Source organism: Hydrogenibacillus schlegelii, from assembly GCF_001653195.1.
GTDB classification, from domain to species: domain Bacteria; phylum Bacillota; class Bacilli; order Thermicanales; family DSM-22653; genus Hydrogenibacillus; species Hydrogenibacillus schlegelii.
The window spans coordinates 1-55,389 of sequence record NZ_JXBB01000060.1 but is presented as its reverse complement, the minus strand read 5'-3'; the positions used below and the strand labels follow the sequence as shown (position 1 = coordinate 55,389).

General features: G+C 67.2%; 59 protein-coding genes (1 of these 59 only partly in view). 45 read left to right on the top strand and 14 right to left on the bottom strand.

Going from position 1 to position 55,389, the window contains the following annotated elements; translation table 11 throughout:
- From gatA to SA87_RS11180, 5 genes are all read left to right on the top strand, one after another.
- A protein-coding gene (gatA, locus tag SA87_RS11200) for an Asp-tRNA(Asn)/Glu-tRNA(Gln) amidotransferase subunit GatA (RefSeq protein WP_066203180.1) crosses the window boundary here: on the top strand, nt 1-63 show its end. Its footprint begins 1,407 nt before the window's first position; only the last 63 of its 1,470 coding nucleotides appear in the window; the start codon falls outside the window, past its left edge; the stop codon is at nt 61-63.
- A gap of 13 nt (nt 64-76) precedes the next feature.
- Complete coding sequence (gene gatB, locus SA87_RS11195; RefSeq protein WP_066203178.1) at nt 77-1,522, top strand: Asp-tRNA(Asn)/Glu-tRNA(Gln) amidotransferase subunit GatB; 1,446 nt, start codon at nt 77-79, stop codon at nt 1,520-1,522.
- Between the two features lie 4 nt (nt 1,523-1,526).
- Entirely contained in the window at nt 1,527-2,915 is a 1,389-nt protein-coding gene (gene rlmD, locus SA87_RS11190) for a 23S rRNA (uracil(1939)-C(5))-methyltransferase RlmD (RefSeq protein WP_245637725.1), read from the top strand.
- Between the two features lie 168 nt (nt 2,916-3,083).
- Entirely contained in the window at nt 3,084-3,728 is a 645-nt protein-coding gene (locus SA87_RS11185) for a chromate transporter (protein WP_066441234.1), read from the top strand.
- A 93-nt stretch (nt 3,729-3,821) separates the two neighbouring features.
- Complete coding sequence (locus SA87_RS11180; protein WP_066203176.1) at nt 3,822-4,379, top strand: chromate transporter; 558 nt, start codon at nt 3,822-3,824, stop codon at nt 4,377-4,379.
- A 72-nt stretch (nt 4,380-4,451) separates the two neighbouring features.
- On the opposite strand, the gene SA87_RS11175 is transcribed toward SA87_RS11180, so the two are convergent.
- On the bottom strand, nt 4,452-5,234 hold the full coding sequence (locus SA87_RS11175) for a helical membrane plugin domain-containing protein (protein WP_066203173.1): 783 nt from the start codon (nt 5,232-5,234) through the stop codon (nt 4,452-4,454).
- Nucleotides 5,235-5,318: 84 nt separating this feature from the next.
- Nucleotides 5,319-6,482 carry an NAD(P)/FAD-dependent oxidoreductase gene (locus tag SA87_RS11170; protein ID WP_066203170.1) on the bottom strand — a complete coding sequence of 388 codons (1,164 nt, stop codon included), beginning with the start codon at nt 6,480-6,482 and terminating at the stop codon, nt 5,319-5,321.
- A 247-nt stretch (nt 6,483-6,729) separates the two neighbouring features.
- On the opposite strand from SA87_RS11170, the gene nfsA reads away from it, so the two are divergent.
- From nfsA to SA87_RS11125, 9 genes are all read left to right on the top strand, one after another.
- Nucleotides 6,730-7,506, top strand: coding sequence for an oxygen-insensitive NADPH nitroreductase (gene nfsA / locus SA87_RS11165; RefSeq protein WP_066203318.1), 777 nt, complete (start codon nt 6,730-6,732; stop codon nt 7,504-7,506).
- A gap of 58 nt (nt 7,507-7,564) precedes the next feature.
- Nucleotides 7,565-8,695 carry a deoxyribonuclease IV gene (locus tag SA87_RS11160; protein ID WP_245637724.1) on the top strand — a complete coding sequence of 377 codons (1,131 nt, stop codon included), beginning with the start codon at nt 7,565-7,567 and terminating at the stop codon, nt 8,693-8,695.
- Nucleotides 8,696-8,806: 111 nt separating this feature from the next.
- Nucleotides 8,807-10,054 (top strand): mechanosensitive ion channel family protein, encoded by a 1,248-nt coding sequence (locus tag SA87_RS11155; protein ID WP_169793354.1) that lies wholly within the window; start codon nt 8,807-8,809, stop codon nt 10,052-10,054.
- Nucleotides 10,055-10,092: 38 nt separating this feature from the next.
- Complete coding sequence (locus tag SA87_RS11150) at nt 10,093-10,545, top strand: fluoride efflux transporter FluC (RefSeq protein WP_082718482.1); 453 nt, start codon at nt 10,093-10,095, stop codon at nt 10,543-10,545.
- Nucleotides 10,542-10,913, top strand: coding sequence for a fluoride efflux transporter FluC (locus tag SA87_RS11145; RefSeq protein WP_066442133.1), 372 nt, complete (start codon nt 10,542-10,544; stop codon nt 10,911-10,913). The genes SA87_RS11150 and SA87_RS11145 overlap by 4 nt, the downstream gene beginning before the upstream one ends.
- 183 nt (nt 10,914-11,096) lie before the next feature.
- Nucleotides 11,097-12,089: a magnesium transporter CorA family protein gene (locus tag SA87_RS11140; protein ID WP_066442131.1), complete on the top strand. Its 993-nt coding sequence runs from the start codon at nt 11,097-11,099 to the stop codon at nt 12,087-12,089.
- A 124-nt stretch (nt 12,090-12,213) separates the two neighbouring features.
- Nucleotides 12,214-13,221, top strand: a complete 1,008-nt coding sequence (locus SA87_RS11135; protein WP_066203164.1) for a magnesium transporter CorA family protein — start codon at nt 12,214-12,216, stop codon at nt 13,219-13,221.
- A gap of 21 nt (nt 13,222-13,242) precedes the next feature.
- Complete coding sequence (locus tag SA87_RS11130; RefSeq protein WP_066203160.1) at nt 13,243-14,193, top strand: magnesium transporter CorA family protein; 951 nt, start codon at nt 13,243-13,245, stop codon at nt 14,191-14,193.
- Between the two features lie 86 nt (nt 14,194-14,279).
- Nucleotides 14,280-14,804, top strand: a complete 525-nt coding sequence (locus SA87_RS11125) for a DUF420 domain-containing protein (RefSeq protein ID WP_066203159.1) — start codon at nt 14,280-14,282, stop codon at nt 14,802-14,804.
- 109 nt (nt 14,805-14,913) lie between these two features.
- Here the strand turns inward: SA87_RS11125 and SA87_RS11120 are convergent, their stop codons facing one another.
- From SA87_RS11120 to cls, 3 genes are all read right to left on the bottom strand, one after another.
- The gene (locus tag SA87_RS11120; RefSeq protein ID WP_066203155.1) at nt 14,914-15,525 is read right to left on the bottom strand and encodes an NUDIX domain-containing protein; all 612 of its coding nucleotides are present in this window, start codon (nt 15,523-15,525) and stop codon (nt 14,914-14,916) included.
- 69 nt (nt 15,526-15,594) lie between these two features.
- The gene (locus tag SA87_RS11115; RefSeq protein ID WP_066203153.1) at nt 15,595-17,370 is read right to left on the bottom strand and encodes a UbiD family decarboxylase; all 1,776 of its coding nucleotides are present in this window, start codon (nt 17,368-17,370) and stop codon (nt 15,595-15,597) included.
- A gap of 85 nt (nt 17,371-17,455) precedes the next feature.
- Complete coding sequence (gene cls / locus SA87_RS11110; RefSeq protein WP_211264234.1) at nt 17,456-18,886, bottom strand: cardiolipin synthase; 1,431 nt, start codon at nt 18,884-18,886, stop codon at nt 17,456-17,458.
- A gap of 284 nt (nt 18,887-19,170) precedes the next feature.
- Between cls and coxB the strand changes: the two genes are divergently transcribed.
- From coxB to spoVAE, 15 genes are all read left to right on the top strand, one after another.
- Nucleotides 19,171-20,241: a cytochrome c oxidase subunit II gene (coxB, locus tag SA87_RS11105; RefSeq protein WP_082718485.1), complete on the top strand. Its 1,071-nt coding sequence runs from the start codon at nt 19,171-19,173 to the stop codon at nt 20,239-20,241.
- 146 nt (nt 20,242-20,387) lie between these two features.
- On the top strand, nt 20,388-22,268 hold the full coding sequence (gene ctaD / locus SA87_RS11100; RefSeq protein WP_066203145.1) for a cytochrome c oxidase subunit I: 1,881 nt from the start codon (nt 20,388-20,390) through the stop codon (nt 22,266-22,268).
- Nucleotides 22,268-22,930 carry a cytochrome (ubi)quinol oxidase subunit III gene (locus SA87_RS11095; protein WP_066442126.1) on the top strand — a complete coding sequence of 221 codons (663 nt, stop codon included), beginning with the start codon at nt 22,268-22,270 and terminating at the stop codon, nt 22,928-22,930. The genes ctaD and SA87_RS11095 overlap by 1 nt, the downstream gene beginning before the upstream one ends.
- Before the next feature lies 1 nt (nt 22,931).
- On the top strand, nt 22,932-23,264 hold the full coding sequence (locus SA87_RS11090) for a cytochrome C oxidase subunit IV family protein (protein ID WP_066203141.1): 333 nt from the start codon (nt 22,932-22,934) through the stop codon (nt 23,262-23,264).
- Nucleotides 23,265-23,529: 265 nt separating this feature from the next.
- Nucleotides 23,530-24,462, top strand: coding sequence for a cytochrome c oxidase assembly factor CtaG (ctaG, locus tag SA87_RS11085; protein ID WP_066203137.1), 933 nt, complete (start codon nt 23,530-23,532; stop codon nt 24,460-24,462).
- A 93-nt stretch (nt 24,463-24,555) separates the two neighbouring features.
- Entirely contained in the window at nt 24,556-25,545 is a 990-nt protein-coding gene (locus tag SA87_RS11080; RefSeq protein WP_066203135.1) for a COX15/CtaA family protein, read from the top strand.
- Nucleotides 25,546-25,547: 2 nt separating this feature from the next.
- Nucleotides 25,548-26,486, top strand: a complete 939-nt coding sequence (gene cyoE / locus SA87_RS11075) for a heme o synthase (RefSeq protein WP_066442120.1) — start codon at nt 25,548-25,550, stop codon at nt 26,484-26,486.
- Nucleotides 26,487-26,488: 2 nt separating this feature from the next.
- Nucleotides 26,489-27,085 (top strand): SCO family protein, encoded by a 597-nt coding sequence (locus tag SA87_RS11070; protein ID WP_066203133.1) that lies wholly within the window; start codon nt 26,489-26,491, stop codon nt 27,083-27,085.
- 164 nt (nt 27,086-27,249) lie between these two features.
- Nucleotides 27,250-28,584, top strand: a complete 1,335-nt coding sequence (locus tag SA87_RS11065; RefSeq protein WP_066203128.1) for a glucose-6-phosphate isomerase — start codon at nt 27,250-27,252, stop codon at nt 28,582-28,584.
- Between the two features lie 147 nt (nt 28,585-28,731).
- Entirely contained in the window at nt 28,732-29,466 is a 735-nt protein-coding gene (locus SA87_RS11060) for a pseudouridine synthase (protein ID WP_082718478.1), read from the top strand.
- Between the two features lie 160 nt (nt 29,467-29,626).
- Nucleotides 29,627-29,893, top strand: a complete 267-nt coding sequence (locus SA87_RS11055; RefSeq protein WP_066203297.1) for a hypothetical protein — start codon at nt 29,627-29,629, stop codon at nt 29,891-29,893.
- Nucleotides 29,890-30,525, top strand: coding sequence for a tRNA (guanosine(46)-N7)-methyltransferase TrmB (gene trmB, locus SA87_RS11050; RefSeq protein ID WP_066203120.1), 636 nt, complete (start codon nt 29,890-29,892; stop codon nt 30,523-30,525). Before SA87_RS11055 ends, trmB begins: the two co-directional genes overlap by 4 nt.
- Nucleotides 30,526-30,597: 72 nt before the next feature.
- Nucleotides 30,598-31,053: a stage V sporulation protein AC gene (gene spoVAC / locus SA87_RS11045; RefSeq protein WP_066203116.1), complete on the top strand. Its 456-nt coding sequence runs from the start codon at nt 30,598-30,600 to the stop codon at nt 31,051-31,053.
- A gap of 146 nt (nt 31,054-31,199) precedes the next feature.
- Nucleotides 31,200-32,204, top strand: coding sequence for a stage V sporulation protein AD (gene spoVAD, locus SA87_RS11040; RefSeq protein WP_066203113.1), 1,005 nt, complete (start codon nt 31,200-31,202; stop codon nt 32,202-32,204).
- A 1-nt stretch (nt 32,205) separates the two neighbouring features.
- The gene (spoVAE, locus tag SA87_RS11035; RefSeq protein ID WP_066203110.1) at nt 32,206-32,556 is read left to right on the top strand and encodes a stage V sporulation protein AE; all 351 of its coding nucleotides are present in this window, start codon (nt 32,206-32,208) and stop codon (nt 32,554-32,556) included.
- A gap of 124 nt (nt 32,557-32,680) precedes the next feature.
- On the opposite strand, the gene SA87_RS11030 is transcribed toward spoVAE, so the two are convergent.
- Complete coding sequence (locus SA87_RS11030) at nt 32,681-32,998, bottom strand: hypothetical protein (RefSeq protein ID WP_066203107.1); 318 nt, start codon at nt 32,996-32,998, stop codon at nt 32,681-32,683.
- Between the two features lie 106 nt (nt 32,999-33,104).
- On the opposite strand from SA87_RS11030, the gene SA87_RS11025 reads away from it, so the two are divergent.
- Entirely contained in the window at nt 33,105-34,202 is a 1,098-nt protein-coding gene (locus tag SA87_RS11025; RefSeq protein ID WP_156423649.1) for a site-2 protease family protein, read from the top strand.
- An 82-nt stretch (nt 34,203-34,284) separates the two neighbouring features.
- Nucleotides 34,285-35,292, top strand: a complete 1,008-nt coding sequence (locus tag SA87_RS11020; protein ID WP_245637723.1) for a threonine/serine dehydratase family protein — start codon at nt 34,285-34,287, stop codon at nt 35,290-35,292.
- 109 nt (nt 35,293-35,401) lie between these two features.
- Here SA87_RS11020 and fumC read toward each other — a convergent pair whose 3' ends face one another.
- On the bottom strand, nt 35,402-36,799 hold the full coding sequence (fumC, locus tag SA87_RS11015; protein ID WP_066203102.1) for a class II fumarate hydratase: 1,398 nt from the start codon (nt 36,797-36,799) through the stop codon (nt 35,402-35,404).
- Nucleotides 36,800-36,877: 78 nt separating this feature from the next.
- On the bottom strand, nt 36,878-37,933 hold the full coding sequence (namA, locus tag SA87_RS11010; protein WP_066203099.1) for an NADPH dehydrogenase NamA: 1,056 nt from the start codon (nt 37,931-37,933) through the stop codon (nt 36,878-36,880).
- Nucleotides 37,934-38,319: 386 nt separating this feature from the next.
- Between namA and thiS the strand changes: the two genes are divergently transcribed.
- The 4 genes from thiS to SA87_RS10990 all read left to right on the top strand — a co-directional run bounded on the left by thiS (nt 38,320) and on the right by SA87_RS10990 (nt 40,917).
- Nucleotides 38,320-38,520 (top strand): sulfur carrier protein ThiS, encoded by a 201-nt coding sequence (thiS, locus tag SA87_RS11005; protein WP_066203291.1) that lies wholly within the window; start codon nt 38,320-38,322, stop codon nt 38,518-38,520.
- A gap of 56 nt (nt 38,521-38,576) precedes the next feature.
- The gene (locus SA87_RS11000; protein WP_066203096.1) at nt 38,577-39,377 is read left to right on the top strand and encodes a thiazole synthase; all 801 of its coding nucleotides are present in this window, start codon (nt 38,577-38,579) and stop codon (nt 39,375-39,377) included.
- A complete protein-coding gene (locus SA87_RS10995) occupies nt 39,374-40,006 on the top strand; it encodes an MBL fold metallo-hydrolase (RefSeq protein ID WP_066203094.1) in 633 nt (210 codons plus the stop codon). Before SA87_RS11000 ends, SA87_RS10995 begins: the two co-directional genes overlap by 4 nt.
- A 143-nt stretch (nt 40,007-40,149) precedes the next feature.
- Nucleotides 40,150-40,917, top strand: a complete 768-nt coding sequence (locus SA87_RS10990; protein ID WP_082718477.1) for an NAD(P)H-dependent flavin oxidoreductase — start codon at nt 40,150-40,152, stop codon at nt 40,915-40,917.
- A gap of 594 nt (nt 40,918-41,511) precedes the next feature.
- On the opposite strand, the gene SA87_RS10980 is transcribed toward SA87_RS10990, so the two are convergent.
- Together SA87_RS10980 and SA87_RS10975 are read right to left on the bottom strand one after the other, a co-directional pair.
- Nucleotides 41,512-42,405, bottom strand: coding sequence for a manganese catalase family protein (locus SA87_RS10980; RefSeq protein ID WP_066203087.1), 894 nt, complete (start codon nt 42,403-42,405; stop codon nt 41,512-41,514).
- A gap of 255 nt (nt 42,406-42,660) precedes the next feature.
- A complete protein-coding gene (locus SA87_RS10975; protein ID WP_066203084.1) occupies nt 42,661-43,257 on the bottom strand; it encodes an FAD-dependent oxidoreductase in 597 nt (198 codons plus the stop codon).
- Nucleotides 43,258-43,403: 146 nt separating this feature from the next.
- On the opposite strand from SA87_RS10975, the gene SA87_RS10970 reads away from it, so the two are divergent.
- The 3 genes from SA87_RS10970 to mutY all read left to right on the top strand — a co-directional run bounded on the left by SA87_RS10970 (nt 43,404) and on the right by mutY (nt 46,647).
- Nucleotides 43,404-44,303, top strand: coding sequence for a sulfurtransferase (locus tag SA87_RS10970; protein WP_066203288.1), 900 nt, complete (start codon nt 43,404-43,406; stop codon nt 44,301-44,303).
- A gap of 83 nt (nt 44,304-44,386) precedes the next feature.
- Nucleotides 44,387-45,484, top strand: a complete 1,098-nt coding sequence (locus tag SA87_RS10965) for a D-alanine--D-alanine ligase family protein (protein ID WP_066203082.1) — start codon at nt 44,387-44,389, stop codon at nt 45,482-45,484.
- Nucleotides 45,481-46,647, top strand: a complete 1,167-nt coding sequence (mutY, locus tag SA87_RS10960; protein WP_066203079.1) for an A/G-specific adenine glycosylase — start codon at nt 45,481-45,483, stop codon at nt 46,645-46,647. Before SA87_RS10965 ends, mutY begins: the two co-directional genes overlap by 4 nt.
- 59 nt (nt 46,648-46,706) lie before the next feature.
- Here the strand turns inward: mutY and SA87_RS10955 are convergent, their stop codons facing one another.
- Complete coding sequence (locus SA87_RS10955) at nt 46,707-47,330, bottom strand: superoxide dismutase (RefSeq protein ID WP_066203076.1); 624 nt, start codon at nt 47,328-47,330, stop codon at nt 46,707-46,709.
- Between the two features lie 203 nt (nt 47,331-47,533).
- On the opposite strand from SA87_RS10955, the gene SA87_RS10950 reads away from it, so the two are divergent.
- Nucleotides 47,534-47,701: a gamma-type small acid-soluble spore protein gene (locus tag SA87_RS10950; protein ID WP_066203073.1), complete on the top strand. Its 168-nt coding sequence runs from the start codon at nt 47,534-47,536 to the stop codon at nt 47,699-47,701.
- 185 nt (nt 47,702-47,886) lie between these two features.
- Nucleotides 47,887-48,417: a DUF402 domain-containing protein gene (locus SA87_RS10945; protein ID WP_066203071.1), complete on the top strand. Its 531-nt coding sequence runs from the start codon at nt 47,887-47,889 to the stop codon at nt 48,415-48,417.
- Nucleotides 48,418-48,503: 86 nt separating this feature from the next.
- On the opposite strand, the gene SA87_RS10940 is transcribed toward SA87_RS10945, so the two are convergent.
- A complete protein-coding gene (locus SA87_RS10940; protein WP_082718475.1) occupies nt 48,504-49,844 on the bottom strand; it encodes a glutamate-1-semialdehyde 2,1-aminomutase in 1,341 nt (446 codons plus the stop codon).
- Complete coding sequence (locus tag SA87_RS10935) at nt 49,841-50,530, bottom strand: zinc metallopeptidase (protein ID WP_066203068.1); 690 nt, start codon at nt 50,528-50,530, stop codon at nt 49,841-49,843. Before SA87_RS10935 ends, SA87_RS10940 begins: the two co-directional genes overlap by 4 nt.
- A 103-nt stretch (nt 50,531-50,633) precedes the next feature.
- On the opposite strand from SA87_RS10935, the gene mnmM reads away from it, so the two are divergent.
- The 5 genes from mnmM (at nt 50,634) to SA87_RS10910 (ending at nt 54,551) form a co-directional block, all read left to right on the top strand.
- On the top strand, nt 50,634-51,464 hold the full coding sequence (gene mnmM, locus SA87_RS10930; protein ID WP_082718474.1) for a tRNA 5-(aminomethyl)-2-thiouridylate-methyltransferase MnmM: 831 nt from the start codon (nt 50,634-50,636) through the stop codon (nt 51,462-51,464).
- Nucleotides 51,461-51,958: a peroxiredoxin gene (locus tag SA87_RS10925; RefSeq protein ID WP_066203058.1), complete on the top strand. Its 498-nt coding sequence runs from the start codon at nt 51,461-51,463 to the stop codon at nt 51,956-51,958. Before mnmM ends, SA87_RS10925 begins: the two co-directional genes overlap by 4 nt.
- Before the next feature lie 24 nt (nt 51,959-51,982).
- On the top strand, nt 51,983-52,933 hold the full coding sequence (locus tag SA87_RS10920) for a D-2-hydroxyacid dehydrogenase (protein ID WP_066203055.1): 951 nt from the start codon (nt 51,983-51,985) through the stop codon (nt 52,931-52,933).
- Between the two features lie 55 nt (nt 52,934-52,988).
- Nucleotides 52,989-53,735: an endonuclease III gene (gene nth, locus SA87_RS10915; protein ID WP_082910547.1), complete on the top strand. Its 747-nt coding sequence runs from the start codon at nt 52,989-52,991 to the stop codon at nt 53,733-53,735.
- A gap of 219 nt (nt 53,736-53,954) precedes the next feature.
- Complete coding sequence (locus tag SA87_RS10910) at nt 53,955-54,551, top strand: Fur family transcriptional regulator (RefSeq protein ID WP_066203051.1); 597 nt, start codon at nt 53,955-53,957, stop codon at nt 54,549-54,551.
- A 109-nt stretch (nt 54,552-54,660) separates the two neighbouring features.
- Here SA87_RS10910 and SA87_RS10905 read toward each other — a convergent pair whose 3' ends face one another.
- A complete protein-coding gene (locus SA87_RS10905; RefSeq protein WP_066203050.1) occupies nt 54,661-54,981 on the bottom strand; it encodes a DUF2614 family zinc ribbon-containing protein in 321 nt (106 codons plus the stop codon).
- Nucleotides 54,982-55,389: the final 408 nt, after the last annotated feature.

Below are 55,389 nucleotides of genomic sequence, written 5' to 3'. Positions count from 1 at the left end.
CTGCAGGCGGCCTACGCGTATCAGGCGGCGACGGAGCACCACCGCCGCCGTCCGGCGCTGTGAGGAGGGGACGAAGGTGGCCTACGAGACGGTCGTCGGGCTGGAAGTGCACGTCGAGCTGGCGACGAAGACCAAGCTTTTTTGTTCTTGCCGCACCGACTTCGGCGACGAGCCCAACACCAACACCTGCCCGATCTGTCTCGCCTATCCCGGGACGCTCCCCGTCCTGAACGAAGCGGCGGTTGCCCTCGCCCTGAAGGCGGCCCTCGCCTTAAATTGTGAGATCACCCGGGAGACGAAATTCGACCGGAAGCACTACTTCTACCCCGATCTCCCGAAGGCGTACCAGGTGAGCCAGTTTGACCGCCCCCTCGGGCGGAACGGCTACGTCGACATCGAAGTCGACGGCGAAAAAAAGCGCATCCGCATCGAGCGGCTGCACCTGGAAGAAGACGCCGGCAAACTCATCCACACGCCGGGAGGCACCTTGGTCGACTTCAACCGCGGCGGCGTGCCGCTCATCGAGATCGTCACCGCGCCGGACATCCGCTCCGGCAAGGAGGCGGCGGCCTTTCTCACCGAGCTCCGGGCGATCCTCGCCTACGCCGGCGTTTCCGACGTCCGGATGGAAGAAGGCTCGCTTCGGTGCGACGCCAACGTCTCCGTCCGGCCGGTCGGCGAGACCCGCTTCGGCACGAAGACGGAGATCAAAAACATGAACTCGATCGGAAGCGTCGAGCGGGCGATCGAGTACGAGGCGGCCCGTCAGATGGAAGTGCTCGCCCAGGGCGGGACGATCGTCCAGGAGACCCGCCGCTACGACGAAGCCCGCCGTGTGACGGTCGGCATGCGGGCGAAAGAGACGTCGGCGGATTACCGCTACTTTCCCGACCCGGACCTCGTCGCCTTCACCATCCCGGAGGCGTGGATCGAGGAGATCCGGGAGAGCCTGCCGGAACTTCCGGACGCCCGCCGGAAGCGCTACGTCGAGGAATTCGGCCTCTCGTCGTACGACGCCCGGGTGCTCACCCAGGAAAAGGCCGTCGGCGACTTTTTCGAGGCGGCCGTCGCCCACGGCGGTGACGTCAAGGCGATCGCCAACTGGATGATGGTCGAAGTCCTCGGCTACCTGAACAAAGAGCAAAAATCCATCGATGCGGTGCCGATGACGCCGGCGCACCTTTCCCGCCTCGTCCGCCTCATCGAAGACGGCACCATCAGCGGCCGGATCGCCAAGGAGATCTTTCCGGAGGTCATCGCGACGGGCGCCGATCCCGAGGCGCTCGTCCGGGAGAAGGGCCTGGTCCAGATCCAGGACGCCGCCCTCCTCGAGGCGGTCGTGAAGCGGGTGCTCGAGGCGAACCCGAAGTCCGTCGCCGACTACCTCGCCGGAAAGGAAAAAGCCCTCGGCCACCTCGTCGGCCAGGTGATGAAGGAGACGAAAGGGAAGGCGAACCCGGGGCTTGCGAACGCCCTCCTCAAAAAAGCCCTCGAGGCCCGGCGGGGCGCAGGAGGGGCCTGAGGCGGTGGCGGAAGGCATCCGCCGCCCGCCGCTTCGGGCCGGCGAGCGGCGGACGGTGGAGATCGTCGGTCTGACGCATGACGCCCAGGGGATCGCCCGGCCGGACGGGTTTGCCGTCTTCGTCCCGGGGGCGCTCCCCGGCGAGACGGTCGAGATCGTCGTCGAGGCGGTGAAGGCGTCCTACGCCGTTGCCCGCCTCGCCCGGATCGTCCGGGCATCGCCGGAGCGGGTCGCGCCGCCGTGTCCGGTCTACGGCCGCTGCGGCGGCTGCCAGCTCCAGCCCATGACGTACGCCGCACAGCTCGCCTTCAAAGAAAACGCCGTTCGGGACGCCCTCCGGCGCCTCGGCGGCTTTGTCGACCCGCCGGTGCTTCCGATCGTCGGCATGCGGGAGCCTTGGCGGTACCGGAACAAGGCCCAGCTCGCCGTCCGGCGCTTCGGCCGGCGGACGGAGATGGGCTACTACGCCCGGAAAACCCACACCCTCGTCCCGATCGACGACTGCCTCCTGGAGGCCTCTTCCGGGATGGCCGCCCTCCGCGCCGCCCGGGACGCGATCCGCGCCCTCGGCCTTCCGCCGTACGACGAGGCGCATCATGAGGGGCTCATCCGGCACCTCGTCGTCCGGACCGCCCGGACGGGCGAAGCGATGCTGGTCGTCGTGACGAACGGGCCGCATCTCCCCGACGCCCGGCGGCTCGCCGCCGCCGTCCGGCGGGCGGTGCCTTCGGTCGTCTCGGTCGTGCAAAATATCAATCCCCGCCGCACGAACGTCATCCTCGGCGAGGAGAGCCGGGTGATCGCCGGCCGGGAGACGATCGAGGAGACCCTCCTCGGCGTTCGCTTCCGCATCTCGGCCCGGTCGTTCTTTCAGGTCAACCCGGAGCAGACGGAGGCGCTGTACCGGATCGTGGAAGAGATGGCCGGGCTGACGGGGTGGGAGACGGTGATCGACGCCTACGCCGGCGTCGGGACGATCGCCCTCGTCCTCGCCCGCAAGGCGGCGGAGGTGATCGGCCTCGAGGCGGTGCCGGAGGCGGTCCGGGATGCCGAGGAAAACGCCCGGCGAAACGGCATCGAAAACGCCCGCTTCCTCGCCGGCGCGGCCGAAGACCTCCTCGCCCGCTTTGCCGAGGAAGGAAAGACCGTGGACGTCGTCGTCGTCGACCCGCCGCGGAAGGGACTCGATCCGAAGGCGGTCGACGCGATCCTCCGTCTTCGGCCCCGGCGGCTCGTCTACGTCTCCTGCAATCCCAGCACCCTCGCCCGGGACGCCCGCCTCTTTGCCGCCGGAGGGTTTCGCCTCGCCGCCGCCCGACCCGTCGATCTCTTTCCCCAGACGGTCCACGTGGAGACGGTCGCCCTTTTCGAACGAGATGTGAACGTTATATGAAAAATGGGCGCGTTGTGACGACGCGCCCTTTTTTCCTGTGTTACAATGAACTCATGTCGAGAACCCCGGGCGGGCAGGAGGGGCGGACGGAAGGCGCATGCAGGGGAAAACACGCTTCCCCGTAGGGTATGCTTTCATCGGCAGTCGAGACGAAAGGATGGGATCGGTGTGGCCCGGGAGGAAGCGCAAAGGCGGACCAAAGCGGTCGCGGGGGCGTCGGAAGAGCGGGTTCGGCACATCGGCCGGTGGCGAACGGCGTGGGCCCTTTTTTTGGCGTTCGCCAAGCTGAGCCCGGTCACCTTCGGCGGTGGTTTTGCCGTCATCCCGCTCCTCGAGCGGGAACTCGTCGACCGGCACCGGTTTGCCCGCCGGGAAGAGATCGTCGACCTGTTCGCCGTCGCCCAGGCGGTCCCCGGATCGATTTACGTCAACGTCGGGACCCTCATCGGCTACCGCCTCGCCGGCGTCCTCGGCGCGGTCCTCGCCACCGCCGGGGCGCTGCTGCCGACGATCCTCATCATGCTCGTCCTGGCCGTTCTCTATGAGGGGCTCAAGGCGAACCCGTACGTCGAGGCGACGATGGCGGGCCTCCGTCCGGCGATCGTGGCCCTCATCGCCTATGCCGGCGTCCGGGTGGCGAAAACCGCGGTCGACGGGTGGCTGACTGGCGGCATCGCCGTGGTCACCTTTGGAGTCTTGTTTTTCTTGCACCTTCATCCGGTCCTTGTCATCGTCGGCGGCATCGTTCTCGGCCTGGTCGTCGGCCAGTGGGAAAAAACCCGTCGGGTCCGAAAACCGACCCGCGTCCGGTGAGGCGGGCTCAAGGCACGGCTGGGCGCGAGGATGGGCGGCGGCTGAGCTGCGGGATGCTGGGCTTCGAACAGACGCCGGTCAGGGGGTGGGCCGATGCCGCTTTTTTTGCTTCTCATCGTGACGTTTCTCATCGTCGGCATTGTGAGCTTTGGCGGCGGCTATGCGATGCTTCCGGTCATCGACCACATGGTCGTGACGGAGGAGCACTGGTTTCGCGAGACGGATTTTATCGACATGATCGCCGTGGCCAGCATGGCGCCGGGGCCGATCGCGGTGAACGCGGCGGTGATGGTCGGCTACCGCCTGCTCGGCGTCGGCGGCGCGTTTTTGGCGGCCGTCAGCGTCGCCGTCCCGTCTTTGTTTCTCATCCTCATCTTCGCCCGAGCGTTTTTTAAGTATCACCGCCACCCGAGGGTCGCGGCGGCGTTTTACGTTCTCCGGCCGGTGATCGCGGGGATGATTTTTTATGCTGCGGCGTCCTTTGCCAGGCGAAACGGGCTTTTGAGCGGGGAGGCTTCGTGGACGACGCTTCTTTTCTTCCTCGTCGCCTTCGTCCTTTTCGCCCGGACGAAGCTCCACCCGGCGCTCGTCCTTCTTTTTTCTGGCGTGGCGGGCATGTTTGTGTATTTGCCGCACTATCTGCCGCACTGATCGGTCAAGGGCGACACGGCGCGGCCGAAGCGATCTCCGGCCGGGCCCGAGGCGGCGAGCCCCGGCCCGGCGTCACCGGCGGTCGGCATCGCCGTCGTCGGCGTCGGACGCCAAGGCGAAACGGTCCGGCGGAAGCCCGAGCTCGCGGAAGTGCTTCAAAAACGCGAGGGCGAAAAACATCCCTTCTCGAACGGCCGGATCCCGGGCGAGGCGGAGGAGGCTGAAAAGCCCCGGAGCCCGGCCGTCTTCGGTGACGTGTTCGAGCTCCGCTTCCGCCGCGTCGACCGCCTCGAGCGCCCGCCGGCCGGCGGCGCCGAGGCCCCGCTGCTGGGCGTCGTCAAGGAATTCGACGAGGCGGACGAGGCGGCGGGCCTGCTCGCCGGCGTCGAGGGGCGTGAGGGCGCTTTTCAGGACGAAGGCAGCATCTAAGAGTTCGCCGAAGGCCGCCAGCGTGCCGCTCCGCTCCAGCCGGGCGAGGCGCCGCAGGGCGGAGACGAGGGCGGCCCGCTCGGCGGCGTCGAGGACGCCCCACGGTCCTCGACCGTCCATCGCCACGGGCTCCGCTTCGATCCGGGAGTCGAAGGTCTCCCGGGCTTCCCGGTCGTCAAGCGTCTTCTGGCTTTCCCGGTCGTCGAAGGCCTTCCGGCCGGCCTGAACGTCAAGGCCTTCGCGGCCTTCGTCCGGCGCCGCCGGCGCCCGCTCCGGGCGGCCGGCGGCCGCCGGATCGCCGGTGCGTTGTTCTTTCGGCGCGCCGGCGGCCGCCTCCCCGGAGGAGGGCATCGGGGCGCCGGCGCCCCCGGAGGGGGACGAGAGGGTCTGGAGCTCGGCCGGCCGGCGGGTCGGGCGGCGTCGCATCGGCCGTCTCCCTCCTTTTTGTCGGAGATGGGGCGGTTTGGCCGAAGATCGGGCGGCGGATGGGGCTTTCGGGTCCGGGCGACTTCAGAGGAGGCCCCGCACGCCGAGCCAGTACAGCTCGTGATAGGCCTGCCGGATCGCATGGACGAGCCCCCCGGTCGTCGCCGTCCGGGGCGGGTGGTGGCGGTCGTAGCGGATGAAGGCGGAGGAAGCGAAGCCGTCGTCCACAAAGCAGAGGAAGCGGCCGTCGTAGCGGTACGGCGTCGGGACGTTCCGGAGGCGGTGGGCGAGGTTTTGCGCCAGCACGACGGCCTGAAAGTGGGCGATGGCGCCCGCCTTGAGCACGGGGAACGCCAGGTCGGTCGCATCGCCGACGGCATAGACGTCGTCCCGTCCGGCGACGGCGAGCGTCTCCGGATCGGTCGGAAGGAAGCCGGCTTCGTCCCCCAGCCCGGAGTTCCGGACGACGTCGGCGCCGCGGTGGGGCGGGACGACGACGATGAGATCCGCCTCCAGCGTTCGGCCGTCTTTCGCGAACAGGCGCCGGCGGGCGACGTCCGCCCGGACGGGGACGAAGGAGAAAAGCGCCTCGATCCCCCGGCGGTGGAATTCCGGCCGCGCCCAGGCGTCGAGCGCTTCGAGGAGGTTCAGCCGATCGAGGGGAGAGGTGTAGACGATCTCCACCCGGCGCCGCCGGCCGGCCGACCGGAGGAGGTCGTCGAGGAGGAGGGCGAACTCCGTCGGTGCCGCGGGGCATTTGTGCACCGGCGAGGCGACGACGACGGCGATCCGCCCCCGCTCGAATGCTTCCAGCGTCCGGGCAAGGGCTTCGGCCCCTTCGGCGGTGTAGAAGGTGCCGAAGCCGGCATCGGGCCGCCGGACGTCCTCGGCGTCGAGGCCGGGAATGAGCCGGAAGTCGGGGACGCTCCCGGTGGCGACGATGAGAAGGTCGTACGCCGTCTCCGTTTCCCCTCGAAGCCGCCGGCCGTCGAGATCGACCTTTCGGACGTCGTCTTCGATGAGCCGCACCCGGCGGTGGACAAGGGGGCGGACGGATCGTCTATAATGGGCGAGGGGCCGGACGCCGAAGCTGGCCATGAGGTAGCCGGGCTGGTAGTCGTGGTCCTTTCGGCGTTCGACGAGGACGATCTCCGCCCGACTCCGTTCGAGTTCGTCGGCGATGAGGCGCGCCAGGCGGTTGGCCAGCGTAAGCCCGCCGGTGCCGGCGCCGAGGATGACGATGCGCATGATTCCCTCCCGCCTTTCGGCGGCCGGTGAGGCTTGGGCGTTTGAGCCGGAAGGGCTTCCCGTACCGCGGCTTCGGGATAGTCTGCCCCGTCCCGCCGCGAACGTTTCGCGGAAGGGTTGCAAAAGCCGGTTCGCGACGGGTTCAGAGCGCGGTTCCCGACCGATCGCTTCGGCGAACGGGTGGAAAAAGGCGAACGGGATCGAGGAGAAAAATCCGAACGGGTTCGAGGAGGGAAACGACGCGTTCATGTCCCATCCGCCGAACGAAGTGATCGCCCTCATGCTCCGCCATCGCTCGATCCGCCGCTACCGCCCGGATCCGGTGCCCGAGGAAGATGTCCGGTGGATCCTCCAAAGCGCCCAGGCGGCGTCGACGTCGAGCTTTCTTCAGGCATACACGATCATCGGCGTCCGGAACGCCGAGCTTCGGGCGGAGCTCGCCGCGCTTTCGAACAACGCCCACGTCGCCGAGGCGCCGCTTTTTCTCGTTTTCCTCGCCGATCTCCGGCGGCTTTCGGCGGCGGCGGCCCGGCACGGCGTCGCGGCCCGGGTCGAGACAACGGAGGCGTTCATCGTCGCCACCGTCGATGCCGCCCTCGCCGCCGAAAATGCCGCCGTCGCCGCCGAGTCCCTCGGCTACGGCATCTGCTACATCGGCGGGCTTCGGAACGCCGTCGACGCCGTGTCGGAGCGGCTCGGGCTTCCGGAGCAGGTCACCCCGCTTTTCGGCATGACGGTCGGCCGGCCGGCGGAAGATCCGGCGCCGAAACCGCGCCTGCCGCTTCCCGTCGTCTACCACGAGGAGCGCTACGACATCGGGCGGGACGCCGGGCTTTCGGCGTACGACGAGGTGGTGCGGGCGTACTACCGGGCTCGAACCGGCGGCCGCCGGGAAGACACCTACACCGGCCTCGTCGCCCGCACCCTCGCCGAACCTCGGCGGGCGCACATGGCGGCGTACCTTCGGGCCCGGGGATTTCTTCGGGATCAGGCCACCGTGAAGGAGCCGCCGGCCGGTCGTTGAATTGGAGTCACGGAGAACGCGTCGGAGCGCAAGCTCCATCGAGCACGGAGGTCGGAAGGTGTCCCATCCGCTGAAGATCGGCTCGCACGTCTCGTTTGCCAAAAAAGGCCTGCTCGCCGCCGCCGAAGAGGCGATCTCCTACGGCTCGACGACGTTTATGGTCTACACCGGCGCGCCGCAGAATACGGTGCGAAAGCCGATGAGCGAGCAGTTCGTCGACGAAGGCTGGGCGCTCGCCCGGGCCCACGGCATCGACGAGATCGTCGTCCACGCGCCGTATATCATCAACCTCGCCTCGCCGAACGACGACACGTTTCGGTTGGCCGTTGAGTTTTTACAGCAGGAGATCGAGCGGACGGCCGTCCTGGGCGCCCGGGAGATCGTCGTCCACCCCGGCGCCTACACCGACCGGGACCCGGCCTACGGCATCCGGCGCATCGTCGAGGGGTTGAACGAGGTGCTCTCGGTGCCGGGGGAGGTCCGGATCGCCCTGGAGACGATGGCCGGGAAGGGAACGGAGGTCGGCCGGACGTTTGAGGAGATCGCGGCGATCATCGACGGCGTCCGGCACCCGGAGCGCCTGAGCGTCTGCTTCGACACGTGCCACGTCCACGACGCCGGCTACGATCTCGTCGGCGACCTCGACGGCGTCCTCGAGGCGTTCGACCGCATCATCGGCCTCGAGCGCCTTTCGGTCGTCCACCTGAACGACAGCAAAAACCCCCGCGGTGCGGCGAAAGACCGCCATGCGCCGGTCGGCTCCGGCTGGATCGGCTACGGGGCGATCGAGGCGGTCGTCCGGCACCCGGCCCTCGCGGGCCGGCCGTTCATCCTCGAGACGCCGTGGATCGGTCTGGACAAAAAGGCGCAGCGGCCGATGTACGAGGTGGAGATCGCGCTGCTTTCCGGGACGCTTCGCCGGCGGTTCGGCGCGGCGTTTTGCGACGACGTGGAGCGGCTGGCCGCTTTTTTTGCCCGGCAAGGGTTCGAGCCCCGGAAGACGGTGCTCGATTTCTGGACGGCGTCCCGGGCCAAAGGCGCCGATCGCCGGGAGCCGATGGAGCGGTTGTATGTCCTCGCCCGGGAGGCGGGCTTCGGGGAAGGGCTCAGCGAAGAGGCGCTCAACCACCGCCTCATCGCCTATTTTGCCACCGCCGCCCGGCCGCTTGCGGCCCTCTGCGCCGGGTAAAGCCGCCTTTCGGCCCTCCGGCCGGCCCGCCGTCGGGAGGCGCGAACCCGACCCGGCGGGTCCGGACCGGCGGAAGCGTCCGGACCGATGGAAGCGGAAGGGGGGATCGGCGTGTCGGTGGCGGATGCTTTCGCGCAAGGGGTGAGCCTCACCGCCCGGCTCGGCCCGTGGGGGCGGCCCGTCGGGGCGGTGCTCGTGCTGGGGGCGCTTCTCGGGCTCGGGGCGCTTTTTTCCCGGACGGTCGGGCGCCGCTGGCGGCGGGCGCTGGAGGCGGCCGGCGAGGACAAGGCGGTCTGGAAAGAAGCCTTGTTGGCCGCCGGCCCGCCGGCCCGCCTCCTCTGGGCGGCGCTCGCCGTCACCCTGGCGGCGGCGGTCTGCGGCCCGCCGCCGTGGGTCGGCGTCGCCCTTGAGAAAGGGTTCCGGGCGGCGGTCATCGTCGCCGTCTTCTGGGGGCTTTATCGCCTGGTCGACCGGAACACCGCCTGGCTCCGCCGGCTCGGCGCCCGGCACGGCGCCGAGTTTCAGGCCACGGTCGTGCCGCTTCTTTCCGTCGTCCTTCGCTTTACCCTCGTGGCGGTGGGGGCGACGGTCCTCCTGCAGGAGTTCGGTTACCGGATCGATTCCCTCATCGCCGGTCTCGGCCTCGGCGGGCTTGCGGTGTCGCTGGCGGCGAAAGACACGCTCGCCAACCTGTTTGCCGGGGCGGTCATCCTGTTTGAACGGACGTTTGCCGTCGGCGACTGGATCGAGACGCCGGACGTGAGCGGAACGGTGGAGGCGATCACGATCCGGAGCACGAAGATCCGGACGTTCGACCAGGGGCTCGTCACGGTGCCGAACGCGAACCTCGTCGGCGGCGCGCTCAAAAACTGGAGCCGGATGGGCCGCCGCCGGACGATGTACCGCCTCCTCCTCGACCGCACGACGCCGCCGGAGGCGCTCGCCCGCTTCGTGGCGCGGTTCCGGGCGCACCTTCAGGCGCAGCCGGACGTCGTGCCGGATGCGGTCACCGTCGCCTTCGAGCAAGTGACGGAAGCGGGCTTTTCGGTGCTCGTCACCTATTACACCCGCTCGACGCAATACGACGCGTGGCTTCAGATCAACGAGCGGCTCAATCTCGACGTCCTCCGCTTCCTGGAGGAGGAAGGGATCGCGCTGGCGATGCCTGAGCGGGTGCTCGTCGCGGCGGGGGCGTCTCCTTGGCCGGAAGGGGCGACCGGGACGGCCGCCGCCCTCGGGTTGGCCGTCGGGAGCGGAGCGGACCGCGCCGGAGCCGTCTTTCGCCCGAAAGAGGCGCCCCCGGCCGAAAAGCGCCCGCCGGAGGCGAAGGAGGGCGGCGAAGGGGAAAGAGGGAAATAAAACAAGGGCCTTCATGAACGACGGAAGCGCGGTCAAGCATGACGGAAAGAGGGGAGGGGGAGCAGATGCGCGGATCGGTCCGCCCGTCGTTTCGCGGGCTGGACGTTCTCGCGGTCGGCGCTTTTGGCGGCCTTGGTTCCCTCGTGCGCTGGGCGGCCGGGGAGGGGCTCCCGAAGGCGGGGGTGCCGTGGGGAACGGTCGCCGTCAACCTTGCCGGGGCCTTCGGCATGGGGCTTCTGGCCGAAGCCGTGCGCCGGGATCGGTCGCCGGAGTCCGCCCGGCGCCTTCTCTGGTACGGGACCGGTTTCCTCGGCGGGCTGACGACGTTTTCGGCCTTCAGCGGGGAGGCGGTTCACCTCGGCGCCGGCGCCGGCATAGGCTACGGGGTGTTTTCGCTCCTCGCCGGGTGGGCGGCCCTTCGCGCCGGTCGGCGTCTCTCCGCCGGGGCGTCTGGGCGGTCGGCGGCGGAAAGGCGGGCCGGGCAGCGATGATGGCGGGGCTTTTCGTCTTTGCGGGCGGGTTTTTCGGGGCGATCTTCCGCTATCTGGCGAGCGCGCCCTTGAACGCCCGGGCGGCCGCAAGCGGCGCGGCGCTTCCGTGGGGAACCCTCGGCGTCAACCTGAGCGGAGCGTTTTTGTTCGGCGCGCTGGAGTCGGCGCTTCCCCTTTCGTCGGCGCTTCGGCCGCTTCTTCTTACGGGTTTTCTCGGCGGGTATACGACGTTTTCGGCCTTGATGCTCGAAATCGACGACCGGTGGCAAAATCGCCGTCCGGCGGCGGTCGCCTATGCGGCGATCTCCTTCCTCGGCGGTCCCATTGCCGTTCTCCTCGGCGCCGCGTTCGTCCCCCGGTGGATTTGACAATCGGCGGCGCCGGCGGTACGATGAAAAGGCCGAACGACGCAATCGGACCAGGGATGCAGAGAAAATGGCCGCGTGAAGCGAGAAGCGAGGCCGATCGAGCGCCGGCCGTCCGCCGCGGTGGACGGCGGGCGCTTCCCGTGTTCCGGCGCTTAAGCGGGGAGCATAGACGGAAAGCGAAAGATGCGCATCGGGCGGATCGGCGTTTCGGCGGCGGCCGGCGCCCGGGAAAGGGGAACCGCCGTGCTTTGGATCTATCGCAGCGATGCCGACGGGCGCCTGGAGACGGTGCCGGAGATCGAGCGGAACACGTGGGTGCATCTCGTCGACCCGACGGAGGCGGAAATCGGGCGGGTCGCCGGCGCCCTGGGCCTTCCGGCCGATTTCCTCCACGACCCGCTGGACGCCGAGGAGCGCCCCCGGGTGGAGAAGGATGACGCCGGCGTGCTCATCATCCTGAGCGTGCCTTATCCGACGGCGGGCGATCCGGTGCCGTACCGGACGATCCCGGTCGGCATCATCCACACGCGGGACGTCCTCGTCACCGTCTGCCGGCAGGACCATCCGGTGTTCCGGGCGTTTACGGCCGGTCAGGTGAAAGGCTTTTATACCCATATGAAAACGCGGTTTACGCTGCAGTTCATGTTCCTGGTGGCCCGGTATTATCTGCATTATCTTAACGACCTGAACGCCCGCATCGTCGAGGCCGAGGCGGCGCTGCAGCGGTCGATGCGGAACCAGGAAGTGTATATCCTGCTGAATATCAACAAGAGCCTCGTCTATTTTACGACGGCGTTGAAGGTCAACCGTGGCGTCATGCAAAAGCTTACCCGTGAAACGTACATGAAAATGTACGAAGACGACGAGGAGCTTTTGCAAGACGCCATCATCGAGATGCAGCAGGCGCTCGATGCGTCGGACATCCACAGCGAGAACCTGAGCAACCTGATGGACGCTTACGCGGCGATCATCCAGAACAACGTCAACACGGTGCTGAAGATCCTGACGGCGCTGACGATCATCCTCGCCATTCCCACGATGATCGCCTCGATCTACGGCATGAACGTGCCGCTGCCGTACCAGGACAGCCCGTATGCCTTCCCGGTGCTCATGGGCATCTCGACGCTCGTCGGGCTTTCGACCGGCTACGCGTTCTGGCGGATGCGCCTCTTCTGATCGCGGCGGGGCGGGACCGTTCGGGCAAGGGGAAGCGGCAAAGCGGGTCCGGGCCGCCTGAGGGCGGCATAAGGCCCGGCGGCGCGGAGGTGCGGGCGATTTTCCGGGCAAAGGAGCCGGGATGATGCTGGAGGTGCGACTCACGATGCCGGACGGCCGGATCGCGGTCCATCCGGCGCCGGCGGAGGAGCGCGACGCGGCGTTCGGCGGTTTTCCGAAAAACAGCGTTCTCACCCTATTTGACCCGACGCCGGAAGAACTGGGCCGGGTCGCCCGGGCGTTTCATCTCGACGAGGCCTACCTTCGGGACGCCCTCGACCCGCTGGAGCGGCCGCGGGTCGAGGTGGGAGAGACGGAAGACGGCGCGCCGGTGCTCATCCTCGTCCTCGGCCTGCCGCACCAAAACGGCGACGCCGCTTCCGACGGCCGGCCGGGGTCGATGCCGTACGGGGTGATGCCGGTTTCGCTCGTCCATCTCAAGGATCACCTCCTCGTCGTCGCCCGGCGGGCGCATCCGGCGATCCTCGACGTGTTGGACGGGCGCCGGGCGCCGGTGGCGACGCATATGAAGACGCGGTTGACGCTCCTCATCTTTCAGGCGGTGGCGGAAGCTTACCTCGCCGCGCTCCGGGAACTCCGAGCGCTGTCCCGGGCGATCGAGCGGCGCCTTCGGGCGGCCCACCGGAACCGGGAGCTCTTTATGCTCCTCGGGGTGAACAAAAGCCTCGTCTACTTCGCTTCGGCCCTCCGGGCGTCGGTCATCGTCTACCGGCGGCTCCTGGCGGGGCGGGACCTGAAGCTTTACGCCGACGACGCCGATCTTCTCCGGAGCGCCCTCGTCGACCTCGAGCAGGCGGAGGAACTGACGGCGCTTCACGCGGATCGATTGTCGACCCTCATGGACGCCTACGCCGCCGTCATCCACAACAACGTCAACGCCGTGCTCAAGGTGCTGACGACGCTCACCGTCGTCCTGACGCTGCCCGTCCTCATCGCCGGCCTCTTTACGATCAACACCCGGCTCCCGTTTGAAGACGCGCCGTGGTTGTTCGGCCTCCTTCTGCTCGCCATGATCGTCTCCGGGGGCGCGCTGGTGCTCTATTTTTATCAACGAAATTTTTTGCGCTGGTGAGGCGCGGCCGGGGGGATCCGCATGCGGCGCATCGTCGCCACCGATGCCGACGGCCGGCTCCGGCCGCTTCCGGTCCCGGTCAAAAACGCGTGGGTGCACCTCGAGGCGCCGACGCCGGAGGAGCTCGAGGCGACGGCCCGGGAGACGAGGGTGCCGGAAGCGGTGCTGGCGTCGGTCCTCGACCCGGACGAGCGGCCCCGGGCGGAGCGCCGGGGGGAGGCGGCCGTCGTCATCGTCCACGTGCCGGTACCGGCCGGTGAGGAGGATGTTCCGCGGGAGGACGGGCCGCTCTTTCGCCTGCGGCCGCTCGCCATCGTCCACGCCCCGGATCATCTCATCACCGTCGCCGGCGCTCCGGTGCCGCTTCTGGAGCCGTTTCTCACCGGCGCGGTCGGCGGCTTCGGCAGCCATATGAAAACCCGCATCACGCTCCTCGTGCTGGCGGCCGTCGCCGAAGCGTTTTTGCAGGCGGTTCGCACCGTGCAGAAAGAAGTCGAGGCGGCGGAACGGGACCTCGCCCGGGCGTACGCCAACCGGGAGCTCTACCGGCTGTTTGCCGCCGGCGAGACGTTCATCTTTCTCGAGACGTCCCTCGCCGAAATGCGGGCGGCGCTCCGGAAGATCGCCGCCGGGGACGTCATCCGGCTGTACCCGGACGACGGCGACCTGCTCGAGGACGTCGCCATCGACCTCGAGCAGGCGTACGGCGCGGTCGAAGTGCACCACCGGAAGCTCGTCAACGTCATGGACGCTTACGGCAACGTCATCCAGATCAACGTCAATGCCGTGCTGAAGCTTCTCACGGCGGTCACGGTTCTCCTTTCGGTGCCGATCCTCATCGCCAGCGCCCTGTCGATGAACGTGCCGTTTTTTCTGTACGACCGCCCCGACGGTTTCATCGTTGCGCTGATGCTCATCGTCGGCGCGACGGCCGCCGCCGCCGCGGTCTTCTGGCGCCTCCGATTTTTCTGAAGGCTCGCTCGTCGAGGCCGTCGGACGGCCGCACGCGGGCGGCCCCGGCGACCCGAAAGGCGGTATCCTGGAAGGGAGGGGGAAGGATGCGCCCGATCCGCGCTCCCGGCCGGCTGGCGGGAGTGCTTTCCGCCGCCGTCTACGCCGTCATCGCCGCCCTTTTCGCCCTGCCGAAGGTGCCGGCGCCGTTTGACACGTCGTTCCTCCCGCCGCTCATCGCCGGGTGGAACGCGCTGGCGACGGTCTTTTTGCTGCTCGCCTACCGGGCCATCCGGCGGCGTGACGTCGAACGGCACCGGAATTTCATCTTCGCCGCCCTGGCCGCGACGGCGCTTTTTCTTCTCAGCTACGTCGCCTATCACCTGACGACGCCGTCGACGCCGTACGGCGGCGAGGGGCTCTTGAAGGGGGTCTACTACGTCCTTCTTTTCACGCACATCGTCCTCGCCGCGGTCATCGTCCCCCTCGTCCTCCTGGCCCTGTTTCGCGGTTTGAACCGCGAGGACCGGCTGCACCGGCGGATCGTCCGCTTGGCTTTCCCCCTCTGGCTGTACGTCTCCGTAAGCGGCGTCCTCGTCTACGTCCTGATCGCGCCGTACTACGGCCGCTAGCTTTCGCCGACCCGGCGATCAGGAGGGGCGCGAAGTCGAAGACGCCCGCCGAAATCTCGGCGGGCGCGTTTTCTTTTTGCGGCACGTCTCCGGTCGTTCGACGACGACCTTACGGCCCGGGATCGCCGCGCTCGCCTCCGCTTTGTCGTTCCCACCAGAGAAGGGCGAGGACCGTCTTGAGATCGACGATCTCCCCGCGCCGCACGGCGGCCCAGGCTTCGTCCCGGGTCAGCCGTTCCGCCCGCACGAACTCGTCGGCGTCCGGGTGCGGCGCTCCGGGAATGAGCCCCCGGGCTTCATACAGGTGCATCGCTTCGTCGGCAAAGCCCGGAGAGCTGAAGAAGACGCCGAGCTTCCGCCAGCGCTCGGCCCCGAAGCCCGTCTCCTCGGCCAGCTCCCGCCGGGCTTCCGCGAGCGGGTCGGCGCCCGGCTCGAGCTTTCCGGCCGGGATTTCGAGCGTCGTCCGGCGGAGGGGAAAACGGTACTGCCGGACGAGGACGATCGTTTCCCGACCGCCGTCTTCGGCCACGGCCAGGACGGCGACGGCACCGGGGTGGTGGACGACCTCCCGTTCCGCCTCCCGGCCGTCGGGGAGCCGGACGCGGTAACGGGCGACGTCGATGATCCGGCCGCGGTAGAGGAGCGTCCGCTCGAGCGGCCGCTCGTAAAACGCGTCGCCGATTGCTTCGTCTTCCCTCAGGGGACGTCGGGGCTCGTCCATCGGCTCCTCCTTCTTTCACGGCGGGTTTTTGCAGCTCAATCGCGTCCGGCACGAACGGGGGCGAAAGCGTCAGCGCCCGGGGAAGTACTCCCTCCAGCGGCGGTCGACGAGCGCCTTCGTTTCGGGGTCGGGTTCGACCGTGCCGGGGTAAAACGGCTTCATCCGGGCGTCGATGACGATCGGGAGGGCAAAGCCGAGGCGGTTGTGGCCGACGATCGTCGGCGCGTGCAGGTCATAGGCCGGATCGAAGCGGGTGAAAACGGTCCAGAGGAAGGCCGTCTGATCCCGCACCGCCGCCCGGGCATCGTCGACGAGGACGACGAGGGGAAACGCTCGGAGGGCCTCGTTCGTTTCGGCTTCGGCGAGGAGGCGCCTCGGCCAGTCTTCGGCGCCGGCGTACGGCCGGCCGGAGAGGACGAGGACGCCGGGGGAAAAGACCCGGAGGGCGGCGGCGCCCGGAAGCGGGGGCCCATCGTACGCCGCCGGGAGCGTCCGCACCGGATCCCCCGTGCCGAGGAGGATCGCCTTGCTGCCGTGGTTGAAGCGCCGGCCGGTGTAGTCGAGGGTGTCCATCGCCGTCTCGGCGAAGATGACGAGGTCCCGCTCCGGCCGGAAACGGCTTAAGACGGCGGTGAACGTCGCCCGGGCATCCCGGAGGTCGACCGGTGTGTCGGTGACGAGGAGAAATTTGGTCAGCGTAAGCTGCCCTTCCCCGAGGATGCGGAGGGCGTGGGCGAGCGCCTCCCGGGGATAGCTCTCCCGGACGACGGCGCCGGCGAGGGCGTGAAAGCCCGTCTCGGCGTACGACCAGAGGTCCCGGACGCCGGGCATGACGAAGGGGAAGAGCGGCTGAAGGAGCCGCTGCAAATATTCACCGATCCAGTAGTCTTCCTGGACCGGCTTGCCGACGACCGTCGCCGGGAAGAGGGCGTCTTTCCGGCGAAAGACGCGCTTCAGATGAAAAACAGGAAAATCATGCACGAGGGAATAGTAGCCGTAGTGGTCGCCGAACGGCCCTTCCGGCGTCCGCTCATGGGGCGGCACTTCGCCGACGAGGGCAAACTCCGCCTCGGCGACGAGGGGATGCGGCGCGCCGTCCACGCGGGTTCGGGCGAGCCGCCCCCCGAGGAGGAGCGAGGCAAAAAGGAGCTCCGGCACCCCTTCCGGAAGCGGGGCCACCGCGGCGACGATGAGCGCCGGCGGACCGCCCAAAAAGACGGTCGCCGGAAGCGGCTCGCCGCGGGCTTCGGCGACGTGATGGTGGAAGCCGCCGCCTTTGTGGATCTGCCAGTGCATGCCCGTCCTCCGGGGCCCAAAGATCTGCATCCGGTAGATGCCGAGGTTTCCGGCCTTCGTTTCCGGATGTTCGGTGTAGACGAGGGGCAGCGTCAAAAACGGACCGCCGTCCTCCGGCCAGCTTGTCAGGGCCGGAAGCGTCGTGAGGTCAAAATCGTCGTCCCGGACCGCGGCAACCGGCGCCTTCTCCGGCGGGACCATTTTCAGCCCCGTCCGGAAGAAGAGCTCGCCGGCGAGGTCCCGGAGGTTCCAGAGGGCCTTCGCCGACGGCGAAAAGAGGGCCGGCAAGGCCTCCGCCAGGCGCCGGACGAGCGCTTCCGGACGGCGGCCGAACGCCCGCTCGAGGCGGCGCGGCGTGCCGAAGAGGTTCGTCACGACCGGATAAGGGCTTCCCTTCACCCGTTCGAACCAGAGGGCCGGCCCGCCTTCGGCGACGATCCGGCGGTGGATTTCGGCGAGCTCGAGCTTCGGATCGACCGGCGCGGCGATCCGGACGAGCTCGCCGTCCGCCTCCAGCGCCTGCAAAAAGGAACGGAGATTGGCGTACATCGCGCGTTTTGGCCTCCTTCGCCGGTGATCGGGTCCCGCCGATGCGGCCATCGTTCGCCGGAAGGAGTCCGGCCCGGCTCCTTATTTACATGAGCGGCGAAAACAGCCGGGCAAACGACTCCACGACGTGTTCTCGAAGCGGCCGGGCATGAAAACGGTAGAGGTCGACTTCCTCGCTCTCGGCAAAATCCGCTTCGAACTGCCGGGCGATCGCCGCGGCCGCCTCCCGATCGTAGAGGTAAAAATTGGCCTCAAAGTTGAGCTCAAAGCTCCGGCTGTCGAGGTTGGCCGTGCCGACCGAGGCGACGACGTCGTCGGCGAGGACGACTTTGGCGTGGAGAAACCCTTTTCGGTAGCGATAAATCCGGACGCCGGCGGCGAGGAGTTCCGCCACGTACGACATCGAGGCGTAGAAGACGAGCCGGTGGTCGGGAAAGCTCGGGAGGAGGATGCGGACGTCGACGCCGGCGATCGCCGCGGACTTTAAGGCCATGAGCACCGCCTCGTCCGGCACGAGATACGGCGTGGCGATCCAGAGGCGCCGGCCGGCGGCGCCGATCATCGCCAGCGTGGCGTGCTCGATGGACGGAAACGGCGAATCCGGGCCGCTGGCAATGAGCTGCATCGCCGTCGTGCCGACCGGCGCCGAAATGGCCGGAAAATACGCCTCGCCGTCGAACGTCCGCCCGCTGGCAAACGCCCAGTCCGCCTGAAAAAGCGCCTGCAGGCTGTGGACCGCCTCCCCCTCGACCCTCAGGTGCGTATCGCGCCAAAACCCCATCCGAGGGTGCTTGCCGAGGTATTCGTCGCCGATGTTGAAGCCGCCGAGGTAGCCGATCCGGCCGTCGACGACGGTGATCTTCCGGTGGTAGCGGAAGTTGAGCCGCCGGCTGATGAGGGGAAACGTCACCGGCAAAAAAACCGCCAGCTCCACGCCGCCCGCTTGAAGGGTCCGGCGGTAGCGCCGGGAAAGCCAGACCGAGCCGACGTGGTCGAAAAGGAACCGCACCTCGACGCCGGATCGGGCCCGCTCGAGGAGGATCTCTTGGATCGCCGTGCCGAGGCCGTCGTGCCGGACGATGTAGTAGGCGAGGTGGATGTGATGGCGGGCGCTTCTCAGGTCCTCCAGCATCGCCCGAAAGAGGGTTTCGCCGTCGGTAAAAAAGCACACCCGGTTGTTCGTCGTCACCGGGGCGCCGGCGGCGTTCACCCCGATGCGGGCGAGCCGCCGGACGAGCGGGTGATCCCATGACCCGGGGGACTTCTCGCTTTTTTCTTTTAAGGCGCTGAAATCGAGGTCGTCTTTCGACCGGATCGCCCGGCGCTTCCGCATGTGCCGGCCGAAAAGGAGGTAGAGGAGGAAGCCGACGACGGGCACGAACGCCAGCACCAACAGCCAGGCGATCGTCCGGGTCGGGTGGCGCTTTTCCAGCACGATCGTGAGGCCGATCAACGCGGTCGTCGGGATGTACAGCCAGCCGATGACGGCCCAGACGTGTTCCATCGCCCACCCCACCGAAACCCGTTTTCGCGCTCCGCCTTCGTGGCGGACGGCGCCCCGATTGCGCGCTAGCCCGTCGAATGCTGCGACCTCATTGTAGCCGAAAGCATCGGGCGGCACAAAGGCCGCCTTTCAATTTATGAACAAATTTCGAACTCCTGTCGTCCGGCCGTGGGAATTCCCACCGCTTGATTGACGCCAAACATAAAAACTTTGTAGAATGTGTTCAGCAGTTGACATGGAAGGGGGAGGCGCGCTTGGTTCGGCAGGGGCGGAAAAAAGGAGCGTTCTATGTTCCTTTGTTCACGTTGCTTGCCCTGGCGCTCGCCGGCTGCGGCGATCCGCGGGTGTCCGCCCTCGTCCCGCAAGGGTCGAACGCGCGGGAATCTCTTTCGCTCATCCAGATAAGCGCTTACATCATGTTCGGCGTGATGGGCGTCGTCATCTTTCTTCTCGCCGTCGTCCTCATCCGCTTTCGGGCGAAGCCCGGCGATCGGACCATTCCGAAGCAGGTCGAGGGCAGCAACCTGCTGGAGTTCATCTGGACGGCGATTCCGGTCCTCATCATCACGGTCCTTTCGATCCTCACCGTGCGCCTGACGTTTTCGATGGCCCAGGACCACAGCGATGACCCGAACGCCCTCAAGATTCAAGTGATCGCCCACCAGTACTGGTGGGAGTTCCGCTATCCGGACCTCGGCATCGTCACGGCGCAAGACCTCTACATCCCCGTCGGCAAGAAGATCAGCGCAGAGCTCTGGTCGACGGACGTCATCCATTCCTTCTGGGTGCCGGCGCTCACCGGGAAGATGGACGCCAATCCGGGCGCCCTTCTGGACGGCAAGCGGCAGAATGCGAACCGCTTCAGCTTCGACGCCGAGACGGTCGGCGTCTTCCTCGGAAAGTGCGCCGAACTGTGCGGCCCGTCCCACGCGCTCATGGAGTTTAAGGTCGTCGTCTTGCCGGAAGACGAATTCAACCGCTGGGTCGAAGCGATGAAAAAACCGGCGCCGAAGCCGGAGACGACGAAAGCGGCGGCCGGAGAACAGACCTTCCAGAAAAACTGCATGGCGTGCCACGCCCTGGAAGCGACCGACCCCGCGAACCGCCCGGGTCCGAACCTGGCCAACATCGGCAATCGCTTGACGATCGCCGGCGTGCTCCCGGCGGGCGACGACGCCGAACGGGCGGCGAGCTTGAGGCGCTGGATCGAAGCGCCGAACGCCGTGAAGCCGCAAAACGACGTGCCGGGAACGGTCATCATGCCGCCGTTTAAGGATAAGCTTTCGCCGGAAGCGCTCGACCAGCTCGTGGACTTCCTCATGCTGCAGAAGGTCGACGTCGCCCCGCCGAAGGCGGCGGCGCGCTGAGGGGCGCGGCGGGCGGAAGCCGAAAGGCTTTTGGGCGCAGGATCTCAAGCGGTGCGCCGACGCGCGGAAACGAAGACGGCCTGTCGATTTTCGAGCCTATCCTTGAGGACGAAAAGCGCAGGGCGGAAAAGAAGGGAGGTCCGTCGATGACGACGATCAGCGTGCCGGTCGGCGGGGTGCGCAAAAAGTCGCTCCTCTGGGATTATCTCACGACCGTCGACCACAAGAAAATTGCCCACCTGTACTTCTGGACGGGGCTCGTCTATTTCCTCATCGGCGGGCTGGAGGCGCTCCTCATACGCACTCAGCTCGCGGTACCGCTCAATCATGTTCTCGACGGCAAAGCGTACAACGAAGTGCTGGCGATGCACGGGACGACGATGATCTTCTTCGTCGCCATGCCGCTCCTCTTTGCCCTCATGAACGCCGTCGTGCCGCTCCAGATCGGGGCGCGCGACCTCGCCTTTCCGTTTGTCAATGCGCTGAGCTACTGGCTCTATTTCTTCGGGGCGCTTCTTACGCACGTCAGTTTTTTGACCGGCGATGTGCCGCAGGGCGGCTGGACGGGGTACTTTCCGCTGGCGCATCCGGACTACACCGGCTACGGTATGAGTTACTACGCGATGGGCCTGCAGCTGAGCGGGCTCGGGACGCTCCTTACGGGCATCAACTTCGTGGCGACGATCGTGAACCACCGAGCGCCGGGCATGACATACATGCGCATGCCGCTTTTCACCTGGACGACGCTCATCGCGTCCATCCTCACCATGTTCGCCTTTCCACCGCTTACGGCCGGCTTGTTCCTGATGATTTACGATCAGCTGTTCGGGGGCGCCGCGTTTGACCCGGCGAAGGGGGGCAACCCCATCATCTGGCAGCATCTCTTTTGGATTTTCGGACACCCGGAGGTGTACATCGTCGCCCTCCCGGCGTTCGGCATCTTCTCGGAAGTGATTCCCGTGTTTTCGCGGAAACGGCTTTTCGGTTACCCCGCGATGGTCGTGGCCACCGCGCTCATCGCTTTCTTCGGGTTCATGGTCTGGGTCCACCACATGTTCACCGTCGGTTTGGGGCCGCTCGCCAACGGCGTCTTTGGCGTCGCGACGACGATCATCGCCGTCCCCACGGGGATCAAGATCTTCAACTGGATTTTCACCATGTGGGGCGGGAAAGTCCGCATGACGTCGGCGATGCTTTGGTCCGTCGGGTTCATCATCACCTTCGTCATGGGCGGCGTGACGGGCGTAATGATGGCCCTTCCGCCGGCGGACTATCAGTACCACGACACGTACTTCATCGTCGCTCATTTCCACTATGTGCTGATCGGCGGGACGGTGTTCTCCGTCTTCGCCGGGGCGTATTACTGGTGGCCGAAGATGTTCGGCAAGCTGCTCAACGAAACGCTGGGCAAAATCCACTTCTGGCTCTTTTTCATCGGTTTCCACCTGACGTTTTTCATCCAGCATTTCCTCGGCCTGTGGGGGATGCAGCGGCGCATCTTTACCTACCTGCCGGGACAGGGCTTTGAGCTGCCGAACCTCGTGAGCACGATCGGCGCCTACACCATGGCCCTCGGCGTGATCGTCTTTGCGATCAACATCGTCTACACCTTCGTCAAAGGGAAGCCGGCGCCGGCCGACCCGTGGGACGGCCGGACGCTCGAGTGGGCGACGCCGACGCCGGTGCCGGAGTACAACTTCGCCCGGCTGCCCCTCATCCGCGGGCTCGATCCATTCTGGCTGGAGAAGCAGGCGGGGAACAAGACGGTGCCGCCGGCGGAGCCGTACGCGGACATCCACATGCCGAACCCGAGCATCCTGCCCTTTATGATGTCGCTTTCCCTGTTCATCGCCGGACTCGGGTTCATCTTCAAAGATCAGTATCATCCGTCGTTCCTCTACCTCGCCCTTTTCGGCGTGGCGGCGACACTGCTTGTCATGTTCCTCCGCTCCGTGATCGACGACGAAGGCCGGCATGTGCCGCGGGAACTCGTGGAGCAGGAAGATGCAAAAGGGGTGAGCGCCTGATGAGCCTCACGGCCGAACCGGGTCGCCTCGGCGCCGCCGCCCCCGCCGCTCGGGCGGGGGCGGTCGAAAAAACCGAGGCTCCGCCGATCGAGCTGGCGACGCAAGAAGGGCGGAACAAGCTGATCGGCATGTGGCTGTTCATCGCCGCCGAGTCGGTGCTGTTCGCTTCGTTTTTCGCCGTCTACCTCGCCCTCCGGCATTCGACGATGGGCGGGCCGACGGGGAAGGAGCTGTTCGACCTCAAGCTCGTCTTTTTGGCCACGGCGCTCCTTCTTTCGAGCAGCTTCACGAGCGTCATGGCGGTCCTCAACATGCGCCGGCTACAGGCCGGGGCGATGAAGGCCTGGCTTTTGGCGACGTGGCTGCTCGGGGCGTCGTTCCTCGCCCTGGAAGCGTATGAGTTCAACCACTATGTGCACATGGGCCATACGTTTACGTCCAGCGCCTTCGGGACGGCCTTCTACAGCCTCGTCGGCTTCCACGGCGCCCACGTGACGTTCGGCCTCCTGTGGCTGTTTGCCCTCCTCGTGCGGAACCTCCGGCGGGAGGTGACGCCGTACATCGCGCCGAAGGTGTACGCCTTCAGCCTGTACTGGCACTTTGTCGACCTCGTCTGGGTGTTCATCTTTAGCGTCGTCTACCTCATGGGGAAGGTGGCGTGAGATGGCGGCAGAGCCGATGTTTTCTCCGTCCGGCGAGCGGGAGACGAAAAAGGAACGATCGCTCCATACGGTCGCCTTTTTGGCCAGCATCGTGCTGACCATCCTGGCGTTCGGGGCCGTCGTTTACGCCATCGAAGGCGGAGCGTCGGCGGGGTTCGTCGTCGCCTTTCTCGTCGGCCTCGCCGTCGTCCAGGCGGCGTTTCAGGCGTATATCTGGATGCATCTCAAAGACGAGGGGCACGCCGTGCCGCAGCTCTTTTTCTACGTCGGCGTCTACGTCACCGTCGTCATCGTGATCGGCATCCTGCTCATGAGCTGGTGGACGGTCGCCTAAGCGGCAAGCGGGCCGCGTCGCCGTCCGGTCGGTTCTCGAAAGAAGCCCGGAGATGGCGCTCTGACAAAAGTGCGGCGGCGATCGGCACCGTTCGACCGCTCGGGAAGCGGTTCGGCCGTTTTCGGTCGGCGGGCGCCGGGGGTGACGGCGGGCGGCCCGTGCCGTTTTCGGCCGGAGGTCGCCGGTGGCGGGGCACCGTTTTGCGGGCGTGGCGGAGGGGTGGCTTGCGCCCGGCGGCGGGCGGCGCGGCGGGAGGAGGGGGAGCATGCTTGCCCTTTATCAGCAGCTCAAGATGTTCGGCTGGGTCGCCCTCTGGAACCCGGATAAGATCGTCCTCGTCCTCGTCGTCGGGGGCTTGTACGCCCTGCTCGTCGGCCCGTATCGCCGGGACATCCCGGGGGCGACGCCGCCGAAACCGGCGGAAGTGGCGGCGTTTTACGGCGCGCTCGGCCTCTATTACGTCGCCCAGGGAAGCCCGCTCTACCTCATGAGCCACATGATCTTCTGGCTGCATATGGTGAAGATGGCGATCGTCTATCTTTTGGTGCCGCCGCTTCTGATCCTCGGGATCCCCGCGTGGATGTTCGAGACGGCCTTTCGCATGGCGTGGCTTCGGCGCCTCGTCGGGGCGCTCAGCCATCCGCTCGTGGCGATTTTTCTCTTTAACGGGCTGTTTTCGATCTACCACATTCCAGAGGTGTTCGACTTCCTGAATACCCACCGGAGCGCCGGCATCCTGTACGCGATCGCCATGTTCGCCGCGGCGTGGATCATGTGGTGGCCGATCTTAAATCCGCTGCCCGATCGGGAAGAGTGGTCGTACATCAAAAAGATCGGCTATATTTTTGCCAACGGCATGCTGCTTACGCCGGCGTGCGCGTTATTGTTCTTGAGCGATCACGTGCTGTATCGGTCGTATTACGACGCGGCCGTCTGGCAGCAGATGGTCGGATACTGCCTTCCGCCCGGCGCCCGAGCGATCGATTTGAGCGGGCTTTCGGCGGCGCAGTTTAACCTCCTTTCGCCGGTGGACGATCAGAAGCTCGGCGGGATCTTGATGAAGGTGTTGCAAGAGCTGATTTACGCCGGGTTCATCATCACGGTGCTTGGGCGCTGGTTCCGGGAGGCGTGGGCGAAAGAACGGGAGAGCACCGAGGCCGTTCTGGCCGAAGCCAGGCTTCGGAAGCGGGGGTCGTAGCGTCGGACGGATTTTTTCGGCGAGGCTTCGGCCGGGGAGCGTCGGCAGACCGGGCGGCAGGAAGCGGCCCGGGCGGCGAGGGGGGAGATGGCGATGGGACGCCGGATGGCCCGAGCGGTCGCGGCGATGACGCTCTTCGTGCTGGTGATGGGCGTTCTCGTCGTCGCGACCGAAAGCGGCGATGCGTGCGGTTTCGACTGGCCGTACTGTGGGGGCAAGCTGTATCCGGATCCGTCGAACGTAAAGCAAGTGATCGAGTATACCCATCGACTGGTGACGGGGCTTCTCGGCCTCGTCGTCGTCGCCAACGCGGCCGTCGCCTTCCACCCGGCCGTTCGCCGTCGCGGCGGCACCGGCCTGGCGCTCGGTCTGGTGGCGCTCTTGTTCCTCCAGGCGGGCGTCGGGGGCCTTAACGTTCTCCTCGGGACGCCGAAGGGGTTTACGACGCTCGATGTGATGATCAGCGAGGCGCTCTGGGCGGCGGTGATGATCTACCTCGCCCGGAGGGAGGCGGACGAAACGGCGCTTTCGCAAAAGCCGGCCGCTGGAGATCGGACGGCGCTAAAGGCGCTCAGGCGGTGGGCCGCGGTCCTCACCGCCGCCGTCTACGGGACCCTCGTCCTGGGCGGATTCTTTAAGCACAGCGCGCTGGCGGAGGTGTTTTTCGGGCTGGAACCGGAGCGGGTCTGGCTCCGCGATCCGGGCCTTGCCCGGTCCGTCTACGTTCTGCACGGCACCCTGGGGCTTTCGGCGACGATCGCCGCCGCCGCGCTCGGGGTCGCGACCGCCCATCTCACCATCCCGCTCCGGCGGCGATTTTGGCTGCCGGTCGCCGCGGCGTCGACCCTCCTTGTGCTGGAAGTGGGGATCGGGTTTGTCGTCGTCGTGGCGGGGCTAAAGCCGTTCTGGGTGGCCGCCCATATGATCCTGGCGACGCTGTCGCTGGGGGCGACCGCGTTCCTCTATGGTTCGGTCGATGCGGCGCTCCGCCCCGCGTCGGTGTCCGGGGAACGGACGGCGGAGCGCGGGCGGCGACCGGAGGGGCTTGGACGGGCGGAATTCGCCGGGGAAGGGAGGGGTTGACGGTGGCGGAGGTGAGGGAGGAGATGACCGGCCCGGCGGTCGCGCCCCTTTGGGAGCGGCCGGCCGAGGTGCGCCGATTTGTGGGGGCGCTCCTTCGCCTCACGAAACCGGGGATCGTGGCGTCGAACACCTTCGGAGCGTTCGCCGGATGGATGCTCGCCGCGGGAAGCGGCGCGTTCAATCCGCGTCCCGCTGCGTGGGCGGTGGCGACCCTGGTCGGGGTGGCGCTCGTCGTCGCCTCGGGAACGTCGATCAACAACGTCATCGATCGAGACATCGATCGGCAGATGGACCGGACGCGGCGGCGTCCGGTGCCGGCGGGTGAGGTGTCGCCGGCGGTGGCGCTGGCGTACGGCGCCGCGCTTGGCGGGGTGGGGGAGGCCCTTTTGTACGCGGGGGTGCACCCGCTGGTCGCGGCGGTGACGGCGATCGGCTGGCTGTTTTACGTCGTGTTTTATTCGCTGTGGTCGAAGCGGACGACGACGCTCGGAACGCTCGTCGGCGCCGTCTCCGGAGCGGCGCCGACGGTGGCCGGGTACGTGGCGTACAGCATGCGGCTGGACGCCGTGGCGTGGGCGCTCTTTCTCATCCTGTTTCTCTGGCAGCCGGTTCATTTTCTCGCCATCGCTTTCCGCCGCCGGGAGGACTACGCCCGGGCCGGACTGCCGATGCTCCCGATCGTTGCCGGGTCGCTTGTGGCGAAACGGCAGATGGCGCTTTACACTCTGGCCCTCGTGCCGGCGTCGCTCCTTCCGGCGCTTTTTGGCGTGGTCGGGGCGGTGTACGTCGTCGGCGCTCTCGTCCTTGGGGCGGTCTACCTCGCGCTCGCCTTCCAGGGCGCCCGCGCGACGGGAGCGGCGGAAGGGCGCTGGGGCGGCGCGATGTTCGTCTTTTCCGTCGTGTATCTTACGGCCTTGTACGGCCTGATGGTGGTGGGATGAGGATGCGGATGCGGCCTGGCGTGCGGTCCGTTCTTCTTGCCGTCGGCCTTGCCGGGCTCCTGGCTGCCTGCGGCGGGCCGGGGTCGCTTCCGGTGGTGGGCGAGGCGCCGGACTTTACGCTTCGGACGATCGACGGGGCGCCGTTTCATCTGCATGACGACGCCGGGGCGGTTCGGCTCATCTCCTTTGTTTATACGAACTGTCCGACCGAGTGCCCGGCGATGACCCACTGGATGCTGGCCGTGCAGAAAAAACTCAAGGCCGACGGCGTGCCGCCGGAAAAAGTCCGGTTTTATTCCATCACCTTCGATCCGGAACGGGATACGCCGGAAGCGATGCGGGCGTTTTTGGAGCGATTCCGCTACGACGGGGAGACGCTCGACTGGCCGTACTGGCGGGCGCTCACCGGCTCGCCGGAAGAGACCCGGGGCGTCGTCCGGGCGTTCGGGCTCCTGGTCCAGCCGTCGAACGACGGGCTTTTCATCCACTCCGATCGGGTCGTCCTCGTCGATGGGGAAGGAAAGATCCGCGCCCTGTATCCCGGTTCGACCCTTCCGGTCGACGACGTCTACCGCGACATGAAGCGCTTGATCCGATAGGCTTGCGCCGATGGGCTTCTGCTCCGACGGAGGACCGGCGAAGGGCGGGTCGCCTTTCGCCGGTGTTGTCTTTTTTGGGGCCGATTTTTTTCGCCGCCGGCGATTCAACGTCGGCGGCCGCCTGTGCTATACTGGGGAAAAACCGCGGAGAAAGGGGGCGTCCGGTGCGCCCGATCAGGCTGGATGCGGCGTCTTACCGGCCTTTTGTCGCGCCGGAGGAGGTGGAGCGGGCGGCGGACGTCGTGCGATCGCTTCACCCCACGCTCGTCGAGCGGCGAAGCGAAAGCGCCATGGTCGGCTGGCTCGATTATCCGTCGCGGATCGGGGAGGAGACGCTGGGCGGCGTCGAGGCGATCGCGGAGCGGGTGCGCCGAGATGCAGACGTCTTCTTCGTCGTCGGCGTGGGTGGCTCCTCCCTCGGCGCTCGGGCGGCGCTCGAGTTTCTCGGCCGGGACGCCGCCGCGCCCGAGATTCGTTTCGTGGGGGAGGATTTAAGCCCGACGTCCCTCGTCGAAGCGCTGGAGGCGGTCCGAACACGGCGGGTCGTCCTCAACGTCGTTTCGAAGTCCGGCACGACGACGGAGCCGGCGGTCGCCTTTCGCCTGTTGCGGGAAACGCTGGAAACGGCAGTCGGCCCCGCGGAAGCCCGCCGCCGCATCATCGCCACCACCGATCCGTCCGGCGGGGCGCTACGGGCGATGGCGGAGGCGGAGGGGTGGACGTCGTTCGACATCCCGCGGGACGTCGGCGGGCGGTTCTCGGTGCTGACGCCGGTCGGCCTCTTGCCGATGGCCGTCGCCGGGATCGATGTGCGCCGGGTGCTCGCCGGCGCCCGGGCGCTGATGGCGGCGCCGGAGGGGACCGATCCCGCGGCGGACGATCCCAACCGGTATGCGATGCTTCGGCATATTCTGTATCTGAAGGGTTACGCGATCGAACTGTTCGTCGGCTTTACGCCGCGGCTTTCGGGCGTCGGCGCCTGGCTGAGGCAGCTTTTTGCCGAGAGCGAAGGGAAGAACGGCCGCGGGATTTTCCCCGTAACGGGAAAATATACGACCGACCTCCACTCCATCGGGCAATATGTGCAAGATGGGCGGCGGCTGTTGTTCGAGACGTTCCTCTGGCTGGAAGACGAAGGCGTCGACGTGACGGTGCCGGATCGCGCCGCCGCCGACGGTTTCGACTACCTCCGGGGCCGTTCGCTCCAGTGGATGAACGAGCAGGCGATGTGGGGGACGTACGTCGCCCATCGAAACGGCGGCGTACCCGTCGGCCGCATCGTCCTTCGCGATCGCTCGCCGGAGGCGTTCGGGGCGCTGGTGATGTTTTTCGAGCGGGCGGTGGCCTTAAGCGGGATGCTCCTCGGGGTCAATCCGTTCGATCAGCCCGGCGTGGAAGCCTATAAGGCGAATCTGTTCGCGCTCCTGGGCCGTCCCGGGTATGAAGCCCGGGGGGAGGCGCTTCAGGCCGAGATCGCCGCGCTTCTCGACCGGCGGTAGGCGGACGAAGCGATGATCGTCTGAACGGGGGTCGGTGGATCGGCCGCGGGCGGAAGCGGTCGATCCTCGCGGCGGAGCGCCTGGCCGGGATCGCGGAGCCCCTGGCCGGCGCCGGAGTGCTTCAGACACCGGGAAAGGAGGGGGGCGGTGCGCCTCGATAAGCTGCTCGCCCACATGGGATACGGCACGCGCCGCGAAGTGAAAAAGCTGATCAAAAGCGGGGCGGTGGAGGTCAACGGCGCCGTGCCGCCGTCTCCGGACGTCCACGTCGATCCGGCGGCGGATCGGGTGACGGTCTTTGAGGCGCCGGTCCGCTACGTTGCGCACGTCGTCTACATGCTGAACAAACCGCCGGGGGTGGTGAGCGCCACCGTCGACCGGCGCCAGGAGACGGTGCTCGATCTCGTGCCGGCGGAGCTTTGGCGGCCGGGCCTTTTCCCCGTCGGACGGCTGGACAAAGACGCCCGCGGCCTGCTTCTGATCACCGACGACGGCCAGCTCGGTCACCGGCTGGCCGCCCCCCGCTGGGCGGTGGAAAAGACGTACGTCGTCGAAGTCGACGGCGTTCTCACCGAGGCAGACGTCCGGCGGTTTGCCGCCGGGATGGTGCTGGACGACGGGACGCGCCTCCGGCCGGCGACGCTCGAGATCGTCGCCGGCGGTCCCCGATCGATGGCCCGGGTGACGGTGACCGAGGGAAAGTACCATCAGGTCAAGCGGATGTTTCTTGCCGTCGGGAAGGCGGTCGTCGACCTGAAGCGCATCCGCATCGGGCCGATCGTCCTCGATCCGGATCTCCCGGAGGGCGCCGTTCGCCCCCTTACGCCGGAAGAAGAGGCGGCGCTTCGGGCGATGGTCGGCCTCGAGAAGAAGAAGCGGTAGGTCTGTAAACGGAAAAGAACGGCCGCGCCGCGCGCGGTGCGCGGCGCGGCGGGCGAAGGGAGGGGCGAGGATGCCCGAGGCGAGAGAGCGGGGCGCCTGGCCGACGACGGAGGACGCCCGGTGCGCGGCGCTCGTCGAGGAGCGGCTCCGGGCGGCGAAGATGCAGTTCGAGCGGGCGATCCAGAGCAAGCACACGGCCTTCGACGATCTCTATCCGTACATGGTGGAAAATCCGTCGTTTTTCTGGTACAAACGCTACGTCGCCTGGACGGAGCTTTTGGTGCTGGTCGATCTCGCCGGCCGGCTCGGCCTGCCGTGGGAGAGCCTGTTTTTGCCGCATCAGGTGCAGTTTATCCGGGCGCAGGTGCTGTCGGGGACGGTGCTCGACCGGTGGTTTGACCCTGCCGGGGAAGGGGAGGACCGGTGAGGCTCCGCCATAAGCCGGAAGCCCGTCCGGCGCTCCTCGCCGCGCCGGAGGTGGTCCACCGCCCCGACGGCTGGCCGGGGAAGTGGCGGCTTCTCTTTTTTCACCGCCCGGCGCCGCTTTACGTCGAGCTCGGCTCCGGCCGCGGACGCTTTCTCGTCGAGGCGGCGGAGGCGGAGCCGGGGGTGAATTTTGTCGGCGTCGAGCGGAAGGCGGAAGCCCTCTACGTCGCCTGGCGCCGGGTGCGGTCGGCCGAGCGGACGAACGTCGGCTTTATCTTCGACGACGTCGATCGGCTGGGCGCCTACTTTCATCCGGGGGAGATCGACCGGCTGTATTTTCATTTCAGCGATCCGTGGCCGAAGCGGCGACACGCCAAGCGGCGGCTCACGCATCCGGCGCGGCTGGGTCGTCTTGTCGCCCTGCTTCGGCCGGGCGGGGAGGTCGTCTTTAAAACCGACCACCCGAACTTTTACGCCTACAGCCGGGAGCAGCTCATCGCTCAGGGCCTCGTGCCGCTCGAAGAGCGGACGGTCGTCGGCGGCCCGATCCGGGGGCCGGTGACGGATTATGAGGCCCGGTTTCTTTTGGCCGGTCGGCCGATCTACGCCGGCGTGTTCCGGCGGGACGGCTGACCGGCCGGATTTTTTTTGCCGATTATTTTATGCCGGGGGGTGCATGCTAACCAGACGGAAGGAGGAAGCGGCATGGCCAGACTGCCGGAAGCGAAGGCCTACCAGGCGCTTGCCCGTTCCAAGGAGACGACCCGGCCGGTGGCGGCCAACGTCGCCCGGGCCTTTCTCGTCGGCGGGCTCATCTCCGTCGTCGGGCAGGCGTTCATGTGGCTGTACGAGACGGTGTTCGGATTTACGGAACAGACCGCCAGCAACCCGACGGTGGCGACGCTCGTCTTTTTGAGCGTGCTTCTGACCGGCCTCGGCGTCTACGACAAGATCGGCGAGTGGGCCGGCGCCGGAAGCATCGTGCCGGTGACCGGGTTTGCCAACACGATGGCTTCCAGCGCCCTCGACGCCCGGTCGGAAGGACTCGTCTACGGCGTCGGCGCGAACATGTTCAAAGTCGCGGGGCCGGTGATCGTCTTCGGAACGGTGGCGGCCTTCGTCGTCGCCCTCGTCCGGGCGGTGGTGGAAGCGCTGGTCTGACGCCGGAAAGGGGCCGGTCGGTGCCGTCTTGGCGGCCCGCGCCGTTTCCGGGCCGGCCGCAAGATGCCGGTTCCGGAAAGCAGGCGGACCGCCCTGATCCGGCCGGCGCCCGGGACGGATGACGGCCAAAAGGAGGAGGGGGTCGGGTGAGACGCGGGCGAACGTGGCTGTTTCCGAACCGTCCGGGCATCCTCGCTTCGGCGGCCGTCGGCGGTCCGAAAGAAGGGGAAGGGCCGCTCGCCGGCGATTTTGATCTCATCTTCGACGACGTCTACGCCGGGATGCAGACGTTCGAACAGGCGGAGCGGAAGCTCCTCGAGTCGGCGGCGGAGATCGCCCTCAAAAAGGCCGGCCTCGGCAAGGACGACGTCGACCTCTTTCTCGCCGGCGACCTCCTGAGCCAGGGGGTGACGGCGTCCTTTGCGGCCCGGACGATGGGCATGCCCTTCATCGGCTTAAACGGCGCCTGCTCGACGTCGATGGAGGGGCTCGCTCTGGCGGCCCTCGCCGTCGACGCCGGGCGGGTGCGCCGGGCGCTCACCGGAACGGCGAGCCACAACCTGGCGGCGGAGCGGACGTACCGCTATCCGACGGAATACGGCGCCCAGAAGCCGCCGACGGCCCAGTGGACGGTCACCGGCGCCGGCGCCGGCATCGTGGCCCTCGACCCGGCACCGGTCGTCATCACCGCCGCCACCGTCGGCCGGGTCGTCGACCTCGGGCTCAAAGATCCGCTCAACATGGGGGCGGCGATGGCGCCGGCGGCGTACGACACGATCGTGACGCACCTTGAAGACATGACCCGCTCGCCCGGCGACTACGACCTCATCGTCACCGGCGACCTCGGCCGGATCGGGCGGGAACTTTTGCTGGAGCTCCTCGAGCAGGCGGGGCTTCGCTTCGACCCGGAGAAGATCGTCGACGCGGGGCTCATGATCTATCGGGAAGATCAGGGCGTCTTTTCCGGGGCGAGCGGCGCGGCGAGCTCGGCGGCGGTGTTTTACGGTCACCTGATGAAACACCTCGTCGCCGGGACGATCTTCCGCCTGCTTATCGTCGCCACCGGGGCCCTCATGTCGCCGGTGACGTACCAGCAGGGGGAGTCGGTGCCGACGATCGCCCACGCGGTGGCGGTGGAGAGGGGGAGGTAGGGTGATCTTTTTCTGGGCCTTCGTCGTCGGCGGGCTCATCAGCGCCGTCGGCCAGCTGATGATGGACGTGGGCCGGCTGACGCCGGGGCACACGACCGTGACGCTCGTCGTCGCCGGCGCCGTCCTCGGCGGCCTCGGCTGGTATGAGCCCCTCATCCGCTTTGCCGGCGCCGGGGCGAGCGTGCCGATCACGAGCTTCGGTTATGCCCTGACGACCGGGGCGCTGGAGGAGCTCAAGCGCCACGGGTGGATCGGCGTCATCACCGGGATGTTCGAGATCACGAGCGCCGGCATCAGCGCGGCCATCATCTTCAGTTTTCTCGCCGCCCTCGTCTTTCGGCCGAAGGGATAGGGAGGGCGGGCGGCTCAGGAGAGCGGACGATGCAAAAAGACGCGGTCGGACGCTTGAAGTCGCCGGACGCCCGGTCAAAAAACAGCCCGCCGTTTGGCGGGCCGCTTTTTTGACTTCCTTAATCTTAAATCCAGAGAAGTCCGAGGGCGAGCAGGACAAAAAGCGGCAATGCAATCACCGCCGCCGTATACGGTCCCCACCCCCATTGGGTCTCGTCGACGGTCGTCAGGCCGCTTGCAGCGCCGAGGGGGACGACGTCGGTCCGGCCTTCGGTGCCCATCGGCCGCACGACCGGCCCCACGGGGGCGGGGGCAAAGGGGCGCAGGTACAGGTGCGTCGGCGTCACGTGATGGACGATGCCGTGAAGGCGGCGGCCGTCTTTGGTCAGGACCCAGACCGGCCGTCCGATGTAGCGGACGGCGTGGGCGTAGGCGACTGCCATCGGGTTCCCTCCTTTCTCGGACGATCTCACCTTACGGTATGGTGGTTGTCCGGAAGCGGTCTGTGCCGGTATAATGATGAAAGCATTTTGGGCAGGGGGGTCCGCCGTGAGGGAGCGCCCGAAGGGCCGATTCGGCCGGATGGGGGGACTCATCGCCGCGCTGGCGATTCTGCTGAGCAAAGCGAAAAGCATCGGGTTCCTCGTCATCAAACTATTAAAATTCGGTAAGCTCGGGCCGACGATCTGGAGCATGGCCCTTTCCATCGGCGCCTACGCCCTCATCTACCCGTGGCCCTTTGCCGTCGGCCTCGTGGCCATGCTCTTCATCCACGAGATGGGCCACGTCCTCGCCGCCCGACGGGCGGGGCTTCCGGTGACGCTTCCGGCGTTCATTCCGTTCCTCGGGGCGGTGATCCTCCTCAAGCGGCAGCCGGCCGACGCGCCGACGGAGGCATTCGTCGCCATCGGCGGTCCCGCCTTCGGCACGCTCGGCGCCCTCGGGGCGTTTGGCCTCGCCCGCTGGCTGGATTCGCCGCTCATCATGCTTGTCGCCTGGGCCGGGTTTTTCATCAATCTCTTAAACCTCTTGCCGATCCATCCCCTCGACGGCGGGCGGATCGTCGTCGCCATCTCCCGCTGGCTCTGGATCGTCGGCCTCGTCGTCGGGCTGGTCGTCATCATTTACCTCCAGGCGATCGTCTTTTTGCTGTTCTGGTTTCTGTTTGCCCTGGAGCTCGCCCGAACGGTTTTCGGCCGGAAAAACGACGGGGATCTGGAGGCGGTGCTCACCGTCCCGGCTTCGCCGGCGGTGTTCGAGGCGGTGGGGGCGCCGGTTCCGGGGGAAGCGCACCGGCGGGCGCTCGACTTCCGCCAGTACGTGCGACTCGACGACCGGGAGTCCGTCCTCGAGGTCGACTACCCCGGCGTCGGGAAGATCGGGGAGGTTTCGTTTCCGCTCGGCACGGTAACGGAGGCGGAAATGCTGGGCTACCATCGCCTCGGCCCGGCGACCGGTCGGCTTCGGCTGCGCGTCCGTTACCGGTCGGAGCGGACGCCGCGGGGGATCGCCGTCGACCCGGAATATTACCGGGTGCCGCTCGGGACCCGGCTTGCCTACGGCGGGGCGTATTTTGGGCTGATCGCTTTTCTCCTCGTGATGACCGGCGTCGCCGCCGGGAGCCTGCCGCCGCCCCCGCCCCGGTGATCGCGGCGGTCCTGGCGCGGTGATCGCGGTCGACCCGGTGGGCTTATAGTGGTCTTATAATCGCATAAAAAGGAGGACCTCGATGGAGGCGAAAAAAATGGAGGCGAAAACATCGGTCCCCGCAGAGGCGCCGACGGCCGCCGACGTGCTCGCGGCCGATGCGCGCCTCCGGCCGCACGTGCACCGGACTCCGCTTCTTCGCTCGGCGCTTCTGGACGGGCGGGCCGGAGCGTCGCTTTTTTTGAAAGGGGAACATCTGCAGAAGACGGGGTCGTTTAAGATCCGCGGGGCATTGAACGCCGTTTTGGCCGCGGCCGAGGCGGGCGCCCGGGCGGTCGTCGCCGCCTCGTCGGGAAACCACGGCGCCGCCGTCGCGTACGCCGCCCGGGCGGTCGGCCTTCCGGCGACCGTCGTCGTCCCGGCGTCGATCGCCCCGGCGAAGCGGGCGGCGATCGAGGCGTACGGCGGCCGCATCGTCGTCGCCGGCGACGATTCGGAGACGCGCCTCTCGAAGGCCCGGGAGCTCGCCGCGGCGGAAGGGGCCGCCTTCATCCCGCCGTACGACGATCCGCGCGTCATCGCCGGTCAGGGGACCGTCGGCTTGGAGGTGCTCGACGATCTTCCGGACGTCGAGGCGATCTACGTCCCGATCGGAGGCGGCGGGCTCATCTCCGGCATCGCGACGTGGGTGAAGGACCGGCGGCCGGAGGTGGCGGTGATCGGCGTCGAACCGGAGCTCGCCGACGACACCCACGGCTCGCTCGCCGCCGGCCGGCGGGTCGCCCTGAAGGCGGCGCCGACGATCGCCGACGGCCTCAGGGCGCTGACGCCGGGCGAGCTCACCTTTCCGATCATCGCCCGACTCGTCGACGACGTCGTCCGGGTGAGCGAGACGGAGATCGTCGAGGCGGTCTTTTTCCTCATGACGCGCCTCAAGCAGGTCGTCGAACCGTCCGGCGCCGTAAGCGTCGCCGCCGCCCTCCGGCCGGCGGCGGCCCGCCGGCGGGTGGCGATCCTCTCGGGCGGGAACGTCGACTGGCGGGCCCTCTGGCCGGCGCTTTCGGAGACGCTTGCGCGGCACGGGCTATAAGCCGGCACGGGCGGTCAGCGGAATCGGGGGATCGGAAGAAAAAGACGACCCCGGCGCCGCGAAACGGCTCGTTTCCGCGGGACGCCGGGGTCGACATCCGGCTTCGACGTCAGTCGTTCGGCCACTCGGGGGCGATCATCCGTTCCGGCCGCACCCAGCGGTCGAACTCCTCCTCGGTGACGTAGCCGAGGGCGAGGGCCGCCTCTTTGAGCGTCGTCCCTTCGGCATACGCTTTCTTCGCGATCTCCGCCGCCTTATCGTAGCCGATGTGGGGCGTGAGCGCCGTGACCAGCATGAGCGAGCGCTCGACGTTCCGGGCGATCGTCTCCCGGTTCGGTTCGATGCCGAGGGCCGTCCGGTCGTTGAAACTTTGCATGGCGTCGGCGAGGAGATGGACGGACTGCAGGAAGTTATAGATAATCACCGGCTTGAAGACGTTCAACTGGAAGTTCCCCTGGCTGGCGGCAAAACCGATCGTCGCGTCGTTGCCCATCACCTGGACGGCGACCATCGTCAGGGCTTCGCTCTGGGTGGGGTTGACCTTGCCGGGCATGATCGACGAGCCGGGCTCGTTCGCCGGGATGGTAATCTCGCCGATGCCGGCCCGGGGGCCGCTGGCGAGCCAGCGGACGTCGTTGGCGATCTTCATGAGGTCGGCGGCGAGGGCTTTCAGGGCGCCGTGGGCGTAGACGAGCTCGTCGTGGCTCGTTAGGGCGTGGAATTTGTTTTTCGCCGGCAAGAAGGCGTAGCCGGTCTCCCGGTTGATCCGCTCGACGACTTCCTCGCTGAAGCGCGGATGGGCGTTTAACCCCGTGCCGACGGCGGTGCCGCCGATGGCGAGCTCCCGCAGGGGCTCGAGGGCGTCCAGGATCATCGCTTCGCTTTTTTCCAACATCCGGGCCCAGGCGCTGACTTCCTGGCCCAGCGTGAGCGGCGTGGCGTCCTGAAGGTGGGTCCGGCCGATCTTCACGATGTCCAGAAACGCCTCGGCCTTCGCCTCAAAGGTCGCCCGGAGCGTCCGGAGGGCCGGCAGAAGCTTTTCGACGATCAGGCTGTAGGCGGCGATGTGCATCGCCGTCGGGAAGGTGTCGTTCGAGCTCTGGGAGCGGTTGACGTCGTCGTTCGGGTGGACGCGCTTCTCCAGTCCGCGAGCCCGGAGTTTTTCCGTCGCCCGCCGGGCGACGACTTCGTTGACGTTCATGTTCGTCTGGGTGCCGCTTCCGGTCTGCCAGACGACGAGGGGGAAGTGGTCGTCGAGCTCGCCCCGGAGGATCTCGTCGCACGCCTCCATGATCGCCTCGGCCTTGTCGGGATCGAGGCCGGCGAGCGTTCGGTTGACGTCCGCCGCCGCCTTTTTGATCCGGGCGAGGGCCCGGATGACCTCCATCGGCATCCGCTCGCTGCCGATGGGGAAGTTCATCAGGCTCCGCTGGGTGACGGCCCCCCACAGCTTGTCGGCGGGGACGTTGACCTCGCCAAGGGAGTCCCGTTCGATGCGGTATTCCACGGTGCTGCCTCCTTAGGGGAAAGATGCCAAAACCGCCGCTTCTTCCATTCTAGTCAACAACGCCGGGGATGGCAAAGTTCAGGCATGGACGCGCGGCTTTGCGCGCAGGTACTGGCGCGGCCAGGAGCGGTCGACGCCGAGTTCCGCCGCCGCCCGGAGCGGCCAGTAAGGTTCACGGAGGAGCTGCCGCGCCAGGAACACCAGATCGGCCTGCCCGCTGCGAACGACGGCGTCGGCCTGAGCGGGGGCGGTAATCTGACCCACGGCTCCGGTGGCGACGCCCGCCCGTCGGCGGACTTCCGCCGCGAAGCCCGTCTGGTATCCCGGGCCCTCCGGAATGGGCTCGGGCGGCGGGATCAACCCTCCCGAACTTACGTCCACCAGATCCACGCCGCGCGCTTTCAGCGCTTTCGCGATTTTCACCGTGTCCTCCAGGGTCAAACCGCCCGGCGCCCAGTCCACGGCCGAAAGGCGGACAAAAAGCGGCCGATCGCCCGGCCAGACGTCCCGTGTCGCTTCCACCACGTCCAGAAGAAGCCGCATGCGGTTCTCGAGATCGCCACCGTACGCGTCCTGCCGATGATTCGACAGCGGCGAAAGGAACTCGTGCAAAAGATAACCATGAGCGGCATGGATCTCGATCACGTCGAAGCCGGCCCGGGCGGCCCGCCGCGCCGCCTGAACGAACGCTTCCACGATGAGCGGAAGTTCATCGGTGGACAATTCCCGCGGCGCCGGCCAGCCGTCGGCGTAGGGCAGGGCAGACGGAGCCACCGCCTGTTCGGGGCCGATTCCCCGCGCCGGCGACCAGGCCTTGCGCCCGGCGTGGGCCAGCTGGACGCCGACGGGAACCCCTTGGGCGTGAATAAAATCGACGATCCGCGCCAGGGGCTCAATCTGCCCGTCGTCATAAAGGCCGAGGTCGGCTTCGCTGATGCGTCCGCGGCTTTCGACGGCCGTCGCTTCCAGAAGGATCAAGCCGACGCCGCCGACGGCCCGCGTGCCGTAGTGCACGAAATGCCAGTCGTTGGCCCGGCCGTCCGGTCCGGCGCTGTACTGGCACATGGGCGACATGACGATGCGGTTGGGCAGGGTCAGCCCCCGAAGGATCATCGGGTCGAACAATCCGGGCATCGGTCTCACCCCGAGTCTATGCTACGACAAGCGGGCGTCCGAGATCAACGGCAAGCGGCAGATCGGACCGCGCCCGCCTGTCCGCCGACCCGTTTGAGCCGCGGAGGCTGTTTGCGCGTCGCTCGGCATTGCTGTACAATGAAGGTGACCACAAGCGATCGCAGCGAGAGGAAGGCCACCGGGGGTGCTGGGCCTCTGGCCCGGCTGAGAGGAGCCTGGCTCCAACCCTTTGAACCTGAACGCGCGCTGAGGGTTTTCAGCGCTCCGGGTAATGCCGGCGGAGGGAAGGTGGCGGTCGTGAGACCATGCGTTCCGATGCAGGCGCCGCCGCCGGGCGGCGTTTTTTTGTGGCCGAGGGGGATCCGATGGGGCCGAGGGGGGATCCGATGGAACTCATCCTCAACGGGAAGAAGGTCGATCTTCCGGGCGTGGAGACGGTTTACGACGTGCTCAAGCACTACGGACTGGAAGGCAAAATCGTCATGGTTGAGCTGAACGAGGCCATCGTGGCGAAGGACGACTATGCTCGAACGCCCCTCCGCCCAAACGATAAGCTCGAAATCGTCCACTTCGTCGGCGGGGGCTGAGGGTTCGGGCCGAAGCGAAAGGACCTGAACTTTGCCTTCGGGAGCGAGGGAAGCCTATGCAGCGAAAAAATGAAGACGATTTCCTCACCATCGGACCGTATGCGTTCCGTTCGCGGCTCTTTTTGGGGACGGGGAAATACCCGTCCGTGGATGTGCAAAAGCGGGCGATCGAGGCTTCGGGGGCGGAAGTCGTGACGTTCGCCGTGCGCCGCGTCGATCTCGAGCGGCGGGAAGGGGTCGAAGGCGTCTCCGGCGTGTTGGAAGGGGTTGACCTTTCCCGGCATCGGCTGCTTCCCAACACCGCCGGAGCCAGGACGGCGGAGGAGGCGATCCGACTCGCCCGCCTGGCGAAAGCCAGCGGACTTTCCTCGATGATCAAGGTCGAGATCGTCGGCGATACGCGGACGCTCCTTCCGGATCCGATCGAGACGCTGAAGGCGACGGAAGCGCTCGTGAGGGAAGGGTTCATCGTCCTCGCTTACACGTCAGATGACCCGGTTCTCGCCAAGCGGCTCGAAGCGGTGGGGGCGCATGCGGTCATGCCGGGGGCCGCACCGATCGGCACCGGACTCGGCATCCTGAACCCTTATGCGCTGAAGCTCATCGTCGAATCGGTTCGCGTGCCGGTCATCGTCGATGCCGGGCTCGGCGCGCCGTCAGACGTGGCGCTGGCGCTTGAGCTCGGCGCCGACGCGGTGCTCGTGAACACCGCGGTGGCCGAGGCCAAAGACCCGGTGAAAATGGCCGAAGCGATGCGTCATGCGGTCCTTGCCGGCCGGATGGCGTATCGCGCCGGGCGCATGCCGAAACGGGCCTACGCGAGCGCTTCGTCGCCGATGGAAGGGATGATCACGTGAACCTTCGCATTGAGCGTTTCGTTCTCGGAGCGATTCAGGAGAACGCCTACGCGCTGTTCGACGACGCGCATAAGGAAGCGGTCGTCATCGATCCCGGCGCCGATCCTGAGCCGCTCATCGAGGCGGTCCGGGGCTATCGCGTGGCGTATCTTCTCCTCACCCACGCCCATTTTGACCACATCGCCGGCCTCGAGGCCCTCAAAAAGGCGACCGGGGCCCCGATCCTGATCCACCCGCAGGAGGCGGGATGGCTTCGTGATCCCGAACTGAACGGTTCGGCCTTCTTTCCGGATCTCACCGCGCGCGTCGTCGCCCCGAACGCCGATCGGCCGGTCGAAGACGGCGATGTCTTTCCGTTTGCCCGGAGAACGCTTAAGGTGCTGCATGTGCCCGGCCATTCGCCCGGTTCGGTCGCCTATCTCATCGATGAAGTCGTTTTCACCGGCGATGCGCTTTTCGCCGGAGGCATCGGGCGGACGGATCTTCCGGGAGGCGATCACGCGGCGCTTCTTCGGAGCGTTCGCGAAAAGCTGTATCCGCTGCCGCCGGAGACGCGGGTCTACCCCGGGCACGGGCCGGAGACGACGATCGGCCGGGAGCGGACGTCGAATCCGTTCGTCCGCGGATGACGGGGAATGCGACCGTTGAATGCAATTTAAACAGCTTCGGGGTCGTTGCGCCTCCGCTTCTCGCTGTTATATAATGTGAGCAAGAAATCAGCCGTATGTTTTATAACAGGAGGTCGGGGCGATGATCGACTGCCCGAAGTGCCGTGGGAACGGCGAGGAGCTATGCCGGATGTGCGGCGGAACCGGCGAAGGGGAAGCGGGAGAAGGGACGTGCCCGTATTGCTTTGGGTTTGGCATCGTCTCTTGCAGCGTTTGTGGCGGTACGGGCGCGCTGGAAGACGTCGTTTGAGAAGCCGTCGTCAAACCCGCCTTCAGGAAGAGGCGGGTTTTATTCCGTCTTCTCAGTAGACGCCGTCGTGGCGCAGGGATACGAAGCGGGCGGCCATCGCGGGACGTTTCTCGGATTCGAAGCCTCCGCTCTCATCGGAACGATCGCGCCGGTTCCCCAGTTCGTGGACAAGGTCAGCGTTCCCGTCATCGCGTCGGGCGGCATCATGGACGGCCGGGGCATCGTCGCCGCGCTGGCCCTAGGGGCATCGGCGGTGCAGATGGGCACCGCTTTTCTCGCCAGCCGGGAAAGCGGCGCCCACCCCAGCCACAAAAAGGCCGTCCTCCAGAGCCGCGACACCTCGACCGTCATCACCGCGGCCTTTTCCGGAAAGCCGGCGCGAGGGATTCAGAACGCGTTCATCTCCCTGATGCGCGAATATGAGGCGCCCATCCCCCCTTATCCCGTTCAGAATGCGCTCACCCGTCCGATGCGGGACTGGGCCGCGCGGCAACCCGATCCGGAATTCATGGCGCTTTGGGCCGGGCAGGGTTCCGCCATGTGCCGTGAAGCCGGCGCGGGCGAAATCGTCCGCCGGCTCATTCGGGAGGCGGAGCAAGTTTTGGGCGCCCTCAGCCGTTAACGCAACGTCGCTGCGACCGCCGACAGAAAGGCGGTCAAGGACGCGAAATGCAAGATGACGTGAGCCGTCTCGGGCACAATGCCGTGGGCGGACCGGCAAAAAGGCATGCGGATTTCCAAGCATTGCCTGATATCGGCTCACGAGCGAGGATCGAAACCCTCCTCATTGTCTCCGCCTTTCCCAAGTCGCCCCGCCCGGTCCTTCTCGATCGACCGCGGCGAAAAAAGGGTTAAAACGCCGCTTCATGGGCCCGCTCCGCCGTTCGAGGGTCGACCGTCGTCGTCCGCTCCGCCCGTTTGCCGACCGCCGTCTTGAGCCCCACGGCGCCCGCGCGTCGCGCGCGCCGACGCTCCGAACGAAAACGATGTTCGCCGCAAAAAAAAAAAACGCCGCCCCCGCAGAACGGCATGAGCTTTCCTGACAAGAGGGGGGCCCGATTGATATGGAATCGAACCCCCCACCGGCAAAAGCGAAGTCGCTTTTTCCCACGGCTTCTTCCCGGCCTCCGCACCGAACGCGGTGCCACGGGTTCATGCCGTGGCGTTCGAAGAAAGGGAAGCAATTTTCTAGAGCGTGACGGAGCTCCGCCGCGGATTACGTCTTTTTTTTCTTCAACAGGAACTGGGCCATCTCGGCGAGCGCTTCGGGGTCGTAGTCCGGCGCAAAGCTTTCCGGAAGATCAGGGAGTTCGGGGATGGGACCGCCGGGGGGCGGGCCGTCTTTTATGACGAGGGCTCCGCCGTCCGGATGCTCGCCGCGCCAGATGGCGGCGATTTGCCGGTAATCGTCGGGGCTGAAGCGGTACAGGGTGAGGTGGACGTTCATGCGGCGGTATTTGGCCGCTTCGGGAATGGCGTCGTCCCGGATCTTCGGAATGGGGAGCATTTTGGGGACATCGACGCCGGTGAGCGCTTCCAGGGCTTTGGCGTAGGCCAGGGCGTGCACGCCGCCGCGGACGATGAGGTAACCGACGGCCTCCCGGGCCACCGGGTGGGTCGTCATTTCGTAGACGCGCAGCTTATGCAGCCGAGCTCCGTTTTCCAGGAAGAAGTTGTGCAAGAGGTCGAGGATGAGGGTTCCGCTGTTGAAGACGTAATCGCCGCGCCACGGCTCGCCCATCGAATTGACGGCCATCGCCGTCTGGGCGGTGTTGATGAAAAAGTGGCTGTTTCGCGCCTCTTTGCCCGGCTCCAGCGGCGCTTCCGTCGGCGGCGCCGTTTCGGTGGCGCCGACGAGGAGCTGGTTGACGACGGCGGCGACGAGCTCGATGTGGCCCAGTTCTTCGGCGGCGATGTTGGCGATGAGGTCGTAGAAGGGGCGGCGCTTCGTCCGGCCGCGGAAATTAAACGATTGCATCGTATAGTTCATGAGCGTCGACATCTCGCCGAAGCGCCCGCCGAAAAGTTCCTGAACGGCGGCGGCGGCGTTCGGGTCCGGCTCCCACACCTTCGGGAGCTCGATCTGCAGGCGGTCGATCCGGAGGTACACCGCGAGGCCCCCTTTTTTCCGCCGGCGGCGGATGATCGGAAACGGCCGAAGCCGTCCGCTTTATCCGCCTTTGTATGCGGGCGCCTCTTGGGGGGTGCCTGACCGCTGTGTTAGAATTCGGTTCGACGCCGTTTGCGTCCGGCCGTCCGACCCCTTCTTCGGCTTCGGCCGCGCGGCGAGGAACAACCGTTTCGCCGCTTTTTCCGCTGCGTGGCCGGGACGTCGGTTCCGCCGCTACATCGCCGTGGGCGGTGCTCAGGCGGTCGGGCCCGCCGGCCGGTCGGACAGAAGGTCGTGGTCGACATACCGCTCGCCCCGGAGGGCGCTTAGGAGGTTGATCGCCACCCGGGCGCCGTCGCCGGCGGTGACGATCGTGTGGACGCTGGCGCCGGCGACGGTGCCGGCGGCCCAGACGCCGGGAACGTTCGTCCGGCCTTCGGGATCGACGGCGACGTTCGCCTTGACCCGGGGCTCTTTGGCCGGGACGATGTGGACGCCGATCCGCTCGGCGAGGTCGGTCCAGAGGCCGGTGGCGAGGAGAAGCTGCCGGGCCTTGAGGGTCTCCCGGTCGCCGTCCCGCTCGACGATGAGGCGGAAGCCGTCGCCCTCGCGGCTTGCGTCGACGACGGTCCCGTCGATCCAGCGGGCGCCGAAGGCCGTCGCCTGGCGCCGGCCGAGCTCGACGAGCTCCGGTCCGGTGACGTCGGGGAGGCCGAGGTGGTTTCGGATCCAGGCCTTTTTCGTGATGCCCTGGCCGGCGTCCACGACGACGACGGAAAGGCCGGCTTTGGCGAGAAAGAGGGCGGCGCTGGCCCCGGCGGGGCCGCCGCCGATGACGACGACGTCGATCATCGTTCAGTGCACCTCCAGGCTTGTGCGCTTTTGACCGGGGCCTCCGTCGAGGAGCCCCGGGGACGGCCGGCGGGGATCCGGCGCGGCCGGCCTTGGCCGACCGGTTGTGGCCGGCGAAAAAGAACGGGAAAGGGGCGATCCGGACGGTGGCCGAAGCCTTTTTCGTCCCGCCGGAAGACGTTCTGGCCCGCCTTGAGGCCCCAGACCTCGTCCTCCTGGACGCTCGCTTCGATCTTTTGGATCCGGCGGCGGGGCGGCGGGCGTACGAACGGGAACATCTTCCCGGCGCCCGGTACATCGACCTCGAACGGGACGCGTCGGCGCCGCCCGATCCGCGGGCAGGGCGACATCCCCTCCCCCCGTGGCCGGCCTTTGCGGCCCGCCTGGGAGACCTCGGCGTCGGACCGGACGGTGCCGTCGTCGTCTACGATGACCACGGCGGCGGGTTTGCCGGACGGATCGTCTGGATGCTTCGGGCGATCGGCCACGAGCGGGCGGCGGTGCTTTCCGTGCCGTTTTCCGTCTGGAAGGCGCGGGGCTATCCGACGACGGCCGAGCGGCCGGTCTTCCGCCCGAAGCCGCCGTACCCGCTTTCGGCGGCGGTCCGGCCGGAGGCCGGTTTTGCGACGACCGACGATATCCGGCGCCTCGTAGCCGGCGAGGCTTTCGGGGTGCTCATCGACGCCCGGGACCCGGAGCGGTACCTCGGGCTGAGCGAACCGATCGATCCGGTCGCCGGCCACATTCCGGGGGCGCTGAACGTCCCGTACGCCGCCTTGCGCGATCCCGACACCGGAGAGATCGCGGCGCCGGAGCGGCTTCAGGACGTCTTCCGGGGCCTTCCGGCCGATCGTCCGGCGGTCGTCTACTGCGGTTCCGGGGTGACGTCGGCGATCGTCGCCCTGGCGCTCCGGGCCGCCGGATGGGCGGACGTCCGCGTCTACGCCGGAAGTTACAGCGCCTGGGTCGGTGACCCCTTGAACCCGATCGCCCGGGGAGCGGCCGCCCCCGGTTCCGGCGGCATAGCAGGGGGCGGGAACACATAGGGAAAGGGTAAGCCGGATGCGGTCGTCGGACCGAACGGGTCGGCGGGCCGGTTGCGGCAACGAGAGAAATGAGGCGATGAGCGGTGACCAAGCGCAAAGTGGCGCTTTTGTTCGGCGGCGCGTCGGTGGAACACGCCGTCTCGATCCAGTCGGCCCGATCGGTCTTCCGGGCGATCGACCCGGAACGGTACACCGTCCTTCCGGTCGCCATCGCCCGGGACGGAACGTGGCTTTCGCCGGAGGCGTCGTGGGCCCTGCTCCGGGGAGCGGCCGTCCCGGCGGCGGGGCCGGCCGGCGGTCCAAAGACCGATCCGCCGGCTTCGCCCGGCTTTCCTCCCGGCCCGCCGTGGCGGGCGGTCGGGTCGCCGCACTTAAACGCGGCGGACGTCGCCTTTCCCCTCTTGCACGGGCCGATGGGGGAAGACGGGACGGTTCAGGGATACCTCGAACTCCTCGGCATCCCGTACGTGGGCTCGGGCGTGCTGGCCTCGGCGGTCGGCATGGACAAGGCGACGATGAAGCGGCTCTTTGCCCTCGAAGGGCTGCCGCAAGTGCGTTACCTCGTCTTCGAGCGGCGGGCGGTCCAGGCGGACCCGGACGCGGTCGCCCGAACGGTGGAGGAGGCTTTTCCTTACCCCGTCTTCGTGAAGCCGGCGAACTCCGGCTCCAGCCTCGGCATCTCCCGGGCCGACGACCGGTCGACGCTCGTGCGGGCCCTTCGGGAAGCGGCGCGATACGATGCGACCGTCCTCGTCGAAGAGGGCCTCGCCGTCCGGGAGCTCGAGGTGGCGGTCCTCGGCAACGAGCCGCCGGAGGCGTCGGTCGTCGGAGAGGTCGTGCCGCGGCGGGCGTTTTACGACTACGAGGCCAAATACACCGCCGGCGGCGCGGAGCTCCTCGTCCCGGCGCCGATCGACGGGGCGCTCGCCGAGGAGATCCGCGCCCTCGCCCTGCGGGCGTACCGGGCGATCGGCGCCCGGGATCTCGCTCGGGTCGACTTTTTCCTCGACAAGGGGGCGGGGCGGCTCTACGTGAACGAAATCAACACGATGCCCGGTTTTACCGACCGGAGCATGTATCCGCGCCTCTGGGCGGCGAGCGGCCTTGCGTATCCGGCGCTCATCGACCGGCTCGTCGAGGAGGCCCTGCGCCGGGCCGGCGAAAGGAACGATCGACGTTGACCGACGCCCTGACTTCGGAGCGCCTGGCGCCGGACGACGTTCGGGCGCTCGTCGACTGGTTTCGCCGGGAGGCGCGGGATCTTCCCTGGCGCCGGACGGACGATCCGTACCGCATCCTCATCGCAGAACTGATGCTGCAGCAAACGCAGGTGACGACGGTCCTGCCGTACTACGAGCGGTGGATGGCCCGCTTTCCGACGTTTCGGGCCCTGGCCGAGGCGGAGGAGGCGGAGGTGCTCCGCTTCTGGAGCGGCCTCGGCTACTACGCCCGGGCGCGGCACGCCCACGCTCTCGCCCGGGAAGTCGTCGCCCGCTACGACGGGCGGCTTCCGGACGATCCGGAGGCGCTCAGGCGGCTTCCCGGCATCGGCGCCTACACCGCCGGAGCGGTCCTGTCGATCGCCTTCGGCCGGCCGGAACCGGCGATCGACGGCAACGTCCGGCGGGTTCTGGCGCGGTTTTTCGCCTGGGAGACGCCGGTCGATCGGCCGGCGTTCGACCGGGCGGCGGAAGCGGCCCTCCGGCCGGCGTACGGCGCCCTTCGACCGCCGGCGACGCCCCGGACGCTCACCGAGGCCCTCATGGAGCTCGGTGCGCTCGTCTGCACGCCGAAGGCGCCGGCCTGCGGCCGTTGTCCGCTTAAGACCCGTTGCGCCGCCCGGGCCCTCGGCCGGCCGGAAGCGTTCCCCGTGCGCCGGCCGCCGGCGCCCAAACGCCGGGAGCACCGGATCGTCTGGATCGTCCGGCGCCGGGACGGCGCCCTGCGGGTCGAGCGCCGGAAGGGGCGCCTCCTCGGCGGCCTCTGGCAGTTTCCCAACGCGCCGTTCGCCCGGCCTCCCTCCGCCGGCGGTGACATCGAGCGGCCCGGCCCGACCGATGCCGGCCAGCCCGCCGGGGCGGCGGGCGCGTCTTTCGCCGCCGAGGCGCTTCCGCCGGACGCCCTCGGCCGGGCCCAAACCGTCGGCACCGTCGAACACGTCTTCACCCACCGCCTCTGGACGCTCGACGTCCGGAGCGTCGCGGCAGAGGCGTGGCCCCTTTCTCCGGAGGCAGAGGAAGCCCGCTGGCTTCCGGAAGCGGAGGTGGCGGCGCTTCCCCTGGCCGGCCCGTTTCGGAAGGCGTATGAACTCTACCGGGCTCGGGCCTTCCCGGATCGGGCGTAAAAACCCCCTTGCGGCCCGTCGGGCCGTCAAGGGGGTTTTCGCTTCACCCGGCAACCGGCTTACCGCCCGAACTTTTTCAGCGCTTCTTCGTACCGCTCGTTGACGACGTCCCAGTTGACGACGTTCCAGAACGCCTGGATGTACTCCGGCCGCCGGTTCTGATACTTCAGGTAGTAGGCGTGCTCCCAGACGTCGAGGCCGAAGACGACCGTCTTCCCTTCCATGACCGGGTTGTCCTGGTTCGGCGTCGTCGTGACGGTGAGCTTCCCATCCGGTTCGACGACGACCCACGCCCAGCCGCTTCCGAACCGTCCCGCCGCCGCCTTGGAAAAGGCGTCCTTAAAGGCCTCAAAGCTGCCGAAGTCCCGGTTGATCGCTTCGGCAAACTTGCCGACCGGCTGGCCCCCTTCGTTTTTCTTCAGCATCGGCCACCAGAAGCTGTGGTTGTAGTGGCCGCCGCCGTTGTTCCGGACCGCCGTCCGGATGTCTTCCGGCAGTTGGTCGAGGGACTGAAGCAGCTCTTCAATCGGCTTATTTTGCCATGCGGGATATTTTTCGAGGGCGGCGTTCAGGTTCTTGACGTAAGCGCCGTGGTGCCCGTTGTAGTGAATTTCCATCGTCTTGGCGTCAAAATACGGCTCCAGCGCGTCGTAGGGGTACGGAAGCGGCGGCAGTTCGAACATCCCTATCCCTCCTCGTTCAAGCTCGTCTGGGCTCACCGCGTAGTGTTCGCTTTCTAGTCTAAAACAATGCTTGAGGGAAATCAAGGAAACCCCTACGATCGGGTTGGAAATCCTCCCCGGCAGAGGTCCTCGTCCCGGCAGAGAAATTTCCCACGGCATGCTCGGCCCGGCGCCGGGCACAATACAGCCGAGGGGGTGAGGACATGGACCAGAAGACGAAGGCCGGGACGAACGTCGAGCACGTAAAGAAGCGCAACCAGGCGGCTAAGGCGAACCAGGCCGGCGGCTACGGCTCCGAGTTTGCCGCCGAAACGAACGTCGCCGACGTCAAAGCGGAAAATAAACGGTCGATGCAGAACAAAAAGAGCTGACGCCGGAAGCGTGCGCCGTTCCGCCGGGAGGTGGACGGTCCGAAGCAGATCAAAACGGGTCAAAACGCGCCTGCCGAACGGCAGGCGCGTTTTGGCGTGGATCGGCCGGGCGGTTTCGACCCGGCCGACGGTGAGGTACAATAACGGAGGCAGACAAAAAAAGGAAAGCCAGCGGGGGATGCGCCGTGCATTACCGGCACATCGGCGACCGGTTCGACATCGAAAGCTACAAGTACGACGGCAAGCTGCACCGCCGATGGTCGGGCAACCTGCTGCTCGCCGATGGTCGGCGCATCATCTGCGGGAACGACCGGGTGGCGGTCACCGAGGCGGACGGCACGACGTGGACGACCCGGGAGCCGGCGATCTGCTTTTTCGATCGCCGGGAGTGGTTCAACGTTATCGCCATGCTTCGGGAGGACGGCGTGCATTTTTACTGCAATATAAGCACCCCCGCCGAATGGCGGCGGGGGACGCTCACCTACGTGGACCTCGATCTCGACGTCCGGGTGACGCCGGACGGCGAGGTGGAGGTCCTGGACAAAGAGGAATTTCGGGTCAACCGCGAGCGGTATGCCTATCCGCTCAAGGTCGTCACCCAGGCCCGGCGCGCTCTCGGCCGGCTGCTCCGTCTCATCCAGGCCCGTCGGCCGCCGTTTGATCCCGACGTCGTCCATCGCTACCACGCGCGCTTTGTCCGGCTCGTCGGCTCCTGACGGCGGCGCCATGGCTTGACGCCGGAAAGAGCATGGCGGTCCGGGCGCCTTTCGGCCGATCGGGCCCCGCCCGCCGGCGCGAAGCGCTACGGCCGCCGCGGAGCCGCCGCCATCTCGCGGAACGTCGCCTCGGCGGCGGCGAGCGTCTCGGCGACGTCGGCATCGGAGTGAGGGACCATGACGAACCACGCTTCGAATTTCGACGGCGGGAGGAGCACGCCGCGCCGCAGCATGCCGCGGAAGAAGGCGGCGTAAAGGGCCCCGTCCGCCGCCTCGGCGTCCGCATACGTCCGAACCGGCCGGTCGGTAAAATGGGTGGAAAAGGCGCCCCCGACGCGGTTGATCTGAAGCGGGATGCCGTAGCGGTCGGAAAGCGCAAGAAGCCCGTCCGCGAGCGCCCGAGCTTTGGCCTCGAGGCCGTCGTAGAGCCCCGGCGCCTGAAGCGCCTCGAGCAGGGCCAGCCCCGCCCGCACCGAGGCGGGGTTCCCGGCCATCGTCCCGGCTTGATACACCGGGCCTTCCGGCGCCACAAGGGCCATGATCTCGGCCCGGCCGCCGTAAGCGCCGATCGGGAGGCCGCCGCCGATGATCTTGCCGAGGGCGATGAGGTCGGCTCTCGTCCCGAGCATCGGCATGACGCTGCCGTAGCGGAAGCGAAAGGCGGTGATCACCTCGTCGTAGACGACGAGGGCGCCGCATTCCCGGGCGAGGCGGTGGATCGCCTCGAGAAACGCCGGTTCCGGCGGCACGATGCCGAAGTTGCCGACGATCGGTTCGACGACGATGGCCGCAAGCTCCGATCCGAAGCGTTCCACGGCGAGCGCCAGGGCTTCGGAATCGTTGTACGGGACGGTGACGACGTCCCGGGCGACGGCCGCCGGCACACCGGCGGCATCCGGCACGCCGAGGGTCGCCGGCCCGCTCCCGGCGGCGACGAGGACGAGGTCGAAATGGCCGTGGTAGGCGCCGGCAAACTTGATGATTTTCGACCGACCGGTGTATGCCCGCGCCAGGCGGACGGCCGTCATCACCGCCTCCGTGCCGGAGTTCGTGAGCCGAACCCGCTCGAGCTCCGGGATCGCCGCTCGAAGGCGCTCGGCAAACTCCACTTCATAGGGCGTCGGCGTCCCGAAGAGCGTCCCCTCCTCGGCCGCCTGCCGGATCGCCCGAACGAGGGCCGGGTGGGCGTGGCCGAGGATGAGGGGGCCGAAGGCCGCCAGGTAGTCGATATATCGCCGGCCGTCGACGTCGTACAGGTACGCCCCCTCGCCGCGCACAAAAAAACGCGGCGCCCCGCCGCCGACCGCTTTGTAGCTTCGGGACGGGCTGTTTACGCCGCCGGGGATGATATCGAGCGCCCGGGCGTACCACGCTTCATGCCGATCGAGCGCCTGCGCCTCGTTTCTTCCGTTCGTTGTTCGTTTCATTGTTCGTTCTCCTGCCGGTTAAACAGCCAGATGTATTCCAGAAGCTGAAGTACCGCCACAAGCGTCGCCGCGACGTACGTCAGGGCGGCGGCGCCGAGCACCCGGTCCGCCCCGCGCTTTTCCGCCGCGCTGATGATTCCGAGGCGGACCATCTGCTCCTTCGCCCGCCGGGACGCGTCAAACTCGACCGGCAGGGTGACGACGTGGAAGAGGACGGCAAAGCTGAAGGCGATGATTCCGAGGAGCAGAAGACCCGATAGCTTGAAGAAAAACCCGGCGAGCAGAAGGAGCGGCGCGATGCCGGAGGCAAACTGCGTCACCGGCACCATCGCGTGCCGGAAGACGAGCATCGGATAGCGGACCTTGTGCTGGATCGCGTGGCCGACTTCATGGCAGGCGACGGACACGGCGGAGATCGAACGCCCGCCGTAGACCGGCTCCGACAGGCGGATGACCTTGGCCACCGGGTCGTAATGATCGGTCAGCGTCCCCGGGACCGGTTCGATCCGGACGTCGGTGATGCCGTTCGCGTATAACATCTCCCGCGCCGCTTCGGCGCCGGTCAGGCCCGAGGAGGCGCGTTCCCGGGAATGCGCATGAAACGCCCCCTGGACCCGAAACTGAGCCCACATCGCCAGGCCGAAGGCGGCCAGGATGAGGATCGTCCACGGTGTATAAACGTACATGCGGGTCTCCCCCTTCGTCACAAGCTCCCCCACTTAGATTCATACCGGAGCGCTCCGGAGTTGTCAAGGCATTGCCGGGCGCCGAAAGAGCGGGAGGTTTATCATGCCCATCCCCATGACCGAACTGGCCCATCGGATCCTCGACCGGGCGCTCCGTCCGGGCGATCGCGCCGTCGACGCCACTGCCGGAAGCGGCCGGGACACCGTTTTTTTGGCCGAGCGGGTCGGACCGTCCGGGGTGGTGTACGCCTTCGACATCCAGCCGGAGGCGCTGGAGCGGGCCCGGCGGCGCCTCGAGCGCCGGGGTCTCGCCAACGTCCGCTGGTTCATGCACGATCACGCCGAACTCCCTCGATTCGTCCCGCCGGGGATCGCCGCCGCCGTCTTCAACCTCGGCTTTTGGCCCGAAGGCCGGCCGGACCTCACCACCCGCACCCCGACGACCCTGGCCGCCGTGAAGGCGGCCCTCGCTCTCCTTAGGCCCGGCGGAGTGCTCACCGTCATCGCCTATCCGGGCCACCCGGAAGGGGCCCGGGAAGCCGAGGCGCTGGAGCGCTTTTTCGCGGTCCTTCCTCACCCGGCGTACCACGTCTACACCTTTCGCCGGATGAACGGCCCCGACCGCCCCGGCAAAGACGGGACCGCCCCGTCCCCCGATTCCCGGGGAAACGGCGACCCCATCGCGGCCACCGGTCGCCTCGAAGGGGACGGTACCGTCGCGGCCTCCGACCGCCCGGAGACGGCCGGCCCCACCGGTTCCTCCGAGCGGACGGCCCGGCGGTCGCCGATCTTGTACGCCGTTCAAAAATCCGCCGTTCAAAAGGGCGGGATGCACGGGGCGGACAAACATGATACGATGGGGGAGGAAAACGCCGGAGACCTTAAGACCCGGACGTCGGAGACCTTGAACTCTGGACGGGAGGGAATGCGATGAACGAGGAAACCCGCCGTCCGGCCCCGCCGAACGTCGGCGAGCCGGCGCCGGATTTTGCTCTGCCCGCCGCAGGCGGCACCGTCGTCCGCCTCAGCGATTTTCGCGGACAGAAAGTCGTCCTTTATTTTTACCCGAAAGACGACACCCCCGGCTGCACCCGAGAGGCGATCCAGTTTCGCGACCTCCATCCGACGTTTACCGGTCTCGGGGCCGTCGTCCTCGGCGTAAGCCCCGACCCGATCGAAAGCCATGAAAAGTTCCGCACCAAATACGACCTTCCGTTTCTACTTCTTTCGGACGCCGACCATGCGGTCGCCGAGCGATACGGCGTCTGGCAGCGGAAGGTCCGCTTCGGCCGGGAGAGCATGGGCATCGTCCGCTCGACGTTTCTCATCGACGAAGCGGGGCGCATCGCCCGCCGCTGGTTGAACGTCAAGGTGGACGGCCACGGGGAAGAAGTCCGGCAGGCGATCGAAGCGATGGAAAACCGCTGACGACTCCAAAAGGGGAGAGGGCCGATGCGCGTCGTCGTCACCGCCCGGCTGGCCGACAAGCACCGGGAAGCGCTCAAAGGCGCGTTTCCGGACGTCCCGTTCGATTTTGTGCCGTCGCTTTCCGCCGCTCCGGCGCCGTCCGACACCGAGGTGATCGTCACCTACGGCGACGACCTGGGGGCCGATCGCCTCGCCGCGTTTTCCCGCCTGCGCTGGGTGATGGTGCTCAAAAGCGGCATCGACGGGCTGCCGCGGGAGACGCTTCTCGACCGGGGAATCGTCGTCACCAACGCCCGGGGCATTCATGCCATTCCGATGGCGGAGCACGTCATCGGGCTTCTCCTCGCCCACGTGCGCCGGCTTTACGCCTTTTACGAAGAACAAAAGGCGCGCCGCTGGTCGCCGACCCTTCGCGTCGAGGAGCTCGCCGGAAAGACCGTTCTCATCGTCGGCGCCGGCGCCGTCGGCCGGGCGATCGCCGAGCGGCTCGTCCCGTTCGGCGTCCGGTTGCTCGGCATCCGGCGGTCGGCCGGAGCGCTTTGGCCCTTTGAGCGCATCGGCGACCTTTCCGCTCTGGAGGATTTTTTGCCGGAGGCGGATATCGTCGTCGTCGTGCTGCCGCTCACATCGGCGACCGCCGGCCTTTTCGACCGGCGGCGCTTTTCGGCGATGAAGCCCGGCGCCGTCTTCGTCAACGTCGGGCGGGGCGCCCTCGTCGACGAAGGGGCGCTTTGGGAAGCGCTTCAGAAAGAGCGGCTTTCCGCCGCCTATCTGGACGTCTTTGCCGACGAACCGCTCCCGCCGGAGCATCCGTTCTGGGCGTTCCCCCGGGTGATCCTCACCCCGCACGTCGCCGGTCGGACGCCTCACTACCTCGAGCGGGCGCTCGAGCTGTTTCGCCGGAACCTCCTCCGCTATCGGTCCGGGGATCTTTCCGGCCTGGAAAATCGCGTCGATCTCCGCCGGGGGTATTAGCCCGGCCGTCGGGCTCAATCGCCCGGCCACCGTTCAGAAAAAGCGAGGGAACCGCATGCCGCCTGAGACCGCTCCCCGTCGGGTACCGGTCGAGCGCGAAGCGGACGGGCGGACGGACGAATCCCGTCGCGTTCGGCGGATTTTGGACGGCCTCGCGGCCCTGTATCCGGACGCCCGCTGTGAGCTCCATTACGAGACGCCGTTCCAGCTCCTCGTCGCGACGATGCTGTCCGCCCAATCGACCGATGCCAAGGTCAACCAGGTGACGCCGGAGCTGTTCCGCCGCTATCCCGATGCGCGCGCTTTTGCCGCCCTCACGCCGGAAGAGCTGGCGCCGCACATCCAGTCGATCGGCCTTTACCGGACAAAAAGCAAAAACATCATCGAAACGGCCCGGATCCTCGTCGAGCGCTTCGGCGGCGAAGTGCCGCGAGACTTCGACGCCCTCGTCGCCCTTCCCGGCGTCGGCCGGAAGACGGCCAACGTCGTCCTGAGCACCGCCTTCGGCCTCCCGGCGATCGCCGTCGACACCCACGTCTTTCGCGTCGGCCGCCGGCTCGGACTCGCCTCCGGCGACACGCCGGAGCGGGTCGAAGCGGAGCTCCGGCAGCGCATCCCGATGAGCGAGTGGGCCGTCACCCATCACCGCCTCATCTGGCACGGCCGCCGGATGTGCCACGCCCGGGCGCCGAAGTGCGACCGCTGCCCGCTTTGGGTCGACTGTCCGCACGGTTTAAAGGCCGCCCGATCAGGGCAAAAAAATCAAGATCCGCCGGTTGACAACATCGGCCGCGTCGATTAAAGTTATAAGAGGGGAAGGAAAAAAAGTTAGCGGCCTCATTCACTGAGAACGGTTCTCATTACAATTCCAGCCGATTCCGAACCGAACCCGATCGCAAGAGGCCGATCGCCAAACCGTGAAACCGCTTCGAGTCCAAGCGCCCGCTGCGGCGCCTTCTTTCCCGGTCTTATTGATAAAGATTCTCAGTTATAGGGCCGCCGTGAAAAGGGGGTCAGGGTGGTGCAGAAGTTAGCAGCAACCGCCGAACGCGTCTACGTCGACGGCGAAAAAGCACTCGAAGCCCGATTCCAGGAAGCGGTCGAGGCGCTTCGGGCGCGGGGCATCCGCATGACGCCGCAGCGCCATGCCATCCTTGCCTACATGCTGAAGACCCGTTCTCACCCGACGGCCGATGAGATCTACAAAGCCCTGTCGCCGGGCTTTCCGAGCATGAGCGTCGCCACGGTGTACAACAACCTGAAGCTCTTCAAAGAAGTCGGGCTCGTGCGGGAGCTCACCTTCGGCGATCAGGCGAGCCGTTTTGACGGCCAGCTGCACGACCACTATCACGTCGTCTGCGTCGTTTGTGGTCGGATCGAAGACGTTGAATACCCCCCCGACGGTCGGCTCCCCGTCGCCCTGCTCCGGCAAGAAGTGCTGCGGCAGACCGGTTTCCGTCCCCTCGAACACCGGTTTGAAGTTTACGGCATCTGCAGCGACTGCCAGAAGGCCGGGCGGAGCCCCGAGCGCCCGGCGCCCGCGGCCGACGCGTCGGCCGACGAAAAGCCCCGGCGCCCGGCGGCGATTGTGCCGGCGGCCGAAGAAACCGGGGCGTGACGTCTCATCGGCCGTCCCGTGGCGCCTTTGTCCGCCGGCCGGTCCTGTCGCCGGGTCCTTTCGCCGTCGCCCCCCATCGGTTTGCCCCCGTCCCTTGGCGCGGCGGCGCCTATTCTTTTTTTCCCTCTTCCCGAAAGCGGGGGTCGAGGGTGAGCCGCTGTCCGCAGGAAAGGCACCGGTCGTGCATGCCGAGCATCTTCGTTTCCCGGCCGCACGTCGGGCAGATGACCCGAACGGCCCGCATCGACAGGGCGCCGATCAGAAAATACGAAAGGCCGCTTCCGATGACGAAGAGAAAACCGGCGACCATGAGCCCGCCGGCGAGAAGCGGCAGACCTTTCGACACAATCGCGCCGTACATGAGGAGAAAGCCGGCGAGGAGCGCCAGCAGGCTGATCGAGCGGTAGGCGTTCAGCTTGCCGCGAAACAACGGCCTCCCTCCTTGGACGAACGACCTTGAGGCCCTCCTCGACCGGCGGTCGCGGAAGACCAACGGAGGCCGAGGGCAAACGGGCCGCCCGTTGATGAACGGCGCCGCCGCGACGCGCCGGCCCTCCTGAGGCGAGTATAGCCGATCGGCGCCCCTGCGTCACGGTCGGTCGTCAGATGATGCAACAATTACCAAGCCCGAAACCCTTGACAGGGAAGAGATGTCGTGATACATTAGCGAATGTCGCTGCCCGAAACCGGGCGGCATCGTGGAGCGAGCAGGCGTTCCTTGAAAACTAAACAGCACCCGCCCTGTGAGGAAGGCCTTTCCGGGACCGGCGGGCGGCCGAGGGGGCCGGGATGGAGCCGGCGGTGTTGGTCGTCTGTTGGGACCGGGGGGGATGGGAAG

Excerpts from the sequence above, each read along its gene's own strand:
- SA87_RS11135 (WP_066203164.1), top strand. The coding sequence starts at position 12,214 with ATGCTGGAGGTGCGACTCACGATGCCGGACGGCCGGATCGCGGTCCAT.
- SA87_RS10935 (WP_066203068.1), bottom strand. The coding sequence starts at position 50,530 with ATGTACGTTTATACACCGTGGACGATCCTCATCCTGGCCGCCTTCGGC.
- nfsA (WP_066203318.1), top strand. The coding sequence starts at position 6,730 with ATGTCCCATCCGCCGAACGAAGTGATCGCCCTCATGCTCCGCCATCGC.
- SA87_RS11130 (WP_066203160.1), top strand. The coding sequence starts at position 13,243 with ATGCGGCGCATCGTCGCCACCGATGCCGACGGCCGGCTCCGGCCGCTT.
- SA87_RS11095 (WP_066442126.1), top strand. The coding sequence starts at position 22,268 with ATGAGCCTCACGGCCGAACCGGGTCGCCTCGGCGCCGCCGCCCCCGCC.
- SA87_RS11180 (WP_066203176.1), top strand. The coding sequence starts at position 3,822 with ATGCCGCTTTTTTTGCTTCTCATCGTGACGTTTCTCATCGTCGGCATT.
- SA87_RS10920 (WP_066203055.1), top strand. The coding sequence starts at position 51,983 with ATGCGCGTCGTCGTCACCGCCCGGCTGGCCGACAAGCACCGGGAAGCG.
- SA87_RS10925 (WP_066203058.1), top strand. The coding sequence starts at position 51,461 with ATGAACGAGGAAACCCGCCGTCCGGCCCCGCCGAACGTCGGCGAGCCG.
- SA87_RS10950 (WP_066203073.1), top strand. The coding sequence starts at position 47,534 with ATGGACCAGAAGACGAAGGCCGGGACGAACGTCGAGCACGTAAAGAAG.
- SA87_RS11090 (WP_066203141.1), top strand. The coding sequence starts at position 22,932 with ATGGCGGCAGAGCCGATGTTTTCTCCGTCCGGCGAGCGGGAGACGAAA.
- ctaG (WP_066203137.1), top strand. The coding sequence starts at position 23,530 with ATGCTTGCCCTTTATCAGCAGCTCAAGATGTTCGGCTGGGTCGCCCTC.
- SA87_RS11175 (WP_066203173.1), bottom strand. The coding sequence starts at position 5,234 with ATGCGACGCCGCCCGACCCGCCGGCCGGCCGAGCTCCAGACCCTCTCG.
- SA87_RS11020 (WP_245637723.1), top strand. The coding sequence starts at position 34,285 with ATGGAGGCGAAAAAAATGGAGGCGAAAACATCGGTCCCCGCAGAGGCG.
- SA87_RS11170 (WP_066203170.1), bottom strand. The coding sequence starts at position 6,482 with ATGCGCATCGTCATCCTCGGCGCCGGCACCGGCGGGCTTACGCTGGCC.
- SA87_RS11000 (WP_066203096.1), top strand. The coding sequence starts at position 38,577 with ATGCAGCGAAAAAATGAAGACGATTTCCTCACCATCGGACCGTATGCG.
- SA87_RS10955 (WP_066203076.1), bottom strand. The coding sequence starts at position 47,330 with ATGTTCGAACTGCCGCCGCTTCCGTACCCCTACGACGCGCTGGAGCCG.
- SA87_RS11125 (WP_066203159.1), top strand. The coding sequence starts at position 14,280 with ATGCGCCCGATCCGCGCTCCCGGCCGGCTGGCGGGAGTGCTTTCCGCC.
- SA87_RS11145 (WP_066442133.1), top strand. The coding sequence starts at position 10,542 with ATGATGGCGGGGCTTTTCGTCTTTGCGGGCGGGTTTTTCGGGGCGATC.
- SA87_RS10940 (WP_082718475.1), bottom strand. The coding sequence starts at position 49,844 with ATGAAACGAACAACGAACGGAAGAAACGAGGCGCAGGCGCTCGATCGG.
- SA87_RS11140 (WP_066442131.1), top strand. The coding sequence starts at position 11,097 with ATGCGCATCGGGCGGATCGGCGTTTCGGCGGCGGCCGGCGCCCGGGAA.
- namA (WP_066203099.1), bottom strand. The coding sequence starts at position 37,933 with ATGCCCGGATTGTTCGACCCGATGATCCTTCGGGGGCTGACCCTGCCC.
- SA87_RS11080 (WP_066203135.1), top strand. The coding sequence starts at position 24,556 with ATGGGACGCCGGATGGCCCGAGCGGTCGCGGCGATGACGCTCTTCGTG.
- SA87_RS11120 (WP_066203155.1), bottom strand. The coding sequence starts at position 15,525 with ATGGACGAGCCCCGACGTCCCCTGAGGGAAGACGAAGCAATCGGCGAC.
- mnmM (WP_082718474.1), top strand. The coding sequence starts at position 50,634 with ATGCCCATCCCCATGACCGAACTGGCCCATCGGATCCTCGACCGGGCG.
- thiS (WP_066203291.1), top strand. The coding sequence starts at position 38,320 with ATGGAACTCATCCTCAACGGGAAGAAGGTCGATCTTCCGGGCGTGGAG.
- SA87_RS11150 (WP_082718482.1), top strand. The coding sequence starts at position 10,093 with ATGACGGAAAGAGGGGAGGGGGAGCAGATGCGCGGATCGGTCCGCCCG.
- SA87_RS10975 (WP_066203084.1), bottom strand. The coding sequence starts at position 43,257 with ATGATCGACGTCGTCGTCATCGGCGGCGGCCCCGCCGGGGCCAGCGCC.
- nth (WP_082910547.1), top strand. The coding sequence starts at position 52,989 with ATGCCGCCTGAGACCGCTCCCCGTCGGGTACCGGTCGAGCGCGAAGCG.
- SA87_RS11070 (WP_066203133.1), top strand. The coding sequence starts at position 26,489 with ATGCGGATGCGGCCTGGCGTGCGGTCCGTTCTTCTTGCCGTCGGCCTT.
- ctaD (WP_066203145.1), top strand. The coding sequence starts at position 20,388 with ATGACGACGATCAGCGTGCCGGTCGGCGGGGTGCGCAAAAAGTCGCTC.
- SA87_RS11055 (WP_066203297.1), top strand. The coding sequence starts at position 29,627 with ATGCAGTTCGAGCGGGCGATCCAGAGCAAGCACACGGCCTTCGACGAT.
- spoVAC (WP_066203116.1), top strand. The coding sequence starts at position 30,598 with ATGGCCAGACTGCCGGAAGCGAAGGCCTACCAGGCGCTTGCCCGTTCC.
- SA87_RS11030 (WP_066203107.1), bottom strand. The coding sequence starts at position 32,998 with ATGGCAGTCGCCTACGCCCACGCCGTCCGCTACATCGGACGGCCGGTC.
- SA87_RS11115 (WP_066203153.1), bottom strand. The coding sequence starts at position 17,370 with ATGTACGCCAATCTCCGTTCCTTTTTGCAGGCGCTGGAGGCGGACGGC.